This is a genomic window from Lactobacillus sp. ESL0246 (assembly GCF_003692965.1).
Lineage (GTDB): Bacteria > Bacillota > Bacilli > Lactobacillales > Lactobacillaceae > Lactobacillus.
This window is the reverse complement of the sequence record NZ_REHC01000008.1, coordinates 1-57,671: the sequence shown is the minus strand read 5'-3', so window position 1 is coordinate 57,671 and position 57,671 is coordinate 1. Positions and strand designations below refer to the sequence as shown.

Below are 57,671 nucleotides of genomic sequence, written 5' to 3'. Positions count from 1 at the left end.
ACAATCACTGGCTTTGCTGATAAGATGATCTCTGGTTTAACTGTCAACTCTGAAAAGATGGATGAATTACTTGAAAATTCACTGATGACAGTTACAGCCTTATCACCACATATTGGCTATCACGCAGCTGCTAAAATTGCGCAGACAGCTGATAAAGAAAATACTACCCTAAAAGAAGCCGCTCTTAAGAGTGGTGAAGTAACTGAGGAACAGTACGATGAATGGATGGATTACATGCAAATGACCAATATTGATCGGACTGAGCCTGAAGAATAAGAAACACAGAGGAGAATTATTTAAATGGCAAAATTTGTCTTTACCCCAAATAAAAGTTCTGAAATCGCAAGTTGTTACGATGCAATTATCGTAGGTGCCGGCGGAGCAGGTTTAACCGCTGCAATTCAGGCTCATGAACTAGGCTTGAATGTGGCTGTATTTGAAAAAAACGCATCCTTAGGTGGTAACACAACTCGCGCATCTTCTGGAATGAATGCCTCTGAAAGTTTAGTTCAATTAAATGAGGGAATCATTGATAATAAAGAAGATTTTTATCAAGAAACTCTCAAAGGTGGAGGACTGCTGAATGATCGTGAATTATTACGATACTTTGTCGATCATTCAGCTGCTGCAATTGACTGGTTGCTCAACCATGGAATCGAATTAACTAACTTAACCATTACTGGTGGGATGAGTAAAAAGCGTGCTCACCGTCCGGCATCAATGGCTCCTGTTGGTAACTATCTGATAACTGGGGCGTTAAAGCAAATACAGCAAGAAGGTATCCCTGTCTTTAATAACACTAAGGCAATCAAACTCTTGCAAGATGAGAATAAGAATGTTGTTGGTGTTCAACTTGAAAATGAAGGGGGAACAAAGACTGTTAATGCTAAAGCTGTTTTGCTCGCATCAGGTGGATTTGGTTCTTCCAAGGAATTGATCAAGAAATATCGTCCTGACTTAGTTGACTACAAGACAACTAATCAACCAGGTGCAACTGGGGATGGACTAAAATTAGCTGATCAAATTGATGCTCAATTAGAACAAATGGATTTTATTCAGGTTCACCCAACTGCTCAAACGGATACTGATCACGTTTATTTGATTGGCGAAGGTTTGCGTGGTGAGGGTGCTATCTTAGTTAATAAATCTGGTAAAAGATTTGTTAATGAAATGAACACTCGTAAAATTGTTTCCAATGCTATTACAAATTTGAATGAAGAAGGTGCTTACCTTATTTTTGATCAAAGTATTCGTGATAATTTTACAGCCGTTGAATTTTATGATCACATTGGCTTGGTTAAACATGGTGATAATTTAGCAGATCTTGCGCAAGCAATTGATGTTAATAGTTCTAATCTAAAAGAAACCATTAAAACTTGGAATGAAGCCGTAAATACCAAGAATGATGGTGAGTTTGGCAGAACTACTGGAATGGATCGTTCGATTGAAAAGGGACCATTCTTTGCAATTCATATTAATCCAGCAATTCACTACACAATGGGTGGTATTCACATTAATTCTAAGACCGAGGTTTTGGATACTAATGGTAATGTTATCAATGGGTTATATGCTGCTGGTGAGGTTTCTGGTGGACTTCATGGTAATAACAGAATTGGTGGTAATTCAGTTGCTGAAACGGTTGTCTTTGGTCGTCAAGCAGGGATGCAGATGACAAAGTTTATTCGCAACGAAAAATAATTATTAATAATTTGAAAGCTGAAAGGGTACTAGATCCATAAAGGGTTTTAGTACCCTTTTGTATGATAAGAGTGATTATTAAAGTGGCAATCGAGAATGACATACTGAATCTTAAATTATTAAATTAATAATTTAAGATTCAAGACTATTTCTAATAAAACAAATTACTAATCACTTGATATTAGGAATGTTTATAACGACTAATATCGATTAATTCTTGCTTTTATAAATTTCAAAAATAAGAATATTTATTTTAAATATTGCAAATTATAACAATCACTTCTATAATTAATTTTGTAAAGGATTACATTTTTTATAAATGAAAGGAAATAATTTATGACTAGAAAAGTATTACTTGTAGGTGATGGGGCAGTTGGTTCTACTTTTGCTAATGACCTGTTGCAACATACTAAAGTTGATGAATTAATCATTACAGATGTTGTAAAGAAACGTCCAGTTGGTGATTCAATGGATCTAGAAGACATTACACCATTTGCTGGTGATTGCGATATTCATCCAGGTGAATACTCCGATGCTAAGGATGCTGATGTGGTTGTAATTACAGCAGGTGTTCCACGCAAACCAGGCGAAACAAGATTAGATCTTGTTAATAAAAATGTTTCAATTTTAAAGAGTATTATTCAACCAGTAGTAAAATCTGGATTTGATGGTGTTTTTGTTGTTTCTGCTAATCCAGTCGATATTTTAACAACGTTAACCCAAAAATTATCTGGTTTTCCTAAACAAAAAGTTATTGGTACAGGGACGTCACTTGATTCGGCTCGTTTACAAGTTGAATTAGCTAAGAAAATGAACGTATCACTATCAGAAGTTAATTCGATGGTTCTTGGCGAACATGGCGATACTTCATTTGAAAACTTCGATGAGTCAACAATTTCAGGCAAATCACTAAAAGATTGTAATGGAATTGATGATGATGAATTAGCTAGAATTGAAAGCGATATTCGTCAAAAAGGTGGCCAAATCATTGAAAATAAAGGTGCAACTTTCTATGGAATTGCTATGATGTTGGCACAAATTGTTGGTACAATTTTGGATAATCGTTCAATTGTTTTACCACTTTCAGCACCAATTAATGGGGAATATGGTATTAAGCATGATTTATACTTAGGAACTCCAACTGCAATTAATGGTTCAGGAATTAGTCATGTTATTGAAGCTAATTTATCAGATGCAGAAATGAAGAAAATGGTTAATTCAGCTGATAAAATGCAGGAAGTTTTAGCAGATATTAATTTAGATTAATCAAAAGAAGGCCTAGTTAATGCAAGTCGGTAAAAGAATATTTTTAAAGAGAAATCTTCCAAATCCAGATTTGATTGAGGCATATCGAACACTACCTACTTCAAATGTGGCAGATTGTATGAATAGAAGAGGAGCAATGGCACCAAGAATTAACTTGATGTCCAAGCCGAAACAACAAATGTGTGGACCGGCTTTCACCGTACATAATCGTCCTGGTGATAATCTAACTATTTATGCTGCTCTTAAATATTGCCATGAAGGCGATGTCATTGTGATTGACAATGAGGGTGATAACACCCGTGCAGTTATCGGTGAAGTAATGATGACATGGTTACGTGACCAAAGGCATGTTGCTGGAGTTGTAGTTGATGGCCCTATCCGTGATATTGATAGTTTACAAAATTGGGAATTACCGATATACGCTGTAAGCACAACACCTAATGGACCATATAAGGAAGGCCCTGGAGAGATAAATGTTCCGGTATCTTGTGGTAATGTTAGTGTTAATCCAGGCGATTTAATCCTAGGTGATGCTGATGGTGTAGTCAAGGTTGCTAGACAAAGAGCAGCCGAGCTATTACCTGTTGTTCAACAGTTTCATAAAGAAGATGATGCCAAAGCAGCGAGCTTTCATGATGGAACAGGCAATTTGAATTGGCTTGATGAAGAATTAAAGAAAAAGAATTATAGGATTATTGACGATATTTATCGCCCATAATTAATGAGGGTAATTATGGAGAAATTAGAAAAAGTAAATTACAAAGGCTTTATTTTACCATTAATAATTGGTATTGCCTTATGGTGCTTTACTCCTATGCGACCAGCTGGATTGTCTGCACAAGCATGGGAAATGTTTGCTGTGTTTGTAGCAACTATTGTTGGTTGTATCACAAAGCCATTACCAATTGGGGGTACAACTTTAATTGGATTAATTGTTACAGTTTTAGTTGGTTTAGCACCAATAAAGGACGAAGTTAATCCTAAAACAGGTGTTGTTAATGCAGGAATTTTAAGTGCCTTTAGTAATTCGGCTGCATGGCTAATTGCGATGGCGTTTATCATGGCTTATGGTATTAGTAAAACTGGCTTAGGTAATCGAATTGCTTATTGGATGATTCGTAAATTTGGAAAACGTTCAATTGGAATTAGCTATGCAATTACTGCCTTGGAATTAATCTTGGGAGCATTAATCCCATCTAACAGTGCTAGAACGGGGGGCGTTGTTTGGCCAGTCACTGAATCGATTTCAAAAGATTATGATTCACTACCTAATGACCCATCACGAAAAAAAATTGGTGCATATTTGAGTTTTATTGCGTTTCATGCGAATATTTTATCAACGGCATTGTTTATTACTGGTGCTGCTCCTAATATGGTGGCATCTCAAATGGCTGCCCAAAAAGGTTATAACATGACTTGGATAGGTTGGTTTACAGCAGCAATTGTACCTGTTTTAGTTGCTACAATCGTTATCCCAATCGTCATTTACAAAATTTTTCCACCAGAAATTAAGGAAACTCCTAATGCAGAAAAATGGGCAGATGATCGGCTTAAAAAGATGGGTCCTGTTACTAAGCCCGAAAAAATCATGTCTGCAGTTTTCTTATTAGCAATTGTTTTATGGGTTTTATCCGGAATTTTTGATATTCCACAGTTAGATTCAACCTTTATTGCATTTTTGGCAGTTGGCCTTTTGTTATTAACTGGTGTGTTAACAATGAATGATACTTTAAAGCAGACAGGCGCATGGAATATTCTAATTTGGCTTTCAATTTTAGTTTATATGGCAAGTAAGTTAATTTCATTTGGCTTTATTGATTGGTTCTCAAAGACAATTCAAGGTGGATTGCACGGAGTTAGTTGGGGAATTGTGTTAGCAATTCTAGTTATTCTAATGTTCTATACTCACTACTTCTTTGCAAGTGGTACTGCTCACATGACTGCTTTGTACTTACCATTTTTATCTGTTGCGGTAGCGACAGGTGCTCCAATCGGATTGGCAGCTATGTTACTTGCTTTTACTGGTGCTTTCAATGCATCAACCACTCATTATGCTAATGGTCCAGCTTCAATTCTTGCAACAACTGGATATATTAAACAGGGTGAATGGTGGAAATATAACTTTATTCTTGGTCTCATCTATCTGTTAATCTTCGGAGTGATTGGGACACTTTGGATGAAAGTTATTGGTGTTTGGTAATGTTACATGAAGCTAATCTGATAACCAATGATGGAATCAGGTTACATTATTATGATAGTCAAGAAAATAAACAACCTATTTTAGCTATTCCTGGAATTGGTGGTTATGCTCAAATGTGGTTTAAAGCATTTGAACTTTTCCGAAAGCAATATCGATTCATTATTCTTGATCCACGTAATCAAGGATTATCAGCACGGACTTATCGAGGGCAACGAATTAGTCGCCATGCAGCAGATCTTGCTGAACTCATTAACAGGTTAAACTTAACCAATATTATTGGAATTGGGAATTCAATGGGAGCTGCTAATTTGTGGGCATACCTTTCACTGTACGGAGATAGTCATTTGGCGTGCTTAATCGATCTCGATCAGCCACCTAAAATGATCAATGATGACAGTTGGAATTATGGCTTTAAAGGCTTATCGTGGAATAATTTTCCTAATTATTTAAAGGCTGATTTTGGTAGCGGTATATATGCTCATATTGACGATGATATGTTTACACTAGCTAAGAAAGCTGCACACGAATTTCCATATCGAGCAGAAGATAATTTTCAATGTAGAATTGATCATGCTGAACAAGATTGGCGCGATGTGTTGCTTGATTTAAAGAAACCAATGCTGGTTTTAGCAGGTGAAAATTCACCGTTCTTTGACTATCATTTTGCAGGTGCACTGGAAAAAATGAACTCTCATATTAAAACTAATGTAGTTACAAATTGTGGTCACTTGATTCAAGCAGAGCAGCCTGAAATCATGTATAACGAAATATGTAATTTCCTATCTTGCTCTAATGTATAGAAAGAATAAGTAATGGATAAAATCATTGACTTATATTTAAATAACTTGCAGACACGTGAAAAGTGGCAAAGCTTTTTAAAGAAACACGGCTTAAGTAATTTTAGTCCACGAGAAATTGATGTTATCGATCATACATTCGGATTAGTTAATGACGATGGTAAGCTCGTAGGAACTGGTAGCGTTGCCGATAATGTTCTCAAATATGTTGCTGTTTCAAAGGATGAAGCAGTTTCAGGTGCAAGATTTAATCAGATTGTAACAGCTTTACAACAGTATTTATTTGCTCAAAAAATTTTTCATAGTTTTGTTTTTACAAAAACACAGTATTCTCAAAGTTTTTCTCATCTTGGATTTACGGAACTAGCTCATAATGATGTTGCCGCTTTTTTAGAAAGTGGCACGCCAGACATTAATGATTTTGTGAAGGCAATTCCGCGAATCGAAAAGCAGAATGAAAAGAAAATAGCGGCAATAGTAATGAATGCTAATCCCTTTACAATGGGTCACAGGCAACTTGTGCAATTGGCGAGTCAAGAAAATGATTTAGTTTATTTATTTGTAGTTTCAACTGATGCCTCATTATTTTCATCTAATGAACGAATGAACTTAGTTAAATCTGGAACTGCAGATTTAAAGAATGTAATCGTCTTAAGTGGAAGCGATTATCTGGTATCGAAATCAACTTTTCCTGCTTACTTTTTAAAGTCACCAGATGATTTGATTGCTACTCAAACAGAAATTGATGCACTTGTTTTTAAAAATAAAATTGCCCCTAATTTAGCAATTAGTCGGCGATATTTAGGAACAGAACCATTTTCTAATACTACTAATGTTTATAATCAAAGCTTGATTCGAATCCTTAGACCAAATATTGAGGTTAAAATTGTTGATCGCTTTACAGTTAATGAAAAAGTCATAACAGCTACACAAGTACGTCAACTGATTAAGCAAAATAAAATCAACGATATTGAAGCCTATGTTCCAACTACAACAATGCAATTTATTTATGAACATTATCGTGAATTACAAGATAGGATTAAGAAAGGAATGAAAATAGATGGAAATTAAGACGATTGGTGTTGCAGGCACCTTGGAATCGTCAGATATCCAAATTATGATTACTCAAGGAAATAATGGAATTGAAATAGATTTGGAATCTGAAGTTATTAAGGCTTACGGCGAACAAATAAAGAAAGTCATTATCGATACTCTAACTAAGTACGGTATTGAAAATGCAAAGGTTAAGGCTACTGATAAAGGTGCCCTTGACTGTGTAATTGCTGCTAGAACTTTAGCTGCTGCACAAAGAGCCACAGAAACCTCAAATCATCCAGAATTGGAGGTATTATAGTAAAAATGACTTATGTTAAAAATCGTTTGCGTCGAACAATGATGTTTGTTCCTGGTAATAACCCAGCTATGGTTAAAGATGCTGGAATATACGGTGCTGATTCAATCATGCTTGACCTAGAAGACGCGGTTTCTTTAACAGAAAAAGATGCTGCCAGAATGCTTGTTTATAATGCCATCAAAACCGTTGATTTTGGTGGTGCTGAAATTGTCGTTCGGATCAATGGGCAAGATACACCATTTTATGATGAAGATGTTAAAGCAATGGTTCGCGCTGGTGTTGATGTGATTCGTTTACCTAAAACTGAATCAGCTGCAATGATTCAAAAACTTGTAAAAGATATGGAAGCAGCTGAAGAAGAATATGGTGTTGAAAAAGGCTCAATTGGTGTTATGGCCGCGATTGAAAGTGCAAAGGGTGTTTTAAATTCCCCAGAAATTGCCACAGCAAGTCCATTGATGATGGGACTTGCCGTATCGGGTGAAGACTATACAGCTGATATGCATACTCATCGTTATCCTGATGGGCGTGAGCTAGAGTTTGCACGTAATATGGTTTTACAATCTGCTCGTGCTGCTGGTGTTTATGCTTTCGATACTGTTTTTTCAAATATGAATGATACAGAAGGTTTCTTCCGTGAAACTAACTATATTTATGAATTAGGCTATGATGGGAAATCGTTAGTTAATCCACGACAGGTAGCAATGGTTAATCAAGTCTTTAATCCAACTAAAGATGAAATTGAAAATGCTCAGGCAGTTCAAAATGCGATTCGTGAAGCCAAAGCTAAGGGTTCTGGTGTTATATCAATGAATGGTAAGATGGTTGACAAGCCAGTAGTTGAAAAAGCCAATCGCGTAATTGAAACAGCCAAAGCATCTAATTTGATCGATGAGGAGGGTAATTACATTGGAGAATAAAGTTAAGCGTGAATTACCAGAAAACTTAATGTCTGAAATGGGATTAAAACCATTTGAATCAGTTGAAATCGGTAATCCTGATGTAAATCGGGTTGCACCTAAGGTTCATGTAACCACTGGTGAAAATAAGGTTGTTAATTCACTTGAAGAAGTAATTAAAAAGACTCTTAAAAATGGTATGACTATTTCTTTCCACCACCACTTTAGAAATGGTGATTTTGCCTTCAATAAGGTCATGGATCTAATAATTAAATTAGGATATCAAGATTTGACACTGGCACCATCATCTCTAACCGGTGTAATGAATGACAAAGTTATTGAAGCAATCAAAAAGGGTGTAATTACAAATATTACTTCATCAGGAATGCGTGGTAGTTTAGGCGACTTCGTTTCTCATGGTGGCTTGAAAAATCCTGTAATCTTTCGCTCACATGGTAATCGGGCACGGTCTATTGAAGAGGGTGAAATCAAAATTGATGTTGCCTTTTTGGGTGTGCCAAACTCTGACCCTGCGGGAAATGCTAATGGCCAAGAAGGAGACGCAGTCTTCGGGTCACTTGGCTATGCTTTAATTGATGCGCAATATGCTGATAAAGTTGTCCTGCTTACTGATAATGTTGTTGATTATCCTAATACACCAGCTTCAATCAAGCAAACCCAAGTCGACTATGTTGTTAAGGTAGACCAAATTGGTGATCCTGATAAAATTGGATCCGGTGCTACTCGGTTCACGAAAGATCCTAAAGAATTAAAGATTGCCCAAATGGTTAATCAAGTTATTGTTAATTCACCATATTATAAAGAAGGATTCTCATTCCAAACTGGTTCTGGTGGAGCAGCATTAGCTGTAACTCGTTATTTGCGCCAATCAATGCTAGATGACGGAATTACCGCATCTTTTGCATTAGGTGGAATTACTAAACCAACTACCGATTTACTTGATGAGGGTCTAGTTAAGAAGATTATGGATGTTCAGGACTTTGACAAGGGTGCTGCATCGTCAATGGCTAAGAATAAGAATCAACAAGAAATTGATGCTTCATGGTATGCTGATCCTCATAATAAAGGGGCAGTGGTTAATAATTTAGATGTTGCAATTTTGTCAGCATTGCAAATTGATACTGATTTTAATGTTAACGTGATGACTGGCTCTGACGGCGTAATTCGCGGTGCAATTGGTGGTCACCAAGATGCTGCTTCTGCTAAAATGACAATTATCACAGCTCCATTAGTTCGTGGACGCAATGCAACGGTAGTTCCAGCAGTTGAAACTGTTGTTACTCCAGGAAAATCAATTGATGTTTTAGTAACTGAACGTGGCATAGCAATTAACCCGAATCGTCCTGACTTACTTGAAGCCTTTAGTAAAGTTCCTGATCTCAAGATTGTTGATATCAAAGACTTACAAAAGATGGCAGAACAACAAGTTGGTGTTCCTAAGGCTCTTGAATATACTGATCGGACAGTTGCTTTAATTCAATATCGTGATGGTACAATTATTGATACCATTAAAGAAGTTAAAGATTAATAATAATATTTATTACAAACCCCAAAATTTAACAATTTTTGGGTTTTTGTATAGCTGAATTAAGTTACAATAAAATAAGTTTTTAGGAAATATAATTGCTAATTCCAAAATAATTAGAATTGAGGTTAGTTAATGATTAAATCAATTTTTGGTGAAGGAGAAAAGCAGGGAATTACTGAGGTATTGGCACAAAAAGATAGGAGGGTTCAATTACAAAACAAAATTTTCGAGCAATATCCACAAGGTATATTGCTTGATGTGAAATTAAATGTTCCGGGACCGATTAAAAACAATCGCTATTTAAAGCAAATATTTAAGCATGGTTGTAATCAATTGGAACAAGAATTATTAAAAAATGGGCTAAAATATTCAGTAATGGTCACATGGGACGAACCTGCAGGAATGGAAAACTTTTATTTATTATTTGAGAATAGTCAACTTGTAAAAAAGGTTGCAGTTAAGTTTGAGGACAAGACTGAGTTAAATCGTTTATTTGATGCTGATGTTTTAGTCAAAAATAAAAAGCAGGCTTTATCGAGATCTGAACTTAATCAGATCAGTCGTCGCTGCTTTTTATGTAATCGACCTGCGAAAGATTGTGCTCGTTCGCGGCGTCATTCAATTGACGAACTCCAGAATTATCTTACTCATCTTTATAATAAATATTTTAATTAAAGAGTTTGATTTTTTAGCAAAACTCTTTTAGCGATGCCACTTGTGGTTATTAGATGAGTAATAATGCCACTGCGCAAAGCACCTAATAAAGCGTCTTCTTTGAAACGGTTTTTAACGATGACAAAGCGGTCAGGTACGTTCATAATATCAGCCAATTTGATACCACAGATATGGTTTTCAATAGGCTGGTAAAAGTTGCCTTTGATATCATATGGTCTTCCGAAAATTATCCCTGCAATTTGTGTTCTATCTAGATGAGCAAACAATTTGTCTGCATAGTGCTCCATAAAAAATTGTCCGGATTCAAGCGATTGAGCGGTCCCAATACTTGCAAAAATCAAATCAAGGCGTGGAAAGTATTGTTCAACAAATTTATAATATGGTTCTTCCTTAATATCTGTAATTAGTTGTGGGTTTAAGGAATATAAAGGTGCGGAGAAGTCAACACACTGCGCATTAAATTTATTAGCGGCAACTTGTGTTAGCTGGCGCTTACGTTTACTGGTGTTGACAGGTTGCCCAACCAATTGCAGAAAAGTTAAATTTTCACGATTTTCTTCAGCAAAATTATTAATAATATCACGAAGTAGTGTTCCCCATGTTAAACCAATAACACTAGCAGATTTAACATAATTTTGAATTTGTTTAGCAGCATAGTTAACAATCATTTCGTTATCTTGATTTTTAGTTTCTAAATCTTCTAAAATATCAACTTCCTTGAGATTAAACAGCCGTTGTAATTCTCGTTCTAAATTTTGTGATCTTTTTGGACTTTGGTAAATACTAATTTTAACTATTCCCTTATCTTGAGCATCTTCAATTGCTTTTGTGATGAGATAACGTGAAAGATTATATTTTTTAGAGATATCAGCAATGTTAAGATGACTCAAAAAATAATCATGTGCAATATTGGCAAGTTGCTCATTTGTTAATAATGTCATTTTTGTGTTCCTTAATTCTTTTGTTATTTAAATTCTATTCAACTTTTAAAATATTATAATATATAAAGCTAGAATAAGGTAATCTATTTACTCCAGCAGATCACAAAAAATACCATGTGTTATTTTCTGTAAATCGCTTGGCTTTAAAAAGACACTCCGCCCAACTTTACCACTGGAAACAGCAATTTCTTCTTCAGCTTTCATTTTTTCATCAAGATAAATTGGAAAGTGATGTTTAAAATAAATGCCAATTGGGGTATTTGCTCCATGAACATATCCGGTTGTTTTTTCTAAATTTTTTAGTGGAAGCAGCTCACATTTTTTGTTACCCGAGTTTTTGGCAAGCTTTTTCATATTTAAGTGTTCAGTTACGGGGAGGACACCAACAACTATCCCCGTTTTATTTCCATAACAGACCAGAGTTTTGTAGACCAAATGTTCATTCTCGTTTAAAATAGAGGTATCCATCTGTGCCACACCACCAGAATCTTCGTGCGTGGCAAATTCAGCTTGCTGGTAAGAAATTTTATTTTGGTCAAGTATTTTTTCTACAAGTGTTTTTTCAATTTGATGTTTTTTCTTTGCCATAATAATCACCTTCTATAATGATAGCATTGATAAATAAGAAATAAAAAGGGAGTTTTATAATAATGAAAGTGTTGATCATCAAGATAGAAACAAGTCATGAGGTCGAAGATGCCCTCAATATTTTTAGCCAAGATGTCTTACACTGCTTGGGTACACAAGTACGTAAGCGTTCTGATTTTGAACAAGCTGGTTGGCTTAAAGATTCAACAGTAGTTGAGCTTAATGAAATTGAAAACTTACCTCAAGACATGCAATTCTTTGCTTATTATGATGAACATGCTGACCGTAAACAATTACTTAATACTTATCAGCAAAAATTAATTGAGCTTCAAGGTTATGGCCTGGAAATTGGTCAAGCTCAAGTTGCCGCATCGTATATAGAAGATAAGGATTGGAATTTAGTTTGGCAAAAATTCTATCATGTTATCAATTTTTCACGACATTTAGCAATTGTCCCAGAATGGGAAAATTATGAACCTCAATTTGCCGATCAGCAATTGATTAAGCTTGATCCGGGTTTGGCTTTTGGTACAGGTGGACATATTACTACTAGACTATCACTAATGGGACTTGAACGAACATTAGTTGCTCCTAAATCAGTTGTTGATGTTGGAACTGGGTCAGGAATTTTAGCCATTGCTGCGTCTTTATTAGGTGCCAAATCTGTTTTAGCGACAGACATTTCTAGTCAAGCTATTACAGCAGCTAAAGAAAACGTTGCTTTAAATCAATTGCCAAATATTAAAATTAAACAAGCAAGCCTATTAAAAGATATCGTAGGCAAATTTGATATCATTGTCGCTAATATTCTGGCAGAGATTTTGCTAGAGTTAATTCCACAATTAGATAGTCATTTAAATCTGGGCGGTCAAATTGTTTTTTCAGGCATTGATTATCAGCAATTGGATAAGATTAAAGAGGCACTGGATAAATTTGGGTTTCAAATTACACTAACCATGAAACAGAAGCGTTGGGTTGGATTAGTTATTGAACGAAAAGACAACTAAAGAGTATAATATGAAACTAAATTGAATAAGGACTTAAAAAATTGATTAATAAACTAAAACAAATACCATTTATAAGAAAGTTGAATCAGTATCGCTCAATGCCTATTGTCTGGTGGACAATTTTCGTTAACATATTACCACTTGTTTTTGGCTTATTACGAATTTCAACTGTGTGGCGAATTGGAATTTTGTTTATTATTTTTAATAGTATTGTCAGCTATCATGTTGGTAATTTGATTAAAGTAATTAATTTAAAGCGCTATTGGCTACTATTTTTTCCAGTGTGCTTTTGTCTGATTGTTTTAATCAAATATGCAAATTACAATTTACTATTTGGAATAGTTTATTTAATTTTTGAAATTTTCGGATTGATGGATCAACAAATATATAACTAAGAGGAGCGTTTTAAATGTCAAAATATAAAGAAATGACGCATGATGAGGTAATCGAAGCTTGCAAAAAATATATGAACGATGAACAATTGGCTTTTGTCGAAAAAGCATATAAATTTGCGTTTAAAGCTCATCATGATCAAAAGCGTGCTTCTGGACAGCCCTATATCGTACATCCAACACAGGTAGCTGGAACTCTAGCTACCTTAAGTCTTGATCCTGATACGATTGCTGCTGGTTTTTTACATGATACAGTTGAAGATACACCAGTGACTAATGAGGATATCAAAAATAATTTTGGAAAAGATGTTGCTTTTATTGTTGATGGTGTTACTAAGCTAAATAAATACGAATATAAATCACACCAAGAATTTTTGGCCGAAAATCACCGAAAAATGCTAATTGCTATGGCTAAAGATCTGAGAGTAATTATGGTTAAGTTAGCTGATCGCTTGCATAACATGCATACATTAGAGCATTTGCGACCAGATAAGCAACGCCGAATTGCTTCTGAAACAATGGACATTTATGCTCCTTTAGCCGATCGCTTGGGTATTGGAACAATCAAGTGGGAACTTGAAGACATGAGTTTTCACTATCTAAACCCCAAGGCATACTATCAGATTGTTAATTTGATGGATGCTAAACGCAGTGAACGTGAAGGATATATCAATGACGCAATAAATACTTTAAAAGCAAGTTTAGAAAGTCTAGGAATTAAATATGAAATTCATGGGCGACCAAAACATATTTACTCTATTTATAAAAAAATGGTAGATAAACATAAGGATTTCAATGAAATTTATGACTTGCTCGCTGTGAGGGTAATTGTTCCAACTGTTAAAGATTGTTATGCTGTCTTAGGTGCAGTTCATACTAAGTGGAAACCGATGCCTGGTCGCTTTAAGGATTATATTGCTGTTCCAAAAGTAAATGGGTATCAATCTTTGCATACAACCATTATTGGTCCAGGAGGACGTCCATTAGAAATTCAAATCCGCACTAAGCAAATGCATGAGGTTGCTGAATACGGTGTTGCTGCTCATTGGGCATATAAACAAGGAAATTTCAGTGGAGTAACACCAACTAGTTCTAATGAAAAACTGGATATGGTACGTGAAATTCTTGAATTAAAAGATGAAACCCAAGATGCAGACGAATTTATGAAAAGCGTCAAAAGTGAAATTTTTTCTGACAGAGTATATGCTTTTACACCTAAAGGTGAAGTCTATGAGCTACCTAAGGGTTCGGTTACACTGGATTTTGCTTATGAAATTCATACACAGGTTGGCAGTCATGCAGTAGGAGCTAAAGTTAACGGAAAGTTAGTGCCACTGGATTATAAACTTAAAAATGGTGATGTTATCGAGATTATGACCCAATCTAATGCTTCGCCATCACGTGATTGGATCGATATGGTCAAAACTTCACGTGCGCGTAATAAAATCAGACGTTATTATCGAAATCTTGATCGTGATCATAGTATCGAGCAAGGTGAACAAATGATTATTAGTCAACTGCGTGAACAAGATTTGACGCCTAAAGAGTTTATGGATAAAGATCACCTTGATAAGATTATTGAGCAATTGAACTATCATACAACTGATGAAATGTATGCAGCAGTGGGCTTTGGTGATTTATCTGCCGTAAGTATTGTTAATCGTCTAACTGCTGATATGCGACACGAGGATGAGAAGAAAAAGCAGAAACAGCTTGAAGAAGAAATCTTAAATTCGGGACAAAAATCGACAGTTGATACTAAAAGCGTAAAAAATGACTCATCTACGATGAAAGTCAAACATAAAGATGGTGTCATGATTCAAGGAATTAGTGATCTTATGCAGCATTTAGCTAAGTGTTGCAATCCGGTTCCAGGTGATGAGATTGTTGGTTACGTGACTAAGGGTCGAGGGGTTACAATTCACCGTAAAGATTGTCGCAATATAGTTAATAGTGACTCTAATCAGGGAAGATTAATTGAAGTTGAATGGGAAAATGTTGATGAGAGTAGCACTCAAACATTCAATGCGGAAATTGAAATATTTGGCTATAACCGTAGTCAATTGTTAAGCGATGTGCTCAATAAGTTAAATTCGGTTACTTCAAATATTAATAATCTTTCTGGGAAAGTTAATGAAGAAAACATTGCCCATATTTATACCACGGTAGCTGTTAACAATTCAGGACAATTAGAGGGAATTTTAGCCAAACTAAGAGACATTCCAGACGTATATCAAACAAGGAGAGCAGATAATTAATGCGAATTGTAATTCAAAGAGTAAATCGAGCAAATGTAAAAATTGCTGGACAAACTGTGGGACAAATTGAGCGTGGGCTGTTATTATTAGTCGGACTTAAAAACGGTGATGATATAGAAGCTACAAAAAAGGCTGCAACTAAAATTGCAAAAATGCGAATTTTTGAAGATGAAAATGGCAAAATAAATTTAGCAATAAAAGATGTAGGCGGACAGATTTTAAGTGTTAGTCAATTTACTTTGCTTGCTGATACCAAAAAGGGAAACCGTCCAAGCTTTATTCAAGCAATGCGACCACCAGAATCTGATGAACTCTGGCAAGAATTTAATAAAGAACTTGAAAAACAAGGTTTACATGTTGAAACCGGAAAATTTGGTGCAGATATGAAAGTTGATTTAGAAAATGATGGTCCTTTTACCATTGTTTTGGATTTATAAAAGCAATTACTTAACTAAGATATTGACTTTTTGCCCTTAAAACTATAAGCTAAAACAAGAATTATCAATGACAAAGATTGAAGATCAGTATTTTTATTTTAGAGACCGTTTATGAAGCTGCAAGAACGGATAAAAAACTGACTGTGACCCCTTTACCAGATAATATTCGTTTCGCGAGCGTTATTCGCAGCAGGTAAAAGGTGGTACCGTGCCAATCTAGAGCGCCCTTGATTTTATTCAAGAGCGCTTTTTATTTTTAAAAAGGGATGATTAAATGAAAGTTCAAAGACCCAAAGGAACAGTTGATATTTTGCCAGAACAATCTGGCTCATGGGAAAAGGTTGAACAAATTTTACGTGATTTTTTCAAACAAGCCAATTATCGGGAAATTCGTACACCTAGCTTTGAAAACTATGAAGTTTTTTCACGTTCAAGTGGAGAAACTTCAGATGTAGTTGAAAAGGAAATGTATGACTTTAACGATAAGGGTGGACGCCACATTGCTTTGCGTCCTGAAGGAACCGCCGGTGTCGTCCGAGCATATGTTGAAGATAAGTTATATGCTCCGGAAATGGTTAAGCCGTTTAATGTTTATTATATTGAATCGACTTTTCGTTATGAACGTCCGCAGGCTGGGCGTCAAAGAGAATTTCATCAAATTGGAATTGAAAGCTTTGGCTCTAATAATGCATTAGCTGATGTTGAAACAATTGTTTTGGCACATGATTTATTAGCAAAATTAGGCGTTAAAAATTATGAGTTGCACATAAATACTTTAGGTAATGCACAAGTGCGTCAAGACTATCATGATGCCTTGGTTAATTACTTCCAGCCACTTAAGGACCAACTTTCTGATGATTCTAAACGTCGTCTTGAAAAAAATCCGTTACGAATTTTGGATTCAAAAGATGAGCAAGATAAAAAATTTCTTCCGGGTGCACCGAAGATAATTGATTATTTGGACACGGATGCCAAAAATAATTTTGATCAAATAACCGAAATACTCGATCAGCTTCAGATTAACTACGTAATTGATAATGATTTAGTTCGAGGGCTTGATTACTATTCTGGAATAATTTTTGAATTTATGGTTGAAGACAAGAGCTTATGGGAATCAGCAACAACCATTTTAGGCGGGGGACGATACGATAACCTAGTTGAAGAGTTTGATGGTCCGCATACACCAGCTGTCGGCTTTGGAATTGGTGAAGAACGGTTAATGCTTGTTTTACAAAAGCAAAATCCGACTCTCTTTGCTGATCAAGGAATTGATTTCTTCATTACCAATATTGGTGAAGGAACTGACATTAAAGCCGTCGAAATTGCGCGTACCTTACGCAAGCAAGGCTACAAGGTTCAATACGATGTGGATCAGAAAAAACTGAAGGCACAGTTTAAAAAAGCCGACCGCTCAAATGCAAAATATGTGATTACTCTGGGTGCAAAAGAACTTGCTAATGGTGTATTGAATATTAAACGTTTAGCTGATGGTAAGACACTCGATTTAGAATTATCCGCTGTTGATAACATGAATTCAGTTATTGAAAAATTGAAGGATTAAGAAAATGGAAAAAAGAACAAACTATTGTGGTAATATCACTGCTGACTATCTTGGACAAAGTGTTAATTTGTATGGATGGGTTCAACGCATCCGGAATTTAGGGAACCTTATTTTTATTGATTTGCGTGATCGCGCAGGGATAGTTCAAGTTGTTATTAACCACAGTTCAGGCGAAGAACTAATGGCTATTGCAGCGCAATTAGGTAATGAATATGTTATTCAAGTTAAAGGAAAAGTTGTCAAACGAGCAAGCGTCAATCCAGATATGAAAACTGGTGAAATTGAAGTTAATGCTAGCGCAATTAATATCTTAAATAAATCCCAAAATCCGCCATTTGAAATCAAGGATAGTGCCGAAATTGGTGAACAAACAAGATTAAAGTACCGTTACCTTGACTTGCGCCGTCCAAGTTTGCAAAAGGCAATTATTTTGCGTTCCAAAATTTTGCGCGCTACTCATGAATACTTCGATGAAAATGGCTTTATTGATATTGAAACGCCAATTTTAGGAAAATCTTCACCTGAAGGTGCTCGTGATTATCTTGTTCCTTCTAGAATTTATCCGGGAAGTTTCTACGCATTGCCACAATCGCCCCAACTTTTCAAACAATTATTAATGGGAGCTGGATTTGATAAATATTATCAGTTAGCAAGATGTTTCCGAGATGAAGATTTACGTGGAGATCGGCAACCCGAATTCACGCAAATTGATATGGAAACTTCATTTACAGATGAAGAACAAGTTCAAGAATATACCGAAGGCTTGTTAAAAAAAATCATGAAAGACGTCATGGGTATCAACCTAAAAACCCCAATTGATCGGATTTCTTGGACAGATTCAATGAATAAGTATGGCACCGATAAGCCAGATGTTCGATATGGGATGTGTATTCATGATTTGAATTCAATTTTTAAAGACAGTGACTTTCAAGTCTTTTCTAAAGCAATTGCAGCTGGCGGCTTTGTCAAAGGCATTGCGGTTAAAAATGGTGCTCAATCATATTCACGTAAGCAAATTGAGAAGAAGCAAGATTATATTAAACGTTATCACGCAAAAGGCCTTGCATGGGTAAAATTTGAAGATGGTGAATTTAGTGGTCCGGTGGCACGCTTTTTAACTGAAGAGAATCAAGCCGCTTTATCTAAAGAATTTAATCTTGAAGGTGGTGAATTATTAGTCTTTGTGGCTGATAAATGGAAAGTTTGCTGTGATTCCTTAGATCACTTGCGGCGTGAATTTGCAAAAGAAACGAATATTATTCCTAAACACGTGTTTAATTTCATTTGGGTCGTTGATTGGCCTTTATTTGAATATGATGAAGGTTTTGGCAGATGGATTGCTGCACATCACCCATTCACAATGCCTGATGATGAGGGAATTAAACTACTTGATACGGATCCTCACAAGGCTCATGCACGCAGTTACGATATTGTAATGAATGGTGATGAATTGGGCGGTGGTTCAATTCGAATTCATCAACGCTCAATTCAGGAAAAAATGCTTAAGGCTCTCGGTTTCACTAAGAAGCGCGCTTATGAACAATTTGGCTATCTTCTTGATGCTTTGGATATGGGATTTCCGCCACATGCTGGGCTAGCAATTGGACTTGATCGTTTTGCTATGCTATTAGCAGAAAAAGATAATATTCGTGATGTCTTGGCTTTTCCTAAGAATGCAAGTGCCTCAGAGCCAATGATGCACGCACCAGCCCCAGTTGCTGAGCAGCAATTAGCTGATTTGGGGATTGAAGTTGAAGCACAGTATCACGAAAGTGTAGCTAAAATTGAAACAACTCTTAAGCAGCAAGCAGAAGAAACTGCTGCTAAAAACACTTCTTGGGATGAAAGTTAATAGATAAATTTAAAGAAAAATAAGCCGCAAAATTGACTGCTTGATGTAATCTTCTAGTTTTGTGGCTTATTTTTATAATGTGTTTAATAAAAGATTGGAAACAAAACAATGCTTAAAAAATATCATTACGCCTTTGGCTGTTATGGAATAATTGGAAATCAGTCCGAACTTGTTGTCATTAAAAAGCATGGTGGCCCATACACTAATCGTTATGATTTACCGGGTGGTAGTTTAGAGGATGGTGAAAGCCTTAACCACGCAGTTTTACGTGAAGTAAAAGAGGAAACGGGCTTAATGGCCTTAACATATCACCAGATAGGGGTTACTTCCTTTAAATATCCTTGGAATTATCAACAGTGGCAATATAATCAGCATATCTGTGTTTTTTATGAAATAAAGAAGGTAACTGGTAAAATTGCTAGACAGGTAGAGCAGTTTGCTGGTCAAGATTCACTTGGAGCCATTTTAGTACCTCTAGCTTGTTTAGATATTAATAATTCGTCTCCATTGGTCCTGAAAGCTAAAGAATTTTTGCTTAATCCTTTAACTTTTAATCTAGATGACCAAATATTTAAAAGTTGGAAAGTATTAGATAAACCAGCTTTCTAAGTTGGTAATTCGAAGTTTCACTCATATGAAAACATCATGGTTTATCCTGAAACCGTGCGCTTAACTGATGGCGTTTTGGCTTATAAATTAACAGATAACCAATACGTGCTTGCAGCTAACATTGATGGCACCTTGCGCAAGTTAAAGCATAATGCTTATGTTTATCAAACTGGCAGCAAGCGTGCTAATCATCGCTTGCTACGTAAGGGCAGATATATTCGAACATATGGTGCACCTTATCAATTTAAAAACGGTAAGTTATATTACCGCATTGGTGGACCGAAGAAACAATACGTCAAAGTAAGAAATTTTAAGTAAAAAATTTAAATCAGATAACAAAAAGAACTTCGAAAGTTAGATACCGTCGAAGTTCTTTTTTGTTTATTTAATTTTTTTTATTTTAGACCATCTAAAAATTCTAAGGCTGCGTCATAATTTGGCTCATCGGTCATTTCATGAACTAATTCTTGATAAAGAATTTTCTTATTGACATCAACTATCCAAATACTTCTTGAATCAACGTCCATTTCTTCAATGTACAGACCCATCTTTTTACCAAAATCCCGCTGGTTATCTGACAAAAGTTCCATCTTTTCGACACCTTCAGCAGCACACCAATTTTTTTGGTCATCTAATGTGTTAGTAGAAATAGTATAAAAATTGATTCCCTCATATGTATCAACTTCGCTATTAAAGTGTTTAGTTGAAATACTACATACGCTTGTATTAATATTAGGCACTACACTGATTAAAGTTGGTTTAGTAATCAGATCAAAAGAAGTGGCGTTAGTTTTATCTGCTCGTTCAACCTGAAAATCTGGAAGAGTTGTCCCAACTAAAGGTGGTTGTCCGTTAGTTGCTAATGGGGTATTATTTCTTGTAATTTGCATTTTTATCCTTTCTCTGATAAATAACATGCTTTTTATCTAATTATTAGTCTAGACTAATAATTAGATATTCCCAAACAATAAGCACCTTAATTACATATAAGATGCTCATTAACATAATCGGTTATACGTTGAACGGCAGTTAAAAGATTTTGTTCCGAAGAAGCATAAGATAATCTTACAAACCCTTGTCCACCTTGTCCAAAATAGCTTCCCGGAATTACACCAACTTTTGCTTTAGTAGCTAAATCTTTTGCAAAGGCAACATCATCACAACCAAATTTAGCAGGAATTTTAGCAAAAATATAGAAAGCACCCTCAGGTGTAGCCATTGTAAAGCCATTTTTTTCCAAGCCTGTTTGAATAATATGCAAACGCTTTTCATAAATTTTCCTTGCTTCTATGTAATCTTCTTCACCATTAGCCATTGCTTCCGCGGCACCAATTTGAACATTATCGGTTACTGAAGTAATCATGAATGAGTTAATTTTGATAATTGTTTGCATAATTTCTTTTGGACCAGCAATATAACCAACGCGCCACCCCGTCATTGCAAAATTTTTAGATAATCCCGACAATAAAATTGTTCGTTCAGGAATAATCTGAGTAAGAGAATAATGTTTCTTTTGAGAATAAATTAGTTCTGCATAAATTTCATCACTTAAAGCATATAAGTTATAGTTAACAATTACTTGTGCTAATTTTTCAAGTTCATTTTTATTATAGACACGCCCAGTGGGATTTGAAGGATCAGTTAAAATAATTGCTTTAGCACCTTTACCTTCATTTTCCATTACCTTGGATAGGTGCTCAGCTGTCAAAATGAAGTTATCTTCAGAGGTATCTACTTGAACCGCAATACCACCTGCCATTTCAATAATTCCAAAGTAAACGCCCCAAACAGGAGTGGGGACAATAACTTTATCGCCCGGATTCAAGATTGCCATAAAAGAAACATTTAATGCTTCAGAAACACCAACAGTTGCACAAATTTCATTTTGTGGATCATAAAAAACTTTGAGACTTTTTTGCAAATATGAACTTACGGCGTTTAAATATTCAGTTTTGCCGGCTTCAGGGGCGTAATGCGAATCGTCTTTGTTAATATCGTTAATAGCTGCCTGTTTAATATGATCAGGCGTATTTAGATCGGGTTCCCCGACAGTTAACTTAACAATATCCGGAATTTGGGAGATTTGGTTGTTAAATGAGCGAATTTCGGATTTAGGTAATTTTTTAATTCTTGTGTTAATTGTTCCAGCTAGATTATTTGCTAAAATCGGCATAATAAAAAGAACCTTTCTAAGATTTTGATACAACGTTCATTATACCGCAGAGCAACCTTTTCGAGAATTTAAATTAATATTAATTTACTAAGCACTATTTTACTGTAGTTTAAATAAGTTTGTTATAGTTAGCTTAGGATGGTGATTATGATGGATGAAAATAAAAAACAAGAACGACTTAAGGATTTAACAAAAGAACAATTTGAAACTACTCAACATGCAGCTACTGATTTTCCTTTTAAAGGAAAGTATGATGACTTTTATCAAAAAGGCATTTATGTTGATGTAGTTTCTGGTGAACCCTTATTTTCCAGCGAAGATAAGTATGATGCTGGTTGCGGTTGGCCTAGTTTTAGTAAGCCTATTCAAAAATTAGTGTATCATCGTGACCAATCACATGGTATGGAACGAACTGAGGTCAAAAGCCCAGAGGCTGATTCGCACTTAGGTCACGTTTTTAATGATGGACCACAAGATCAAGGAGGGTTACGCTATTGTATTAATTCGTCGGCTTTAAAATTTATTCCTTTTGATCAATTAGAAAAAGAAGGATATGGCGAATATCGTAAACTTTTTTAAATAATAATAATTATGTAAAGTATAAAAAGCCAATCGATTTCTTTAATAAATTAGATAGCTTTTTTATTTTGATTTTATTAATAAGTAAAAATTATTATTACCTCCCTTAATTTAACATTTTTTAAAAGCCTGATAAGCTAATTAGTATGAGTCAATAGAAATAAGTCCATCTTCAAAAGCAAAAAGTATTATTGCGATAAATGTGTACGTGAGAAGGGAAGAATAATGACAAAATTACAGACAGTTAGTTCCTAGTTATGGAAGATGACCAATAACTTCCGAACTAATATGGATACAACTAAATATAAAAATTATATTTTGGCTTTCATATGTTATCGTTACTTATCCGAACAGCAAGAATAGTATCTTGTTAGTAATAGTGCTATAAATGTTAAGAAAAACCAAGCTATTAATGATGCTTACCTAGAACAAGCATGCATATTGAATTAAATGGTTATCTTAAGGATATCTTTTCAAGTCTTGGTAATACAATTGCATCACTTGACACTTGGAAGTGATTAGTAAATAAAATTGACAATGGCCAAGCAAATCTAAATGTCGATCAAACTATTTTTGCTAATTTTGATAAGAATGCTGCGCTATATAAAAGCAGCAGGTCAATACTTCAAGGGCATCTTTAATGGGCTTAACTTATGCGACTCATACCTGAAGTTATCAGCTAATGAGCGAGCGAAGTCTTTAGCGAAGATTGTCAAATTAGTTGATAGTATTGATTATCAAGATGAAGCAGGTAAGAGGGGGATGCGTTTTACACACCACATGAAATTTCAAAATTAATAGCTAAATAGTGACATCAGTTTTACCTAAAGCAACACAATCTTTCACAGTATATGATCCTTATCTGTAGGACAGGTTCAATTTGGTTAGCGGTACAAATGACGCACCAAACAGGAATTGTTAAGCTGTATGGACAAGAATCAGATTCAACCGCTTACAATTTAGCTAGAATGAATCTAATGTTGCATCATGTTTTATTTACTAATACGACATTGTTCAACACTGATGCGCTTGAAAGTGATTGGCCATCCGAACCAAATACTAAGGAAATTGATTATCCACGTACCTTTGATGCGGTTGTGACTAATCCACCAGAGCCTCAATCTTGGAATAATAACCAAAATAAGTTAACGGATCCCCGTTTTCACAATTATGTATGGCAAATTAGCTCTAAGGCTGGTTTTGCTTTCGTTTTACAGGGATTTTTTATTATTTAAACAAAAAATGAACTATGGCGATTCGTTTTTCCTTTCAAAAACGTGTAGACTTATCAAAATATGCTCATTTAACTCCCATCGAAGAAAACGCTATATTAGAAGTTAAAATTGCTAAAGACTTAGAAATTAAAAGAGACTAGTTAATTTCTATAAAGCAGTAAGCATATAAACGAGTGTAAGTATTAAATAATGATAAAAAATATTGAGTTTTTTTATAAATATGCTATTATACGAATGAGAGGGAGCGATTATATGGATTCATTAATGCGACATATTTTTGGCTTACAAAAGAAGAAGATCAAGCATCAAAAACATAATAAATACAATAACGAAAAACGAAAGTCGCTAATTTGCGGGCATACTTTCTTTGGTATATTTTAAGCAAACAAATTAATAAAAGGCATATCTCTAACACAAGATATGCCTTTTATTAATTAAAAAGAATGTGAGATTTATGGATAATAAAATAAAGTTATATTCAATTTCTTGGCAGTTCATTTTAGGAATAATTTTAGGAATTTTAGGTACCTTTATTGAGGTTTTGATACCTTTAATAGTACGGCGATTTATTGATGGTAAAACGCAAATAATCGCACATTTAAATTTTCATTTAGTTACCTTAATCGTACTAACCATTATTTTCAGTGCGATTATTAGTGCTTTTTGCCAATATCTAATTAGTGTGGCCGGAAATTTAAAAATTGCTGAAGTCAGAATGGAAATTGAGCAAAAGTTACTTACTTTGCCTATGAGCTTTTTTGCTAATAAAAAAAGCGGACAGCTTTCTAGTCATTTAATTAATGATGCTGAAGTAGTTCAAAGCTTCATGACTAGTAGTATTCCAGCCACCATTAATAGTTTAATTACAGTGCTAGGATCATTCATCGTTTTATTTCATTTAGATTGGCAATTGACGGTATTTATTGTCTTATCTTTTTCACTAATTATCTTAATTGCATATCCAATTGGAAAAATTAGTGAAAAATTGTCGCTCACTACCCAGAATAAATTAAGCGAACTTTCTGGTCAAAGTACAGAAAACATATATAATATCCGCAGTATTAAGCTGAATAATGCTTATCGCCCAGTCTTGTTAAATTTTAAGCAGATAGTAGTTGAATTATTTAAAGTTTCAAATAAAACTGATCTCATATTTTCAATTGTAGGTCCCATTCAAACAGTTTTTACTTTAGGAATTATTCTTTTAATTATTATATATGGTGGTATTCGTGTACAACAGGCTAGTTTGAGTATTGGCACCTTAGTATCCTTTTTAATTTATCTCTTTCAGGTAATTGAGCCAATTAATATGTTGGGTAATTTTTATACCAGTTACAAGCAAGCTAAAGGAGCTACTTTGGAATTAAATAAGATTTTGAATACACCAGGAGAAAAAAATGTTTATCAAGTTAATTCTCAAATATTGTTTGCTAAGAATAGTTGTTTAACGTTGAAAAATGCCTCTTTTTCATATCAAAAGGAACCGGTTTTACAAAATATTTCTTTAAGTTTTAATAGTGGCCAAAAAATAGCAATAGTTGGTCCCTCTGGTGCTGGTAAAACAACAATTATTAATTTATTAACTAGGTTGTATGAATTGAATGAAGGACAGCTCCTATTAAATTCAGTAAATGCTACTAATTATGATTTAAATACTTGGCGTAATTTATTTGCCGTAGTAACTCAAGAAAACACCATTATTTCAGGGTCAATTTATCTAAATCTAACTTTTGGGCTGACAGCTATTCCTGAAGAAAGTGAAATTTGGGTAGCCCTAGATAAAGCTAATTTATTAGAAGATGTACAAAAAATGCCTAATGGTTTACAAACTTTGGTTGGTGAACAAGGAATCGGTTTATCGGGTGGGCAAAGGCAGAGACTACAGATTGCTCGCGCATACTTGCGCCAAGCCCATTTTTTAATTCTAGATGAAGCAACTTCTAACTTGGATCCCAATTCGGAAAAAATTATTACTAATACTTTGAATAAGTTGGTAGCCAATCACCAGACAACTCTAATTGTTATTGCGCATCGCTTATCGACAATTGTTGATGCAGACAAAATTTATTTTTTAGATAATCATCAAATTACCGGCAGTGGTACGCATCAAGAGCTAATGCAATTGGTTCCTAAATATAAACAATTTGTTAATGAAGAAATATTGGCAGTTGAAAAATAATTAAAAGGAGAGAACATACAGATGGACTTAACTGGTAATGAATATCTGGAATTTATTAAAAACGAGCGTTCACTTTTTTATTATCCGAATAATAAAATCCAAAATAAATTTAAATTCATAAAGCCTAAAACTAGCTTTCAAGAATCAACTGATAACTATTGGCATTATATTTTATTTGATCATAAATTGCCCCAACAAGGCTGGAAAATTCATCTAACTGCTAATATTAATGATGCACAAAAACTATTATTGACAGTAAGCCAGTACTTAAACAATAAAAAAGTTAGTTATAAATTTATTAATACAGTAGATGCAATGCTTTTAAGTAATTCCAAATATGGTGACCGAACAGAGTCGGGAAAGTTTATTACAGTTTATCCCGTAAATACTACTGAGTTTGTACAACTTCTTACTGCATTAGCAGAAATTACGCAAGATTTTTTAGAGGGGCCATATATATTAAGTGATAAAGAGTGGCAAGATAGTCATGTCTTTTACCGTTATGGTGCCTTTAAGGCAATGAAAACGGTGATTGCAGGTAAAGAAGTTTATGCCATTATTGATAATAAACATAACTTAGTTGAAGATAAACGGTTACCATATTATTATCAGCCTGATTTTATTGTAGAACCTGAACAATTGAAAAATAATGTGCAACATTATGATCAAAATGAATTCAAAAAACTAATGAATTATAATGTTGATTTTTCTTTACACTATAGCAATGCTGGTGGAGTTTATCATGCAGTTTCCAAGGGGAAAGAATGGGTTCTAAAAGAAGGTCGTTCTTTTGCGGGCTTAGATGCTAATGGGAATGATGGTTTTAATCGTATTAAACACGAGTATAAGATATTAAAACAACTAGCTGATATACCAACAGTTGTCAATGTTTATGAAAGTTTTAAGGCATGGAAACATATGTATTTAGTTGAAGAATATCTTCAAGGAGATACTCTAGCTGATTTTATTGATAGCCAATATCCCTTTACCGCAAATGAACAAAAGAAAAATGAATATCTTACGAAGATGGTCAAAATTATTACGGCACTTTTAAATACAATTAACCAAATTCACCAAAAGGGAATCGCAGTTGGCGATTTACAACCGGATAATATAGTCATACTGGATACAGATAAGTTAAAGTTAATTGATTTTGAAAATGCTCAAAAAACTTCAGCTGCGTACAATCCAGGTCTGGCAACGCCAGGATATTCAGATTTTAATGCGAAGACTTATGAAGAAGCTGATCGAATTGCGTTATACAAAATTGCACGTTATATGATTTTGCCAACAGCAACTGGCTTTGATTGGGCTCCTGAATTAGAGGCGGTGCAAGATAAGAATATTAGTAATGAATTTGGCAATCAAATTGTAGAATTTTTGCATAATTTAAAAAAACAATTAAATTTGAATTTTAATTCTGACTTACGCCACCCGCAGTATTATCACAAAAATCTAGCAGTACCGTCTACATCGTTTTCACTGAGTCAGCTAAATCAAAATATTGTAGAAGTAGCTAAGGGAATCATTGATAACTTGAACTTTAACTTTAAAGGATTAATTTATGGTGATATTCCGCAATATAGTTCTGAAATTAGTTATTATTCCATAGCCAATGGCGCTTTTGGGGCTATAATGGCTTTAAACAGATCACAAACTTTAAATCAGAAAAATAAGCAAAAAATTAATATTTGGATTGAACAACAATTACCAAATTTAAAAAAGTTGTTAGCTGCGCCAACAACAGATATTGGATTATTTACTGGTCTAAGTGGTATTGCAACCGTTTTATGGGAACAAGGCTATGCTAAAATTAGTTGTAATATAATGGAAAAGATACAAACTACTGATATATTTAAGTTAGGTAATGATATTTCAATTTATTCTGGCTTAGCAGGAGTTGGACTAGCTTTTTTATGCTATTATGTCCAAACCAAAAAAACTATTTACTTACAAAATGCAATTGCGATTGGCAAACAAATCATAGAAATTATTAAGCATGAACACTATACTGAAAAAACTGATAGTGGATTAATTACAGGCTGGTTGGGTGCCGCATTATTTTTATGGAAATTAAGTATTGCTACAGATACAAAGCAATACAAGCAAGAAGCTTTAAAAATTTACCAGTTAGTAATTAAAAATTCATTACTGCTTACAAGCGATGGTGCATTTATTAAGGATAATTCATACTCATATGAACGTTTAATACCTTATGTCAATCATGGTAGTGCTGGTTTAGCTTTATTAATGATAGAATTTTTACAAGATGATCCGAAAGTTTTTACTAAAAAAGAATTAGAAATTTTGTTAAAAATATTAAAGAAAAATGATGTTTTTGTAACTTTTTTTACTGGATTATTCGATGGCTTTTTTAGTTTACTAATTTTAGATAATGCCTTTGCTATTTGTACCAATAATAAGGAAACTTTAAATAAAAAGTACAATTTACTTAATAATTACTTAGTTGCTCAAAACGGTGGGGTAATGGTCCCTGGAAGATTTGGCTTTAAGTGTTCCCTAGATTTGACTACTGGAAGCAGTGGGTTACTGCTACTTTTAACAGATATTAAACAACATACATGGAATGCTTGGCTACCGCTTCTAAGAAGTAAGTGATTTTTTAATTAATATAGCTAAAAGTATCAGGGAAAAAACTAGACACTTCAATGCTCTAAATGGTAGGTTTGATATTCCCATATCAATATTTTCACTATACTTTGTACCGCTATTCAGGTAAGGCTTATATAATTGTTCAAGTTGATCTACTTTAAAGAGTATAGCCAATCATCATATTTTGAATTTTATCATTCTTTCTTAAGTGGAGGTAGGATTAATAAACAGAATCCAAAATCTATTGCGAGTAAACCGGAATAAGGATCTTTTATTATAATTATTGTAATTAATCCAAAAAGACAGGAAATCATTCCTAAAATTTGATCTCCAATGTCTATAGCAGTCATTTCACCTTTTTTTGCATTCTTTTTAAAAGATATCTTAGGAGAAAAGGAAGCAAAGAAAAATAAAATTGCACATAAAATAAAAATTATAAAATATACGAAATGATACTTCTTGCTTTCAATAAATAGAAATATTATTCCTATAAATATTTGCATCAAACCACAAAGAAAAAAAGCCAACTTATTAGATAATTTATTTTCAAACATATTAATTTCTACTCCGTTTAATAATTTAATGAATAAAGAAGTATATATGCTTCGATTTGCTCTTACAGCATTCATTAACAATATACATTGAGCTAGACATCTAAAGAATAGCAATGTAATTATACGGTTTTAAATAAATCTATAAATATTATTGAAATAAAACTTAAACAAAAATTAATAAAAAAAGAGTGATAAATAATACACTCTTTACTGAAAGAAATGTCCATAATGCAAAGATTGAATATGTTAGGCAAAATAAACGAAAAGCTTTTACATTGTTTTTTTTAAATCTAGTTTCTAATCTTTTTAAATGTTTTGCAAAAGCTTTAGCTAAATAAATTGCTGCTAAACTTCCAAAAACAAATATATATAAATATTTTTAAGTTTTATCACTTAAAAGATAGCCAATGTAGCCTAAAGTTAATCAATAATGCTTATAAGAATATTTAAGTACTGCTTTATCAAGTTTATTTTCATAATTTATATCATTTATATCCTTAGAGACTTAATTTGAGGGAAAGATAGAAAGTGCTAAAAGTAAAGAGGAAGCACTAATTATTAAACATTTAATTACTTTTTCATGTTAAGGACCCTCCTAATTTTTATATAGTTATTGAAATTAAGGTATAAAATCATAAAACTCAAGCCAATATCAATTGTAAGTAGCAAGGAAAATAATTCTTTATTATTAATGAATTGCAGAATTCCAAATAAAAGAAAGAGCATACCTAAAAAATATTTAAATTAAAATGATTTTTTGTTTTAAAGAAATTAATTAGAGCAACTGATTTACGAAAAGAAGTTATCCAGATAGCGATTGAAAAAACATAAAACTTAATATAAATGTAAATTTTATATTTGAATCTAGTGTAATAAAACCAATAAAACTTATTATAACTTGAAGAAAACTAATAAGTCTCAATTTTTTTGTTGTTAATTTAGTTTTAAACATAGTTTTATCCCGTTTTGTATGAAGTTCTTTCAAATTTAATAAAAAGTAAGAAATACACAGGATATTCCTTGGTTTCGTCTATATTTTAATTAACGCTTATGCTTTTTATGTGATTCAAGCGTAAGGCATGCCACTCCAGCGGCAACCCCACCAGCTCCTAATGCATTGTTGAATGCATCTCCTCATTTATTTCTTCCAATGATTGAAGAAAGTTCAGTTTTATTAATCTCGCTGTAATTGATAAGTTGTTCGCCAAATTTTTAATTATTTTTTATGATGATTAGTATGACTGAATCAACCTGTTAAGCCGGTTATAGCAGTCCAACCAAATTGCACCAAGGCCAAGTCCAAGTGCGTTGTCTACCCAGTTATTTTTGCCACCAACGACAGTTACTAGATCTTTATCAGATAATGTTGTAATTGCCATAATTTCCCTCCGTTAAAATATATAAAATTTTGTGACTATATAGTTTTAAAAACCAAATTTATATTAAGCATTAAAGCGCTTTTAAAATTTACCAATAAGTAATTTTTTTGTTTTAGTTTTATTAGTATAATTATAAAAGTAATGATGTAATCGCTTATTTATGTAGGTATATATGAGAAACAAATAACAGATAAACTAATCGAACTATCCAAAACTAAGTGCGGGCGTCAAAGGTAGGTTCAATATAATCCCAGCTGACAATTTTTAAGACTAAAGTCAAAGCCACTCTTCAAAGTAAAATAGGAAAATATAGATCAAGCATCTCTAAAAAGAAATTCTTGATCTATATTTTTGGTCTAAAAAGTTTAGCTTTTCCCATATGATATCAATTAAGAAATCATTTTAAACTATTTCTTGTTCCTTAAAACTACCGTAGACGCGTTCAACTTCTGTTACACTCATAAATGCATACGGATCACTCTTTTTGACTATTTGTAAAACATCATACATATCGTAACGGTCAATCACCGTAATTAGAACCTTTTTTTCGCTATGACTAAATGCTCCCTCAACATCATGAAAGATGGTAATGCCTCGGTGCATTTTTTTCTGAATACCATCAATAATTGCATTGGGTTGATCAGTTACAATCGTCACTTGTAATTTTTGATGTTGGGTATAAACAGCGTCAATTACTCGACCATTAATAAAAATTGTCAAGGCTGAATACAGTGCACGATTCCAACCAAAGACAAAACCAGCAGCTGCAATAATTACAAGATTTATCAAAATACTAATCTTACCGTAACTAGTACCTGTCTTTTTCTGAATGACAATACCAATAATGTCAAGGCCTCCAGTTGAAATTCCGTTTTTTAAGGCAAACCCGGTTCCCAGACCATTAATCATTCCACCAAAGATCGCACAAATTAATGGGTCAACATGCATATTTACCGGTTGTAAAACATGCATCATAATTGACCCCAAAATAACAGTTATAATCGTGAATAATGTAAACTTATGGCCAATCTTAAACCAAGCAAGCAAAAGTAACGGCACATTTAGGGCGAAATACATCGTTGAAGTAGTTAATGTATAAGGCAAATATCGTTCGCTCAAAGTGTTGACTAGTTGCGCAAACCCAGTTATTCCAGATGAATACATGTGCCCCGGAGCCCAAAAGAAATTTAAAGCTACAGCAACAGCAATGGAATAGAAAAATGCCGCAGAAATTTTTGAAAGTAGACTATATCTTCTGTTAAAACTATCAAGTCGATCCATTTATTCCTTATCCTTTTTGCTAAAATATAATTAATAAACTTAATTCAGTGTAACAAAAGAGTAGCTTAAACCCAATAGAAAAATCCTATTAGTAAGGTATTTATTTAGATATAAATTTATTACTTAAAAAAGCTGGATTCATTGACGCGTTTGCTAGATAAAGAGTAATTTGCTATATTGTATTTTGACATTGTAAGCGATTTATAGTATTTGGGGAAAATATAAATGATTTCTAATGTAATAAAACATGAATATCAACTTAGTCAAAAATATTATAAAAATTATTTTTTAACCTGTTTAATTGCCGTCTTGGTAGGTCTTGTTACATATCAAAAGCTAAAATTTTCTAAATTCTCTGTTGACAGTTTAATGCTTGCAGTTTTGTCAACTGACCAGATGGCATTTTGTCTTGTTCCTTTTTTAATAATGATTATTTTAACAACTTTCAATTTTAAAAATGGAGATATTTTAAGATGCCAAACTAGAAACGTGATTTTTTTTCAAGCTCTTTACCGAATATTATTTCCTTATTTGTTAATGGAGACTAGCTGGATGATTGTTAACCTAATGGTTATCCTGCTAGGAAAATATCGTATACTTCTAAAAGAAATCTGGTTTTCGCTGCTTATCCGCAGCATTTTTATGTGGCTTAGTTGTTTGGCTTTTGCTATAATTGCTGCAATTTTTTATTTTTATTTACAAAATAAAATTATGGCGTTCTTTATTTGTTTAGGTATTAGTTGCTTATCGAAAGGACTACAGGACTCTCAACAAATATCATTGTTTTATGACTTTGTTGTACCTAATACAGGTAAAGATATTTTTCTAAGAATAATAATTGTAACTATTCTAATCGGTCTTTTTTATAAATTGTTGAAAATAGGTATTAAGCAGAAAGATTTTTAATAATCGCACGAAGTTTATTTATTACCCAAATTTAACTTTAAGGAGAAAATGAATGAGTTTTATTGAATTAAAGCAAGTAGGCAAAGTAATTAAAAAGCAGCCACTTTTACATGATATCAATGCCAATATTCATCAAAATAGCATTACGGTTCTTGAGGGCATTAATGGATCCGGTAAAACTTTAATTTTAAAAGCTCTTCTCGGTCTAATTAAAGTAACAGGCTCCGTCTTAGTAAATCAGCAACAGGTGCTACCTAATAAGCCATTTCCTGTTAAAGCAGGTATTTTAATAGAAAAGCCAAGTTTAATTGAAGATTTTACTGCTTATAAAAATTTAGAATTACTAATTAAATTGGATCCTAGCATTCCAATAGGACAAATAAATGACTTGCTTCAATATTTTGATCTCAACAGATTTCCTAAGCAAAAGGTCAAAAAATTTTCTCTAGGAATGAAACAAAAGTTAGGAATTGCACAAGCGTTTCTTGGTGAATACCCGTTAATCATACTAGATGAACCTACAAACGCATTAGATCAAAAAAGTATTCTTAAGTTAGTCGATTTGATAAAGTCTTGTAACCAACGGGGAACTACATTTATCATTGCTTCACATGACCTTCAATTTATTGACCAAGTTGCTACAAGTCGTTTGAATGTAGAAGAAGGCACAATAACTTATGAAAAATAAAAGAATACTTTATTCTCTAATTTTAGTCTTTTGCTTAATATCTGCATTTATTGGATATAAGCGTTACCAACAAGTCAATGCTCGTCCGCAATTAAGAGGAATAAAAGAAGAAAGATTTTTTAAACGACACGAATTAGTTCATGCACCGAATGTTAATTTTGTTGTTAATAGCACTAAGCTTGTTAAAAGTAAGGCGGAAGTAAAGGTCAAAATCCAACTATTGCTTCAACAAACGGGACCAGCTTATTATGGAATATATTATGGTAAATGGACTAAAGATACTGATTTTTCATGTAATATGTTTCTTAACGTTCCCTACGTTAACAATAATGTTCCGTCCCAAATTTTAGATAGTTCCAATCATTCAATAATTTTAAAAATAGTAAGAAATCCTCATTTCATTAATACCAATAGAAAATACATTGTCTATTTCACGGTTCCTAGATCTTTATATAAAAAGCGAGAGCAAAAACTTCGCTTTAGTTTTTTAGTTCCGGATAAAAGCTATTATCTTAAATATTCATTGTTGTTGGAATAAAAAAAGGAGTACAATATGAAATTCTTATGGTCACGAATGAATAAACGTTGGCTTTTTTGGGCCATAATTATTGGAATAATAATTAATTTATTACAGTTCTTACCTTTAAACCTTATATTATCCGTATATCCAGAAGATTCGCCATATACTCGATGGTTAGGGATAGATCCATTTACCATTTTTCCCAAAATTTTCTATCTATTATTGCCATTAATTGCCAGTTTACCAGCTTCCATCTTATTAAAAGAAGATTTAAACAGCGGTTTGCTATTTAAGATTAAATTACAAAGACCAATTAGAAAAGTTATATGTAGTTATGCTGGTTTAGCTTTTTGCATGGGAGCAATTGTCATCGCCATCCCTTTAATTATTAACTTTTTGGCATGGTTTATGATTGTTCCCAATATTAAACCGGATAATTTAATAAATTATAATATCAGGGTTGCTTCATTTAATACAATGTTTGTTGCCCTTTATTATTCTCATCCGTTTGTCCATGCACTTATTGCCATTTGTTTTGCATCTTTTTGGGGTGGATTATTTGCGATGCAAGTTACGTCAACATCTATTTGGATTAAAAATCAGTTTGTTGCGGTGTGTTCAGGCTTAATATTGCAAATATTAATTTTCTTATTGAATAGTGTTTTTTATTTACCAGACTTTGTTAGTTATTCACCGATTGACTTTTTACGTGAATCAGCACCAAGTAATGTTAGTTTAGGGGTTACAATTAGCGTAACTTTAATAATGATAATTTACTGCACTGTAATGTTCTTAATAGATGAAAAGAGGTTAACTAGCTAGAAAAAGGAAAGTTAGTAGCTAATTTTGGTACTAGCATTGTTTATCAATTATAAATCGTAGCTAATTATTAACAACGCTATTTTTACGAAGAGTAAAAATAAAAAAACATTACTACAAAGTAATGTTTTTTTAGCAACAAAGAAAGAAAAAGTTAAGGACAAGATAAACAAGATTTTTAAGAAATAGTTTAAGGTTCCGCTTGCTCATATATATTTTTAAGTGTTCAATGTATAGAAACGGAGGTTCAACATATGGAAGCTGTTTCTTATACTGAGTTTAGGAGAAATCTTAAACACTATATCCTTGAAGTTAACGAAGATTCTACTGCATTGTTAGTTACTAATCGTGATGATACTGAAAATGATGCCGTTTTATTATCAAAACGAGATTATGATAATATCATGGATTCATTCCGTTTTTTTATCAGCATTGGAAATTAAGCAATTAGAAAAAATATTAGAATTGAACATGTTTGGTTGTCAGCAGCAATTAAAGGAAATATGATTAGTGAAGCAGAAACAGCTGCAATCATTGATGAAAGATTTGGTGACTAATAAATAACCACTCAAGACCTAGCTTAATAGCTAGTTATATATTTATAAAAGCAAAAAGAACGCAAAAAATCAAAAATGTAGATTGCGTTCTTTCTATTTGGCTAAAGGATTACTTTTTCCAGTTTTTTTCAATGAAAGCTTCACGGCCACCAGACTCTTCTAAAGCATAACGACCAGGATTTTTTTTGTAAAAATTCTGATGATATTCTTCAGCAGGATAAAAAGCGGTTGCCGGCTCGATCTTTGTTACGATTGGTTCAGCAAATTTACCACTTGCTTGAAGATCATGCTTTGATTTTTCTGCAGCTACTTTTTGTTGGGGAGAATTATAATAAATTACCGGGCGATAATTATCACCTCGATCTTGGAATTGTCCCGATGCATCGGTTGGATCGGTTACTTGCCAATAATAGTCCAGTAGCTTTTCATATGACATTAACTTTGGATCATAAGTGATTTCAACAGCTTCTGTATGACCGGTAGTACCACTTGCAACTTGTTCGTATGTGGGGTTAACTACATGTCCACCAGTGTAACCTGAAATAACCCGTTTAACACCCGGCAGGGTGTCAAATGGCTTTACCATGCACCAAAAACATCCACCAGCAAAAATAGCTGTTTGATAATTTGAGTTTGTTTCTTTATCAACCATTGTTAGAACCTCTTTCTTCCTAGTTCTTATTTAACCACAAACAGATACTAATAAGACAATTCCTGTTTGTTATTCTTCAATCCCTAGATGATTCATAATTAGAGCTGCCGTTTCTTCGATTGAGCGATTTGCCACATTAATGACGAAGCAACCAAGTTGATCATATAATTTCTGAGCAGAATCCAGTTCTTTTTTTATTGCATCAGTGTTTGAATAAGCAGTATCAGGATTAAGCCCATAGGAAATCATTCTTTGCCGTCTTATTTCATTTAAAACTGATAAATCATTAGTTAAACCAATAATTTTTTTGGAGTCAATTTGATAAATTTCCTTTGGAATATGAGTATCAGGAACTAGAGGAAGATTAGCTACTTTTAAGTTCTTATTAGCCAAGAAAAGAGATAACGGTGTTTTAGAAGTTCTAGAAACCCCAAGTAAAACAACATCAGCTTCCAAAAATCCTTTAGGATCTTTTCCGTCATCATACATTACTGCAAATTCCATAGCTGAAATTCTATCAAAGTATTTTTGATTCATTTTATGTTGCGCACCAATTTTTTCGGTTGGTCTAACACCCGTAACTTTCTGAATTACCTCCATGGCAGGTGATAAAATATCATGACTTGCAATCTGATGCTCTCTAACAAAGCGAATTACTGCTAACTGCATCTCAGCTTTGACTAAACTATAAATTAACACAAGATTAGGAAAGCTTTCTATTTCATTAAAAGTCTCCTTCAACTTATCCATTGTATAAATGAATGGGTAACGTCTGTAATTAAACTTAATATCTGGAAATTGAGCAGTTGCAGCTACAGCATTATTAAAAGCTGTATCACCAGCAGAATCAGAAATAATTACGATATTAACTTCTTTTTTGGATGCTTCTTCAACCATATTGAACTCCTTTTTACTTAAATTATACAATTTAACTGAAATCTTTAACATATTTAGTATAAATTAATTAAAGTTAAACTGCGATGATGAAAAATAATTTTAAAAAATATTGCATGTTTGTATTGACCGATTACAATGGTTTGATATAATTTAAATAAATGCATGACGGTAACGTCAAGAAATGGAAGGAGGGATCACATATGGCAAAGACAGTCGTTCACGAAAACGAGTCTATTGATGATGCTCTTCGTCGTTTCAAACGTTCCGTTTCTAGAAGTGGTACTTTACAAGAATACCGTAAACGCGAATTTTATGAAAAGCCAAGTGTACGTAGAAAGCTTAAATCTGAAGCAGCTCGTAAACGTAAGCATTATTAATTAATAATAAAAAACAACTTTGATCCCTTGATTAAAGTTGTTTTTTTATGTTAAATAATCTTTTATTTGTTTTATACTGAACTAAAGATTTGCTATAATCTAAGTAGACATTGTTTAGAAAGAGGTAATTAAGTTGAGTTTAGCAGAACAAATTATGACTGATATGAAAACTGCAATGAAGTCGCGTGACAAAGTTAAGTTAAATACTGTTCGGATGATCAAAGCTGCTTTAATGAATGAAAAAATAGAAGTTGGTCATGAGCTAACACCAGACGAAGAATTAACTATTCTAAATCGTGAAAAAAAACAACGTGAGGAATCAATTGCAGAATTTGAGAAGGCAAAGCGTGATGATTTAGTTGATGAAACTCGTTCGGAGTTAAGAATTATTGAAAGTTATTTACCCGAGCAGCTTTCTGAGCAAGAGCTACAAAAAATCGTTAAAGAATCAATTGATGAAGTGCATGCTAGTAACAAAGCTGATTTTGGCAAGGTAATGAAAGTCATAATGCCGAAAATTAAAGGTAGAGCTGATGGTAAAATGGCTGCTAATGCGGTCAAAGCTCAATTGAGCTAGACGAGAAAAGGAGTATAGTTAATTTGGCTCAAACCAATTTTATTCCAAAAAAACCAGAAAACATCCAAAAACTAGTAGGTGTTAATGATCATAACCTTGATTTATTGGCTAATGGTTATGACGTTAGTATAACTGATACTGGAAACCAAGTTATGATTGACGGTAGCGAAAGCCAAATTAGCAAAGTTATTGCCGTCTTAGAAGCTTTAGACAATTTGGTTAGTGCTGATATTAATATTAGCGCACCCGATATTGTTAGTGCGATGAAGATGGCTGATAAAGGAACGATTGAATATTTTCCGGATTTATATAAAAAAATTTTAATTCGGGATGCTAAAGGCAAACCGATTAGAGTTAAAAATATAGGTCAGAAAAACTATGTTGAAGCAATTGAACAGCATGATGTCGTATTTGGTATTGGACCTGCCGGTACAGGTAAGACTTTTATTGCTGTTGTTTGTGCTGTTGCAGCATTTAAAAAAGGTGAAGTTTCACGAATAGTTTTAACTCGACCAGCTATTGAAGCAGGAGAATCATTAGGATTTTTACCCGGCGATTTAAAGGAAAAGGTTGATCCATATTTACGTCCAATATATGATTCGCTCTACTCAATTTTAGGAACCAATACAACCGATCACTTGATGGAAAGGGGTGTAATTGAAGTTGCCCCGCTTGCTTACATGCGCGGAAGAACACTTGATGATGCCTTTATTATTCTTGATGAAGCACAAAACACAACGGATGCACAAATGAAAATGTTTCTTACACGATTAGGCTTTAATTCCAAGATGATTGTTAATGGAGACATGACTCAAGTAGATTTGCCCGGACGTCAACGAAGTGGACTAATTGATGCAAAACATATTTTAAAGAATATTGATCAAATTAAATTTGTTGATTTTTCTGCCAATGACGTTGTTCGTCATCCTGTTGTTGCTAAAATTATTAATGCTTATGAAAAAGGAGAAGACCGAACTTAATGAGTTCAATCAATATCACATATAATGATGAAGTGCAATTTTTGCAAAATACAGAGTTTGATTGGACAAAGTGGATTTCCAAGTTGCTTTTACTTGCAAAAAAAGAAATTGCTAAAAAAAACAACTTGGAAATGAGTATTAGTTTTGTTGACGAAAATCGTAGCCAAGAAATTAATCGTAAATACCGCAGCAAAAATCGACCAACCGATGTCATTTCTTTTGCAATTGAGGATGGCGATGATCAAGTAGATTTAGAAGCATTTGCCTCAGATCCCAATTTTTGTGAAGATATTGGTGATTTAATCATGTGTCCTAGTGTTATTAAGCGTCACAGCGAGGAATACGAAACTGGATGGCGGCGAGAATTTGGTTACACTTTAGTTCATGGCTTTTTACATCTTAATGGCTATGACCATATTAAACCTGCGGAAGCAAAAGTAATGTTTGGTATTCAAGGTAAAGTTTTAGAGGATTATGGATTACCACTATATCCAGATCAATTAGATGAAGGCAGGGGTAAGTAATGACCAGCAACACACAAAACAAATCAGGGTTTGTGGCCCTTTTAGGTCGACCAAATGTTGGTAAATCAACGTTAATGAATTATTTAGTTGGTCAAAAAGTTGCAATAACTTCGAATAAACCACAAACAACCCGAAATAAAATTTCTGGCATTTATACAACTGATGATATGCAAGTGGTTTTTGTTGATACTCCAGGTATTTTTAAGCCACATGGTGATCTTGACGATTACATGGATAAGGCTAGTATATCTAGTTTAAACGATGTGGATTTAATATTATTTATGGTCGAACCAGAAAAGATGGGCAAGGGTGATGCTTATATTGTAAATCTGCTAAAACAAGTAAAAATACCAGTATTTCTGTTAATTAATAAAGTAGACCGTGTAAACCCAAATGATCTATTAGAAATAATTGATGAATATCGCCAGTTAAACATTTTCAAAGAATATCTTCCCATTTCTGCAACTCAAGGAATTGGTATTTCGGATTTAACACAAGTTTTGCATGAGTATCTTCCCAAAGGACCTGCATACTATGACGCAGAACAAATCACAGACAGACCGGAATACTTTATGGTTGCTGAATTAATTCGTGAGCAATTGCTAAATTTAACAGACGAAGAAGTTCCTCATGCTGCAGCAGTTTGGGTTGAACAAATGAATCAGCACGAAAATAACAAACTCCAGATTGAAGCTACAATTTACGTTGAAAAGAGTGGTCAAAAGGGCATCATCATTGGCAAAGGTGGGAAAATGCTTAAGCAAATTGGCATTAATTCTCGTAAACAAATTGAAGAGTTACTCGGAGAAAAGGTAAACCTTCATTTATGGGTAAAAGTTCAACGAAATTGGCGGTCTGATCCGCGATTTTTAAAACAGATTGGATACAACAAAAAGGATTTATCTTAAACCATGTCACACGAACTGATCGAAGTTCAGGGAATTATTTTTAAACGGCAAAAATACAATGAAGCTGATTTATTGGCTAAGATCATAACCCAAAAAAACGGGATCTTAACAATGATTGCTCATGGGGCACTTAAACCTAAGTCAAAATTAGGAGCAGCTCTACTTAACTTTTCCCACGGTACTTATGTCATCTCGACCACTGGGCAGGGAATTAGTAACTTGCGAACCTACAAAAACATACAACAATTTGATGGGATATTTAACAATTTGACAATGAATGCTTATGCCTCATTTATTTTGGATTTAATTGACCATGCATTTGTCGAATATCAAAATGTGGGTAAATACTATGATCTTGCTGAATTTGCTTTACAAAAAATCGTCGAACAATCTGATCCAGAAATGATTTCACAAATTGTACAAATGCAATTGTTAGCAGCTTATGGAGTTGAACCAGAGCTTCATAAATGTGTTGTTTGTGGGGAAAAAAATGGCGAGTTTGACTACTCAATTAAGTACGGTGGTATTCTTTGTAAGCAACATTTTTACACGGATGCTCACAGACTCCATCTTCAACCTAAGCAAACCGCCGTTTTAAGAACAATTGGATTAGTACCATTTCAACGATTAGGCACCATTACAATTAATAAAGATACCAAAAAAGCAACTCGTCGGGCAATTGATCAAATTTATCAAGAAACAATTGATTTAAATTTAAAGACTAAAAAATTTCTTGATGAGTTAAATTTATTGCCCTAAGCCTTTAGCTCACATAGTTATTATGATAAAATATTATTGTACTTTGATGAGGATGAGGATTTAAAAAAGTACCAGTTAAGCGAGTGTCAGATAGTGTGAGGACATCTGGGAAAAGGCACCTCTAGTCAATTTAATTAAGAGCAGGGAATAATAAACAAAACATCCCTGAATTAGGGTGGAACCGCGATTAAATCGTCCCTATGCAAGTTTTGCATAGGCTTTTTTTATGGCCTTATGCAGGAAGGATATAAAATGGCAAAGAAAAAATTAACTATTCAAGATATGATTTTTAAATTGGAAGAATTTTGGTCATCTAAAGGCTGCATGGTAATGCCTTCTTACGATGTTGAAAAAGGGGCAGGAACAATGAGTCCATATACTTTTTTACGCGCCGTTGGACCGGAACCATGGGCTGCTTGCTATGTAGAGCCTTCAAGACGACCTGCAGATGGTCGCTATGGTGACAATCCTAATCGTTTATTCCAGCACCATCAATTTCAGGTCGTAATCAAGCCTTCTCCAGAAGAAATTCAACAATATTATTTAGATAGTTTAAAGGTTCTTGGGATTAATCCTTTAGAACATGACATTCGGTTTGTTGAAGATAACTGGGAAAATCCATCAATGGGCTGTGCCGGTGTTGGTTGGGAAGTCTGGCTTGATGGTATGGAAGTTAGTCAGTTTACTTACTTCCAAGTTGTGGGGGAACTTAACGTCAAGCCAACAATGAGTGAAATTACGTATGGTGTCGAAAGGCTGGCATCATATATTCAAGATGTTAATTCTGTTTTTGACTTAGAATGGGGCAATGGAGTTTTGTACCGTGATATTTTCAAAGAAGCAGAATATGAAAACTCTAAGTATGCATTTGAAGAATCAAACCAGCAGGATTTATTAAAGTTTTTTGATGTATATGAGAGAACTGCTAAAGAATTGATTGGTTTAAACTTAGTGCAACCAGCTTATGATTATATTTTAAAATGTTCTCATACATTTAACTTGCTTGATGCTCGCGGAGCAGTTTCGGTAACGGAGCGGGCTGGCTATCTATCAAGAATTAGAAATTTAGCTCATGAAGTAGCAGTTTGCTTTGTCGAAGAACGTGAAAAAAGAGGCTTCCCGCTATTAAAGAGCGCGGAAGATAAGAAGGCGGGGCTTAAAAATGACTAAAGATTATTTATTTGAAATCGGTACAGAGGAAATGCCAGCTCATGTTGTTTCTAGAAGTGTAAAACAATTGGCTGATCGAACCCAAAAATTTTTACTTGATAATGGTTTAAAGTTTAAAAATATTAAAACTTTTTCAACTCCACGACGATTGACAATTTTAGTTGAGAACTTAGCAGAAAAGCAAGAAGACATCGACGAAATTAAGAAAGGACCAGCGAAAAAAATAGCTTTAGATCAAGATGAAAATTGGACTAAAGCTGCACAAGGATTTGCACGTGGTCAAGGGATGACCACTGACGATATTTATTTCGAAGAATTAAAAGGCACTGAATATGCTTATCTTCATATCCAAAAAGAAGGTAAGCTTGCCAGCGAAATTCTTTTGCAAATGAGTGACGTCATTAAAGCTATGACATTTCCAACCAAAATGAGGTGGCATACAAATGATTTTGAATTTATACGTCCAATTCACTGGATTGTTTCTCTTTTTGGTAATGACGTAATTCCCGTAAAATTGCTTGATATTACCGCTGGTCGAAAAACCTATGGTCATCGTTTTCTCGGTGAATCAATCGTTTTAGCAAAAACAAGTGATTATGAAGATGCCCTAAAAGATCAGTTTGTTATCGTTGATGCTAATAAACGTAAAGAAATGATTGTTGACCAAATAAATAGTCTCGTCAAGAAGCATGATTGGCAAATTAAGTTAGATAAAAGCCTGTTGGAAGAAGTTACTAATTTGGTCGAATACCCAACTGTGTTTGCCGGCTCATTTGACAAGAAATATCTGCAGATGCCACAAGAAGTACTGATTACTTCAATGAAAGATAATCAACGCTATTTTGAAGTTTATGATCAAAATGGTAAATTGGTTAACCATTTTATTGCAGTTCGTAATGGAAACAAAGAATTCTTAGAAAATGTGATTTTAGGAAATGAAAAAGTGCTCGTTGCTCGACTAGATGATGCCCAATTTTTCTATGATGAAGACCGGAAATATCCATTAAGCCATTTTGTTCAAAAATTAGATAACGTCTCATTCCATGATAAAATCGGATCCATGTCCGAGAAAGTTAAACGAGTAAAAATAATTGGCGAATTTTTGGTCAAAAAATGGCATCTTGATGAACAAACAAAAGTAGACTTTGACCGGGCCAGTGAATTATATAAATTTGATTTGGTTACTCAAATGGTTGGTGAATTTGCTGAATTACAGGGCGTTATGGGCATGCACTATGCCGAATTGGCAGGAGAAAAAAATAGTGTTTCTATTGCAATCAAGGAGCACTACATGCCAACGACTTCAGAAGGTGAATTACCTCAAACAACGGTAGGGGCACTTTTATCAATTGCTGATAAACTAGATACTATTATTACTTTCTTTGCAGCAGGTATGATCCCAAGTTCTTCCAACGATCCATACGCACTAAGACGTTATGCTTACGGAATTGTTCGCATTTTACTTAAACAAAATTGGTCGTTACCGTTTAATGAGGTTTTACCAGCGATTGTTATTGCACTCGATGGTAAAACAAGTGCTAAATTACCTAACACTGATTCCCAAGATGAAGAAATTGCTTCATTCATTCGAGATCGGATAAATCAATATTTACAGAAAAACAACTTTAAATATGACATCATTGATGCCGTACTAGCTTCAAGACAGCAAGATCCAATTCAAATTTTGGCGGCAGCAAATGTTTTACAAATCCATCATGACGATGAAAAATTCAAACCAGTTGTTGAAAGCCTTATTCGGATTAATAATATTTTAAAGAAGGCAAAATATCAGGGTCAGGATTCAGTTAATTCAGAATTATTTGAAAATGATAGTGAGAATGAGTTAAATGCTGGTGTTCAGTCATTAAGTCAAGTTACTGATTTAACAGACCTTTATGATGGTTTTGTTAGATTACAGCCACTAATTAATCGTTATTTTGAAGCTAACATGATTATGGACAAAGATGTGAAAGTTAAAAATAATCGATTGGCTCAACTCAGTGCTGTTGCACATCTTGCTGGTTATTTAGGAGACTTAAGTAAACTGGTTATTAAATAATAAATGAAGTAGTGGGCGATCAAAAGATGGCAGGATTAATTTCTGAAGAAACAATTGCTAAGGTTCGTAAAAATCTGAATATTGTAGATGTAATCGGTCAATATGTAACGCTTGAGAAAAAAGGCAAAGATTATGTTGGCTTGTGCCCTTTTCATCAAGAAAAGACACCCTCATTTACAGTCAATGAACCAAAACAGTTTTTCAAATGTTTTGGTTGTGGTAAAGGTGGCAATGTTTTTACTTTTCTAATGGAAAAAGAAAATCTGACTTTTCCAGAGAGTGTTCAAAAGGGCGCTGATATAGCCAATATTGAAATTTCTGAATTTAAGCATCATTCGATTAGGTACTCTAATGTTTTAATTGAAATTACCGAAGAAGCAGCTAAATTCTATCATCGCGTATTAATTTCAACTAATGCGGGTAAAAGAGGATTAGAATATGCCACTTCGCGAGGACTTGATTCTACGATTATTGATCATTTTCGTATTGGTTATGCGCCTAAACAAAACAATTTACTTTTAACATATTTACGTGAACGTAAATATAAAGATGATGATTTAATAAAAAGTGGTTTATTTGTTCAATCTAATAAGGGGGAAATGTTCGATCGTTTCCGTGATCGATTAATGTTTCCCTTAAGTAATGAAGGCGATTATGTCATTGCCTTTTCTGGGCGTCGGATATCAAATGATAAATCTGAGGCCAAGTATATTAACAGTCCTGAAACAAAAATTTTTAATAAATCAAAGTTGCTTTTTCACTTTGCAGAAGCTAAAAAAGCGGCAAAATCAGAAGGTCATTTAATTTTATACGAAGGATATATGGATGTGATTGCTGCTTATAAAGCTGGAATTAATTCTGGGATTGCTTCTATGGGCACAAGTCTAACTGACCAGCAAGTTTACATGCTTAGACGTATCACTAACACTATCATTATTAATTACGATGGTGACGATCCAGGGATTCATGCAGAGGAAAGAGCGGCAAAAATGTTTGCTAAAACCGGTAATTTCAGTTTGGGAATTGTTGTTTTACCTGAAAAACTTGATCCAGACGAGTATGTAAAAAAATACGGTACTGCTAAATACCGTGATGAGATTAAAGCAGCACTTACACCAACTGATTTTTTCTTAAAACGTTTAGCCCAAAAATACAACCTAGATAATGATAGAGAAAAACTTGTTTATTTAGACGAAGCTGTCAAAGAAATTGTTCAATTACCTAATCCCGTTGAACAGGATTTATATTTAGACAAAATTTCTAAGCAACAAAATGTGTCAAAAGATTCACTTAAAATAAATTTAGTGAAATATCGCAGACAATTTAATACAGCAAGACAGCATAAAGCTAGTTATTTTATAGCAGATTCAATAAATGATGATAATATTATTTCTCCAATTGAAGGAAATGGTACTAGTAAAATCGATCCTGTTCAAACCAGATTGCTATATTTATTCATTCACTCTGAACATGCACGTAATTATTTGTTGGAAAACAAGTTTTTGTTTCCCGATCAGGATTATCAAAAATTAGCGGAGCTTTGGTTAAATTTTTGTGAAATACATAAAAATCCGTCTGCTAATAGTTTCTTAAATTTTATTCCTGGCGAACTTCAAGGTATAATAGTTAATACTGAAATGACAGACATGCCTCAGGATTTTTCAAACAAGGAGATTGATGAGCAAATTCATTCCTTACAAATGCGACAAATTAATATTCAATTGCATGATCTTATGAATGATCTTCAGGAAGCCAAAAGAAAAATGGATAACCAAGAGATTATTAAAATTACTCAGAAAATCTTACAGTTAAAGCGAATCCAAGGTTAGAGGGGGGCTTATAATGGCAGAAAAGAAAGACACTAACAATACTGAAAAATTACCACTTGATAAGGTAGTCAAAGAAGTTGTTAAAGATGTTAAAAAGAATAAAGCAATTACAGAAACTGAATTTGTTGACCGTCTTGTTAAGCCCTATGATTTACAGGGCAAAGCTGTTGATCAATTAGTTCAGGAATTTGAAGATAATGGGATAAGTATCGTTGATGAAAATGGTGATCCTTCTAAATTAGCCTTAAAGAAACAAAAAGACATTGAAAAAGCCGAGCTAAAAGATATGTCGGCTCCATCAAGCGTGAGGATGAATGATCCTGTGCGGATGTATTTAAAAGAAATTGGTCGTGTACCGCTTTTAAACGCCGATCAAGAGATTTCTTTAGCTAAAAGAATTGAAAAAGGTGATGAAGAAGCCAAGCAGGAATTAGCTGAAGCTAACTTACGTCTTGTTGTCTCAATTGCTAAACGGTATGTTGGACGTGGAATGTCTTTTCTTGATTTAATTCAGGAAGGTAACATGGGATTAATGAAAGCTGTAGATAAATTTGATTATAGCCTAGGGTTCAAGTTTTCAACTTATGCGACCTGGTGGATAAGGCAAGCCATTACCCGTGCAATCGCAGATCAGGCACGGACAATTAGAATTCCGGTTCACATGGTAGAAACAATCAACAAATTGATCAGAATTCAAAGACAGTTATTGCAAGATTTAGGTCGTGAACCAACACCTGAAGAAATTGGTGCCGAAATGGATATGCCAACTTCCAAGGTACGTGATATCCTTAAGATTGCTCAAGAACCAGTTTCACTCGAAACACCAATTGGTGAAGAAGACGATTCTCATCTTGGTGACTTTATTAAAGATAAAGATGCAACTAGTCCAGAACAACATGCTTCATATGAAATGTTGAAAGAGCAGTTAGAAGAAGTTTTAGATACACTTACTGATCGAGAAGAGAATGTTTTACGATTACGTTTTGGTCTTGATGACGGCCGAACTAGAACTTTAGAAGAAGTCGGGAAAGTCTTTGGTGTTACTCGTGAACGTATTCGCCAAATTGAAGCCAAGGCTTTACGGAAATTGCGTCATCCTAGTCGTTCCAATCAGTTACGTGATTTTTTGGATTAACTTTATACTATACAAAAAGCTTCACTTCGTTTATTGTACGAAGTGAAGCTTTTTTGCTTTATCTTAATTTTAACTTTTTCTCTTATAAATTTAAAATGCCTTTTTATTTAATCCTTGAAGATTCAAATTATATTCGACAACTTTTTTACGTTTACCTGTAACAAGAAACAAAGCTAGTCCGAGATAAATTAAAACTATAAAAATTAATAATTGCCAGTCAAATATTGTAGGACTTAACATCGAAGTACTCCCAGACGCAATCATCCCCGCTAAATCATATAAGAAGTGGTATGCGATATTGCTAATAATTGTACCAGTGTATAAATAGAGTGTTGAAAATAATATACCTCCTACCATTGCATTAATCACTTGCAAAATAGTAGCTGATAATGGTTGAACAGGAGTATTTAAAAAATGAATTAGACCAAAAATTAAGCCATCAAGAAATATTGCCCAAAAGATTTGCCTACTAGAATTTTGGAGTAACTTCAATAAAAAACTTAAAATACAAAAGCGCATCATCCATTCTTCACCAATTCCAGCAGCAAAAGCATTTAAAGTTAAATATAAAAGATTACTATTTGAAGCTACCCTAAAATTCCAGTTAGTAAGAATACCGTTCAATGAATTGGCATCATTAAAACCATTAAACAGACAATCTATGACAATAAAAATAATTAGAATACTCAAAATTACCTTTGAAACTCTTGAACTAAACTTAAAATTAGGAGTAAGAAATCCCCATTTTTTCATCACAAACCATGTAGTAACAACAAAACTTAAACTACCAATAATTGCACTATTGGTACAAGCCTTTAAAAAAGGGTTAGTGGGAATAGGATAAGTAGATTCTATTTCGATAATCAAATATATAAACCATAGTAAACAAAAACGTCCCCATTTATTCTGAACATTTCCCATAGCCAATTCGCCCATAGGAATAAACATAAAAATTTTATAAATTGTAATAAGACACAAAACAAATGTTGTTATAGTATCATTTGTATACTTAATTGAAAGATCATTTACAAAAGTAAAGAAAAAAATTGGGGTACTAGTGATACTAATTGCCTGAAAATAATAATTGCATTGAATTAACTTACTATTTACATTTTTATTTAATACTGAAAACTGTAAACTAATCAAAATTATCAAAACAAATGCTTTAAAAGTAGTAATCCCACCAGCATGAATAAATAAACTATAAATTAAACTAAATATTACAAGTAGCAATTGTAATAAGGTCTGCAGTAGGTGCCAACTTCTTATTTTTTTCTCTGTAACCATTAAAAACCTTTCTAGACTTAAAACAGTTCATCACACTTGCCATCAAGTAAATGTTCATCAATATCATTATTAAAATAAACTTTTAAATCGCGGTCAAAGTTATATGCAAGCTTTTCTTGTTGCAATTCTTTTTTTGTCATCCAGATAAGCTCTCCTTCTTTTGATGCTTTTAGCTGACCACTAAACTTTGTAGCAATATAAAAAAAGACGATATAGCGATTATTATTATCGTCATAAAACTGTTTAATTCCCACTAAATGTGGCTTCTTAATTGTTAAATTAGTTTCTTCTTTAATCTCTCGGATAACCGAGTCGTGAAATGATTCATGCGCTTCAACATGTCCGCCTGGAAAAGTGAGTCCAGGCCACGTTGGATCGTTACGATTAATCACTAATATTTTTTGATTATTTTTAATCATACACATATTTGTTAATGTTACTCTTTCAGTTCTATTCATTTTGTGTAACTTCCTTTTATCTTTTTATTGAATTTATTATATAAAAAAGATGAAAGATTAACCAGGTAAATTTATAATACATTAATTTACATACACTCAATAACTCTATTAACAATTTGTACTTTGTACTATAATAGAATAGTAATACAATATATAAAACCGTATTAAATTTGTACATTTGGAGGAATTGACTATGGAGTTAAATATCAAAAATGTATCGTTAAGGTTTGATCAAAAGCTAATACTTGATAATATTAACCTGAATTTACATTCAGGTGGGCTCATAGGACTAATTGGTCCAAATGGTTCTGGAAAATCAACCTTGCTGCGTATAATTTCAACTATTTTGAAACCTGAAAAAGGAAATATATTTCTAGATGGAGCAGACATTGTTAAATACCCCAAAAAGATGCGAATTTCATTAGGATATTTACCACAGCAAGTTCCGTATTATCCACATTTAACAGCAATTGAATATTTGCAAAATACATTGCTGCTCTTAAAGGAATTTCTAAAAAACAAGCACGAAGTAATATTGAAAATTTACTAACTAAATTTCATTTGATTAATGCAGGAAATACAAAATTGGCCGACTTTTCTGGCGGTATGAGACAAAGAGTAGGTATAGCCGCCACATTACTAGGTGATCCAAAAGTAATTATTGTTGATGAACCTACAGGCGGGTTAGATCCATTAGAAAGAGTAACTATTAGGAATGTTTTGGCAGGTATGGCTGTTAATCATATTGTTATTTTATCAACTCACATTATTTCTGATATAGAAGCAGTTGCTTCTAAAATTATTGTTTTGAAAGAGGGTCAAATTTTATATACAGGTTCACCGGAGGGACTTTTACAAAGGGTAACAAATTCAGTTTCGGAATATACTGCTCCAGTTAATCAGGTTCTTAATCAACTAGAAAAAGTTAGTTCTATTACGCAAGAAATTGATGGTGTTCATATTAGAGTAATCTCTCAATCTAAACCTAATGCAGAAGCCGTTAATGTAACACCACGCTTAGAAGATGCCAGTCTGGCTATTTTAGAAAGCGGTGATCAGTTTGACTAGAATTGTTAAAGCTACATTTTTAGAACGAAGTCGATGCTTATCATATTGGGCTCTAATAATCTTGGCCTTAATCGCAGCAGTTATTGGATATCCAAGAATTAAAGGTCCAATTAAGGTATTTGTACTTGAGCCGAATGTATTTATTCAAGCAAGCAATCCCAGTTGGGTTCCGGTTAGTGTAGTGTTAGTATTAGGTTTGTTTTTACCAATTATTAGTTACCTGTTTTTAAAAAATACAATTGGAATTGATTATCAAAATCATACTAATGTTATATTAGCGTCAGTTTTATTTTCTAAAATTAAGTACATTGGTGGAAAATTTTTGGCGAATTGTTTACTTTTATTTATTCTCTGGATTATTATCATATTAGGAAAAATTATAATGGTGATTTTACAATTCCCAGGAAAATTTATTGACTTTTATCAATTCTTAACGCCATTTTTAACTTTACTACCTTGTATTTTTATAATTTCGATGCTTGCTATATTTACAGAAATTGTTCCTTTTCTAAGAGGTAATCTAGGAATAATTCTTGTTAGCTTTTTTTCATTAATTTGTTATGGAGTTAGTATCGAAAATTATAATTCCCTTTTTTTAAAGATAATTAATCCATCTGGTAGCTCCTATTTATTCAAAATGATTCAAGATACTTGCGCTAAGACGGTAGGGCAACCATTAAAGCAAACAATGCTATTTAGTTCAGGAAATTTTAAAGGAACAGGAAAGCAGACTTTATTTTTTCAACCGATTAAATTTACTCATCAAGATCTACTAATTTTTATTATTCAGCTCATAATTTGTATTGTAATGCTAATTTTAGCAGGTTTTATTTTTTCTCCTCATAGATACTCAAATAAAATTCGTAACAATTTAATCCCTATTAACTTAATTCACGATCATCGTAAATTGAAAACAATTAATTCTAAAATCCATTCAAAATCGGCTAGTAGTAGTTTATTAAAGACTTCGTTTGCTTTATTATGGAGACCGTTATCTATTTATAATAAACTTGCATTAATTATTTTGTGGTTAACAGCATGGTTTAGTTCATTAACCATAAAGCAATTAATAATTTTACCTTTAATTTTATTAACAGAATTACCATTACTAAGTAATTTAGGTTCACAAATTACTCAATCTGGTTCCTATCAATGGCTGATAACGATTCCTAAAGCACAAAATAAGCAACAAATTTTTGAATATGTAGCTAGTTTAACATTTACACTAATCTTGCTTTTACCTTTCATGATAAAGTCAAGTTATATTGCTTTATTACTAACATGTTTTAGCATTATGATTTGTATGCTAGCACAAGTTTTAGGATTAATAACTAGAAGTAACCGGATGTTTATCTTTTTAATGGTCATTTTTTGCTTTATATATCTAAATGGGATTACTAACTTGTTACCCATAAATAGGCTAAATTCATCAGTTTGGTTAATATATCTTGGTGTAACACTAGTTTTATTTTTAATAAAATATAGCTTAAAGCAGTTAAGCAAATAATTCGTATAAGTATTCATATTAAATTATTCTTTATTAGCTTCATTTTGAATTAAACTCAAAATGAAGCTTTTTGGTAAAGATTGATTTTTAATTAAATTCATTAATTTTAAAAAACATTTAATTATTAAAACAACTTAAGTAATGTGCTAAAATTTCAGTATACAGAAAGTAGGGTGGAAAGTGAATTTACGTTTGAATACGTTAGCTAACATGGTAGATGTAGGTAGTAGGGTTGCCGATATTGGTACCGATCATGCCTATTTACCAATTGAATTAGTTAAATCTGGCAAAATTAATTTTGCCATTGCTAGTGATATTGCTGCTGGACCATTAGCCAATGCAAAGCAAGATATTGTAGAGGCAGGACTTGAAAAAAAGATTGAACCACGCTTAGGTGCAGGGCTTGACACGATTACTAAAGAAGATCAGATTGATACTGTGGTAATTGCTGGGATGGGCGGAAAACTCATGACCCAAATTTTAAATAATTCTTGGGAAAATGATTTAAGTTTTGATACTCTAATTTTAGAGCCAAATATTGGTGAATGTGGTGTTCGTGAGTGGCTAATTGAGCATTATTATCTTATTCAAGATGAACAAATTATTGCTGAAGCAGGGCACATTTACGAATTAATTAAAGCAATAAAAATTAAGAAAAAAGAATTATTAACAAGAGAGCAATTATATTTCGGACCAATAATTTTAAAAAACAAAAATGCCATTTTTTATCAAAAATGGCGAGGACAGTTACTGTATCAAAAAAAACTACTAACTAATTTAAATAAGGCTAAGAAAAAGGATTTAACGCACATTCAACGAATTAAAAATGAAATAAGGATGATTGAAGGCGAACTAAATGACTAAAGTTATTGATATTGTGACAGTTTTAAGACAATATTTTCCAGAAGAAATTGCAAGTAGCGGAGATCCAGTTGGCATACAGATTGGTTCACTTAATCAGACAGTTACCGGATTAATGACTACTCTTGATGTAAGACCTCAAGTAGTTGATGAAGCTATCGACAAGGGAATTAATTTTATTATTAGTCATCATCCAGTAATGTTCCATCCCGCAGTTAACCTCAATTTTGCCAATCCGCAAAATGAAATGTACGCCAAAATTATCAAACATGGGATTACAATTTATTCAATTCATACTAATTCCGATAAAGCACAGGATGGTTCAAGTGATTGGCAAGCAGAAGAACTGGGATTAAAAGAAATCGAACCATTTTGTTTGGATGATGATGGAATTGCCATTGGACGCAAAGGAAAGTTAGCTCACTCTTTTTCAGCGCATGATTTTGCTTATTATGTTAAGTATAAAATGAAAATCAACATGGTAAGATTAATTACCGCTGAACCGACTAAAATGATTTCAACTGTTGGTTTTATCTGTGGTGATGGTAGCAAATACTGGCACCAAGCTGTAAAAGAAAAGCTTGATGCCTTCATTACTGGAGATGTTTACTATCATACGGGACATGATATGATTTCTTCTGGATTAACAGTTGTTGATCCGGGGCATTATACTGAAAAGCTGTTTAAAGATAAAATGTATGAAAAACTAAACCAATGGAATGATGAAAACAACTGGAATATTCAAATTGATAAATCTGTAGTTTCCACAAATCCATTTCAAGATTTATTTTAATAAAGGAGAACCATGGAATATCCAAACTTATTACCAAGATTTTTAAAGTACGTTCAAGTTAATTCACGTTCTGATGAACATTCTTCTCGTTTCCCGTCTACTAAACGTGAGGAAGATTTTCAAAAACAAGTAATCATGACAGATCTTAAAACCTTAGGTTTAAATGATGTCCATTATAACCAAAAGTCAGGTTGCGTAATCGCAGAGTTACCCGCAACCATTGATTATGATGTTCCCGTAATGGGATTTCTCGCACATAGTGACACCGCTGACTTTAATTCCGAAAATGTTAACCCACAAATTCATAGAAACTATGATGGAAAATCTAAAATTAAATTAGGTGATTCTGAATTTTATCTTAATCCAGAAGTTTTTCCAAACCTTAAAAATTATCAGGGTCAAACAATTATTACGGCTTCAGGTGATACTTTACTAGGTGGGGATGATAAATGTGGTGTCGCAGAACTTGTAACCTTTGCAGAATATCTTTTGAATCATCCAGAAATTAAACACGGCAAAATTCGATTGGCTTTTACCCCAGATGAAGAAATCGGTACTGGAGCAAGTCATTTCGATGTTGATGAATTTGGCGCTGATTTTGCCTTTACTGTAGATGGTGAGGCACCGGGAAAACTTGATTGGGGAACTTTTTCAGCAGCACAATTCGAACTTGATATTCAAGGCGTCAATGTTCATCCTGCAGTAGCAAAGGGGCAAATGATTAATGCAATTCAAATTGGAATCGACTTCCATAATCAATTACCTCATGAGGAAGTTCCTGAAAAAACTGAAGGTAGACAAGGATTCTTTCATTTAATGAATTTTAAGGGAACGGTCGATAATGCTCACTTAGATTACATTATTCGTGATTTTGAACGCGATGGTTTAGAAAAACGAAAAGCTCTAATCAAAGAGATTGTTACTAAAATGAATGAAAAATTTGGTACAGAGCGGATAAAACTAAAAATGTGGGATCAATACTACAATATGGCTGATGAATTGGCAAAACGAATGGATATTGTCAATTTAGCACGTGAGGCCTACAAAAGTGAGGGATTACCAATTAATGAAGATCCCGTTCGAGGTGGAACTGATGGGTCTCAGTTAACTTATATGGGTCTGCCATGTCCAAATTTATTTGCTGGTGAAGAAAACATGCATGGTCGCTATGAATACACTGTCTTAGAATCAATGTATAAGGCAGTAGACGTTATGGTGAAAATGGCTACATTAAATGCTATCAATAATAAGTAGTGAAACAAATTTTGTATAGAATACGCTTACTTGGCAAAATAATTAAATTTAAAAAATGCTTTTATATCAAGCAAAGCTTGATTTACGAAAAACACAGATAATTATACACATCTACTATAGAAAGCAAAAATTGCTCATACAATCATTGATTTAAATGGTTTTACGGGCATTTTTTTCTTTAAAGTGCTAATTCTACATAGTTGTGAAACAACGAAAAAGTTATTAAAAAATCCTAGTGTTCCATTCTAGTCAAATGATTCATACGATTAATGAGACTAACTTATGCAATAGTAAGCAACTTTACCAAGAGCTTAAGCACATAAATATCAACTTCATAAGTTCATCTCAAAAAAATAGAGATGTTGCTAAATATAATAGTTCTAGATTTTTAATACAAGCCCTGATTTCTGTTTTGTTCTTTATTTTCATTGGTTGTTTACGACAATTATGGAGAACATTGAGGTAATTAAGGAATTTAAGTTTCTCGTTAACATTGGTTATAGTAAAAAGAAATTGCGCAGAATAGCCGCAACTGCTAATTTAATACTCTTTCTATCAACGATGATTATTAGCCTGCTTAATGGGTTAGTTGCCTTTATTGGATTTAGATATATTTTTTAGCTGATGAAGTGATTGCTTTTTAGGCACTTACACCATGGCTGGTGTACAGATTGTTAGTACTGACCTAATATTCTTGCTTATTTATCTCTTTTCCTATTGCAAAGCTAAAGTCTTATTAGACCTTTAATATGTTAATTATGACAAAAAACTATAAAAAGCCAACTTAAATATTGCATAAACTAATAATGTGCGTTATCATCGTGTGTTAGAAGTGTGATACAGTATAAAAAAGGATGGTGGAGTTGTGGAATTTAAAGATAATATCCCTATTTATCTTCAAATCAAACAGTATCTTTATCGGCAGATTATTACCGGTAAATTGCAACCAGGTAGTAAAATCCCTTCTGTACGTGAATTAGCTGTTTTACTAACAGTTAATGTCAATACAGTGCAACGTGCTCTGCAGCAAATGAACACTGAAGGAATTTTATTTACTAAAAGAGGCGAAGGTAATTTTGTGACCGAAGATACTAAACTGCTAAAAAAGACTAAACAGGAATTAATTGAAGAAGAGTTAGATAAATTTGTTGACAATATGGCAGCTTTAGGACTTACTAACAAAGAAATCACAATATCTTTAACACGATATTTAAATAGGGAGTAAAATCATGGAAAATCTTTTAGAAATTAAAGATTTAACTTACAAGAAGAATCATAAAACAATATTAGAAAACATTAACTTACAATTACAGCCTGGCAAGATTGTGGCACTTCTAGGTGAAAATGGTGCTGGTAAAACAACACTCATGCGAATTATTGCCAGCATGGCTAAAAATTATCAAGGAGAAGTTACCGTTGCCGGTAGAAGTAGTGAAGCCGAACGAAAAGAGCACTTGTCATTTACTGATGGTTTAACTGGTTTTAGTGGGTCAACCAAAATAAATGAGATAGTACATTTTTATGAAGTAATCTATCAAGATTTTGACAGCGAACAATTTGAACAATTGCGTTCATTTATGAAACTCGATTTAGGTATGCGGTTATCGCAAATGTCGAAAGGAATGCGAGAAAAATTAATTATTGCTCTTACTTTTTCACGTAAAACTGATCTATATTTGCTAGATGAACCTTTTTCGGGAATCGATGCAATGGCTCGTAAAAAAATTATTAATTCAATTCTCCTTTGGAAAGAAGATCAGGCAACCATTTTAATTTCAGATCATTTTGTTAATGAAATTGAAACAACACTTGATGAAATTGTGATTATTAAAAATAAGACGATCTATACACATAAATCTGCGGATGATATAAGAGCAAAGAACATTAGTGTAGAGACATATTACGAGAGTCTTTATCAAGGGGAGGAAGAATAATGTCAATTTTTAACCGACTGTTTACCGAATTTTTTAAACAAAAAACTAAGGATTGCTTTTTATGGCTTCTCTTACAATTTATATGTTCGTTAGGCATTGCATTTTTTTCTGTAGGCCATGTTTTTGTTAATTCTACTCAAGCTGAAGATTTTTTTGCAGGTTTGTGCGCTATTTTTTTAATGCTGTCTTTTTTTGTTATACTTATTTTTTATGTTGTAACTTGTGTTAAAAATGAGCACATTAATAATAACCAAACTTGGCGGTTAGCACCGATTAAGGATAGTTTACTATACGCTGATAACACCTTAAGTTCTTTTATTGCGGTTGTTTATTTTTCTATTTTAGAATTTCTGGCAAACTTTCTATTATTTGGTGCAACATTTTTACTTAACAAACAATTTCATACTGATACGCTAAGAAACATAGCTGAATTTAAACGTTCGCTTCATAATGTAGATATTAATACTATCGCAGTTTTGTTAGAAGCAATATTATTAGCCATCTTAATTGCATTTCTTGGTTACTTTTTGATTAGCTTCTTTAATTTTTCCAGTAGCGCCTTGCTTGATTTTCTTCCTGGATCATCAAGTAAAAAGATAATGGAAGTAATTCGTTTCATAATTATAATGGTTCTTGCGTGGTTATTAAGCAAGGCTAACCAATTTCTCAGACAGTTATTTATTAACTCAGGATTTTATGGTATCCAGAATGCTTTTCATAGTTTAATAATTGTGATTTTAACATTAGTTGTGATTGACCTGATATTTTTGGGCATCAATATCTTTTTAATGACTAGATACTTTGAAGCTAAAGAAAAGAAGTAAATATTTTAAAACAAAAGCCATCAAGAACAGTGATCTGAACCCTAAAATTAGGACAGATTATTAAACTTTAACTTAGGACTAGTTCCCGATATTTTATCGGGGCTAGTCCTTTTAATTTTATTTTGATTCTTTCATTATTGTAATAATCGATATATTCTCTGATCGCCTGTTCTAATTCAGTTAGATTCTTAAAATTTTTTTCAAACCCATAAAACATTTCTCTCTTTAAAATGCCAAAGAAGCCTTCCATTA

At 33.3% G+C, this 57,671-nt stretch carries 64 protein-coding genes (1 of these 64 running past the window's edge); 52 read left to right on the top strand and 12 right to left on the bottom strand.

From position 1 onward, the window contains the following. From F5ESL0246_RS04240 to citX, 11 genes are all read left to right on the top strand, one after another. Positions 1–276, top strand: the 3' portion of a protein-coding gene (locus F5ESL0246_RS04240; protein ID WP_122018281.1) for a class II fumarate hydratase. 1,128 nt of this gene lie to the left of the window's left edge; the window shows 276 of its 1,404 coding nt (coding positions 1,129–1,404); the start codon falls outside the window, past its left edge; it ends in the stop codon at positions 274–276. Positions 277–300: 24 nt separating this feature from the next. Further along, entirely contained in the window at positions 301–1,698 is a 1,398-nt protein-coding gene (locus tag F5ESL0246_RS04235; protein WP_122018280.1) for a flavocytochrome c, read from the top strand. Between the two features lie 336 nt (positions 1,699–2,034). Next, the gene (locus F5ESL0246_RS04230; RefSeq protein ID WP_122018279.1) at positions 2,035–2,964 is read left to right on the top strand and encodes an L-lactate dehydrogenase; all 930 of its coding nucleotides are present in this window, start codon (positions 2,035–2,037) and stop codon (positions 2,962–2,964) included. 19 nt (positions 2,965–2,983) lie between these two features. Continuing rightward, positions 2,984–3,682, top strand: a complete 699-nt coding sequence (locus tag F5ESL0246_RS04225) for an RraA family protein (RefSeq protein WP_122018278.1) — start codon at positions 2,984–2,986, stop codon at positions 3,680–3,682. Positions 3,683–3,697: 15 nt separating this feature from the next. Continuing rightward, entirely contained in the window at positions 3,698–5,164 is a 1,467-nt protein-coding gene (locus tag F5ESL0246_RS04220; RefSeq protein WP_122018277.1) for a DASS family sodium-coupled anion symporter, read from the top strand. Continuing rightward, positions 5,164–5,964 carry an alpha/beta fold hydrolase gene (locus F5ESL0246_RS04215; RefSeq protein WP_122018276.1) on the top strand — a complete coding sequence of 267 codons (801 nt, stop codon included), beginning with the start codon at positions 5,164–5,166 and terminating at the stop codon, positions 5,962–5,964. Before F5ESL0246_RS04220 ends, F5ESL0246_RS04215 begins: the two co-directional genes overlap by 1 nt. A 12-nt stretch (positions 5,965–5,976) precedes the next feature. Next, complete coding sequence (citC, locus tag F5ESL0246_RS04210; protein WP_122018275.1) at positions 5,977–7,032, top strand: [citrate (pro-3S)-lyase] ligase; 1,056 nt, start codon at positions 5,977–5,979, stop codon at positions 7,030–7,032. Then, on the top strand, positions 7,022–7,315 hold the full coding sequence (citD, locus tag F5ESL0246_RS04205) for a citrate lyase acyl carrier protein (protein WP_122018274.1): 294 nt from the start codon (positions 7,022–7,024) through the stop codon (positions 7,313–7,315). The genes citC and citD overlap by 11 nt, the downstream gene beginning before the upstream one ends. 5 nt (positions 7,316–7,320) lie before the next feature. Continuing rightward, on the top strand, positions 7,321–8,235 hold the full coding sequence (locus F5ESL0246_RS04200) for an aldolase/citrate lyase family protein (protein WP_122018273.1): 915 nt from the start codon (positions 7,321–7,323) through the stop codon (positions 8,233–8,235). After that, positions 8,225–9,763 (top strand): citrate lyase subunit alpha, encoded by a 1,539-nt coding sequence (gene citF / locus F5ESL0246_RS04195; RefSeq protein ID WP_122018272.1) that lies wholly within the window; start codon positions 8,225–8,227, stop codon positions 9,761–9,763. The genes F5ESL0246_RS04200 and citF overlap by 11 nt, the downstream gene beginning before the upstream one ends. Positions 9,764–9,895: 132 nt before the next feature. Then, entirely contained in the window at positions 9,896–10,438 is a 543-nt protein-coding gene (gene citX, locus F5ESL0246_RS04190; RefSeq protein WP_122018271.1) for a citrate lyase holo-[acyl-carrier protein] synthase, read from the top strand. Here citX and F5ESL0246_RS04185 read toward each other — a convergent pair. Together F5ESL0246_RS04185 and ybaK are read right to left on the bottom strand one after the other, a co-directional pair. Further along, positions 10,435–11,379, bottom strand: coding sequence for a sugar-binding transcriptional regulator (locus F5ESL0246_RS04185; RefSeq protein WP_122018270.1), 945 nt, complete (start codon positions 11,377–11,379; stop codon positions 10,435–10,437). The two genes, citX and F5ESL0246_RS04185, sit on opposite strands and share 4 nt — an antisense overlap. Positions 11,380–11,466: 87 nt before the next feature. Beyond that, positions 11,467–11,967, bottom strand: a complete 501-nt coding sequence (gene ybaK, locus F5ESL0246_RS04180; RefSeq protein WP_122018269.1) for a Cys-tRNA(Pro) deacylase — start codon at positions 11,965–11,967, stop codon at positions 11,467–11,469. Positions 11,968–12,029: 62 nt separating this feature from the next. On the opposite strand from ybaK, the gene prmA reads away from it, so the two are divergent. The 8 genes from prmA to F5ESL0246_RS04140 all read left to right on the top strand — a co-directional run bounded on the left by prmA (position 12,030) and on the right by F5ESL0246_RS04140 (position 20,401). Then, on the top strand, positions 12,030–12,974 hold the full coding sequence (gene prmA / locus F5ESL0246_RS04175; protein ID WP_122018268.1) for a 50S ribosomal protein L11 methyltransferase: 945 nt from the start codon (positions 12,030–12,032) through the stop codon (positions 12,972–12,974). Positions 12,975–13,015: 41 nt separating this feature from the next. Beyond that, positions 13,016–13,369, top strand: a complete 354-nt coding sequence (locus tag F5ESL0246_RS04170; RefSeq protein WP_122018267.1) for a hypothetical protein — start codon at positions 13,016–13,018, stop codon at positions 13,367–13,369. A 14-nt stretch (positions 13,370–13,383) separates the two neighbouring features. Beyond that, positions 13,384–15,624, top strand: coding sequence for a bifunctional (p)ppGpp synthetase/guanosine-3',5'-bis(diphosphate) 3'-pyrophosphohydrolase (locus tag F5ESL0246_RS04165; protein WP_122018266.1), 2,241 nt, complete (start codon positions 13,384–13,386; stop codon positions 15,622–15,624). Then, on the top strand, positions 15,624–16,061 hold the full coding sequence (gene dtd / locus F5ESL0246_RS04160) for a D-aminoacyl-tRNA deacylase (RefSeq protein WP_122018265.1): 438 nt from the start codon (positions 15,624–15,626) through the stop codon (positions 16,059–16,061). The genes F5ESL0246_RS04165 and dtd overlap by 1 nt, the downstream gene beginning before the upstream one ends. Before the next feature lie 274 nt (positions 16,062–16,335). Next, entirely contained in the window at positions 16,336–17,622 is a 1,287-nt protein-coding gene (hisS, locus tag F5ESL0246_RS04155; protein WP_122018264.1) for a histidine--tRNA ligase, read from the top strand. Positions 17,623–17,626: 4 nt separating this feature from the next. Beyond that, complete coding sequence (gene aspS / locus F5ESL0246_RS04150; protein WP_122018263.1) at positions 17,627–19,474, top strand: aspartate--tRNA ligase; 1,848 nt, start codon at positions 17,627–17,629, stop codon at positions 19,472–19,474. Between the two features lie 108 nt (positions 19,475–19,582). After that, entirely contained in the window at positions 19,583–20,083 is a 501-nt protein-coding gene (locus F5ESL0246_RS04145) for an NUDIX hydrolase (protein WP_122018262.1), read from the top strand. A gap of 36 nt (positions 20,084–20,119) precedes the next feature. Further along, entirely contained in the window at positions 20,120–20,401 is a 282-nt protein-coding gene (locus F5ESL0246_RS04140; protein WP_122018261.1) for an SLAP domain-containing protein, read from the top strand. A gap of 77 nt (positions 20,402–20,478) precedes the next feature. Here F5ESL0246_RS04140 and tpx read toward each other — a convergent pair whose 3' ends face one another. Together tpx and F5ESL0246_RS04130 are read right to left on the bottom strand one after the other, a co-directional pair. Beyond that, positions 20,479–20,973, bottom strand: a complete 495-nt coding sequence (gene tpx / locus F5ESL0246_RS04135; RefSeq protein ID WP_122018260.1) for a thiol peroxidase — start codon at positions 20,971–20,973, stop codon at positions 20,479–20,481. A gap of 86 nt (positions 20,974–21,059) precedes the next feature. Continuing rightward, positions 21,060–22,256, bottom strand: a complete 1,197-nt coding sequence (locus F5ESL0246_RS04130; protein WP_122018259.1) for an aminotransferase class I/II-fold pyridoxal phosphate-dependent enzyme — start codon at positions 22,254–22,256, stop codon at positions 21,060–21,062. Positions 22,257–22,403: 147 nt separating this feature from the next. Between F5ESL0246_RS04130 and msrB the strand changes: the two genes are divergently transcribed. From msrB to lanKC, 8 genes are all read left to right on the top strand, one after another. Then, positions 22,404–22,835: a peptide-methionine (R)-S-oxide reductase MsrB gene (msrB, locus tag F5ESL0246_RS04125; protein WP_233551591.1), complete on the top strand. Its 432-nt coding sequence runs from the start codon at positions 22,404–22,406 to the stop codon at positions 22,833–22,835. 264 nt (positions 22,836–23,099) lie between these two features. After that, positions 23,100–23,198, top strand: a complete 99-nt coding sequence (locus F5ESL0246_RS08515) for a type I restriction-modification system subunit M N-terminal domain-containing protein (RefSeq protein ID WP_122018258.1) — start codon at positions 23,100–23,102, stop codon at positions 23,196–23,198. A 228-nt stretch (positions 23,199–23,426) separates the two neighbouring features. Then, complete coding sequence (locus F5ESL0246_RS08135) at positions 23,427–23,633, top strand: hypothetical protein (RefSeq protein WP_158593154.1); 207 nt, start codon at positions 23,427–23,429, stop codon at positions 23,631–23,633. A gap of 53 nt (positions 23,634–23,686) precedes the next feature. Beyond that, positions 23,687–24,070 (top strand): N-6 DNA methylase, encoded by a 384-nt coding sequence (locus tag F5ESL0246_RS04115; RefSeq protein ID WP_122018257.1) that lies wholly within the window; start codon positions 23,687–23,689, stop codon positions 24,068–24,070. 14 nt (positions 24,071–24,084) lie between these two features. Beyond that, positions 24,085–24,210, top strand: a complete 126-nt coding sequence (locus F5ESL0246_RS08455; RefSeq protein ID WP_255409620.1) for a hypothetical protein — start codon at positions 24,085–24,087, stop codon at positions 24,208–24,210. 112 nt (positions 24,211–24,322) lie between these two features. Then, positions 24,323–24,451 carry a hypothetical protein gene (locus F5ESL0246_RS08450; RefSeq protein ID WP_255409433.1) on the top strand — a complete coding sequence of 43 codons (129 nt, stop codon included), beginning with the start codon at positions 24,323–24,325 and terminating at the stop codon, positions 24,449–24,451. A 73-nt stretch (positions 24,452–24,524) separates the two neighbouring features. Next, the gene (locus tag F5ESL0246_RS04110; protein WP_122018256.1) at positions 24,525–26,249 is read left to right on the top strand and encodes an ABC transporter ATP-binding protein; all 1,725 of its coding nucleotides are present in this window, start codon (positions 24,525–24,527) and stop codon (positions 26,247–26,249) included. A 21-nt stretch (positions 26,250–26,270) separates the two neighbouring features. Further along, complete coding sequence (lanKC, locus tag F5ESL0246_RS04105) at positions 26,271–28,868, top strand: class III lanthionine synthetase LanKC (RefSeq protein ID WP_122018255.1); 2,598 nt, start codon at positions 26,271–26,273, stop codon at positions 28,866–28,868. Between the two features lie 188 nt (positions 28,869–29,056). Here lanKC and F5ESL0246_RS04100 read toward each other — a convergent pair whose 3' ends face one another. The 3 genes from F5ESL0246_RS04100 to F5ESL0246_RS04090 form a co-directional block, all read right to left on the bottom strand. Continuing rightward, a complete protein-coding gene (locus F5ESL0246_RS04100) occupies positions 29,057–29,416 on the bottom strand; it encodes a hypothetical protein (protein WP_122018254.1) in 360 nt (119 codons plus the stop codon). A 1,232-nt stretch (positions 29,417–30,648) separates the two neighbouring features. Then, positions 30,649–30,795, bottom strand: a complete 147-nt coding sequence (locus tag F5ESL0246_RS08210) for a hypothetical protein (RefSeq protein WP_158592483.1) — start codon at positions 30,793–30,795, stop codon at positions 30,649–30,651. Between the two features lie 402 nt (positions 30,796–31,197). Next, positions 31,198–32,076, bottom strand: a complete 879-nt coding sequence (locus F5ESL0246_RS04090) for a YitT family protein (RefSeq protein WP_122018253.1) — start codon at positions 32,074–32,076, stop codon at positions 31,198–31,200. A 225-nt stretch (positions 32,077–32,301) separates the two neighbouring features. On the opposite strand from F5ESL0246_RS04090, the gene F5ESL0246_RS04085 reads away from it, so the two are divergent. The 5 genes from F5ESL0246_RS04085 to F5ESL0246_RS04065 all read left to right on the top strand — a co-directional run bounded on the left by F5ESL0246_RS04085 (position 32,302) and on the right by F5ESL0246_RS04065 (position 35,452). Continuing rightward, positions 32,302–32,982 (top strand): hypothetical protein, encoded by a 681-nt coding sequence (locus F5ESL0246_RS04085; protein WP_122018252.1) that lies wholly within the window; start codon positions 32,302–32,304, stop codon positions 32,980–32,982. A 52-nt stretch (positions 32,983–33,034) separates the two neighbouring features. Then, positions 33,035–33,670, top strand: coding sequence for an ATP-binding cassette domain-containing protein (locus tag F5ESL0246_RS04080; protein ID WP_122018251.1), 636 nt, complete (start codon positions 33,035–33,037; stop codon positions 33,668–33,670). Then, the gene (locus F5ESL0246_RS04075; RefSeq protein ID WP_122018250.1) at positions 33,660–34,208 is read left to right on the top strand and encodes a hypothetical protein; all 549 of its coding nucleotides are present in this window, start codon (positions 33,660–33,662) and stop codon (positions 34,206–34,208) included. Before F5ESL0246_RS04080 ends, F5ESL0246_RS04075 begins: the two co-directional genes overlap by 11 nt. 15 nt (positions 34,209–34,223) lie before the next feature. Then, complete coding sequence (locus tag F5ESL0246_RS04070) at positions 34,224–35,012, top strand: hypothetical protein (RefSeq protein ID WP_122018249.1); 789 nt, start codon at positions 34,224–34,226, stop codon at positions 35,010–35,012. A 251-nt stretch (positions 35,013–35,263) separates the two neighbouring features. Then, positions 35,264–35,452, top strand: a complete 189-nt coding sequence (locus F5ESL0246_RS04065) for a type II toxin-antitoxin system Phd/YefM family antitoxin (protein WP_122018248.1) — start codon at positions 35,264–35,266, stop codon at positions 35,450–35,452. 223 nt (positions 35,453–35,675) lie between these two features. Here the strand turns inward: F5ESL0246_RS04065 and msrA are convergent, their stop codons facing one another. After that, positions 35,676–36,218 (bottom strand): peptide-methionine (S)-S-oxide reductase MsrA, encoded by a 543-nt coding sequence (gene msrA, locus F5ESL0246_RS04060; RefSeq protein WP_122018247.1) that lies wholly within the window; start codon positions 36,216–36,218, stop codon positions 35,676–35,678. A 69-nt stretch (positions 36,219–36,287) separates the two neighbouring features. After that, the gene (locus F5ESL0246_RS04055; RefSeq protein ID WP_122018246.1) at positions 36,288–37,115 is read right to left on the bottom strand and encodes a pyruvate, water dikinase regulatory protein; all 828 of its coding nucleotides are present in this window, start codon (positions 37,113–37,115) and stop codon (positions 36,288–36,290) included. 200 nt (positions 37,116–37,315) lie between these two features. On the opposite strand from F5ESL0246_RS04055, the gene rpsU reads away from it, so the two are divergent. From rpsU to rpoD, 10 genes are all read left to right on the top strand, one after another. Beyond that, positions 37,316–37,492 (top strand): 30S ribosomal protein S21, encoded by a 177-nt coding sequence (gene rpsU, locus F5ESL0246_RS04050; RefSeq protein ID WP_046306945.1) that lies wholly within the window; start codon positions 37,316–37,318, stop codon positions 37,490–37,492. Between the two features lie 133 nt (positions 37,493–37,625). Next, positions 37,626–38,069, top strand: a complete 444-nt coding sequence (locus F5ESL0246_RS04045) for a GatB/YqeY domain-containing protein (RefSeq protein ID WP_122018245.1) — start codon at positions 37,626–37,628, stop codon at positions 38,067–38,069. A 23-nt stretch (positions 38,070–38,092) separates the two neighbouring features. Further along, positions 38,093–39,049: a PhoH family protein gene (locus tag F5ESL0246_RS04040; RefSeq protein WP_122018244.1), complete on the top strand. Its 957-nt coding sequence runs from the start codon at positions 38,093–38,095 to the stop codon at positions 39,047–39,049. After that, on the top strand, positions 39,049–39,573 hold the full coding sequence (gene ybeY / locus F5ESL0246_RS04035) for an rRNA maturation RNase YbeY (RefSeq protein WP_122018243.1): 525 nt from the start codon (positions 39,049–39,051) through the stop codon (positions 39,571–39,573). Before F5ESL0246_RS04040 ends, ybeY begins: the two co-directional genes overlap by 1 nt. Beyond that, positions 39,573–40,481 (top strand): GTPase Era, encoded by a 909-nt coding sequence (gene era / locus F5ESL0246_RS04030; RefSeq protein ID WP_122018242.1) that lies wholly within the window; start codon positions 39,573–39,575, stop codon positions 40,479–40,481. The genes ybeY and era overlap by 1 nt, the downstream gene beginning before the upstream one ends. A gap of 3 nt (positions 40,482–40,484) precedes the next feature. Beyond that, a complete protein-coding gene (recO, locus tag F5ESL0246_RS04025) occupies positions 40,485–41,240 on the top strand; it encodes a DNA repair protein RecO (protein WP_122018241.1) in 756 nt (251 codons plus the stop codon). A gap of 252 nt (positions 41,241–41,492) precedes the next feature. Continuing rightward, positions 41,493–42,410, top strand: coding sequence for a glycine--tRNA ligase subunit alpha (gene glyQ, locus F5ESL0246_RS04020; protein WP_122018240.1), 918 nt, complete (start codon positions 41,493–41,495; stop codon positions 42,408–42,410). After that, positions 42,403–44,469, top strand: coding sequence for a glycine--tRNA ligase subunit beta (glyS, locus tag F5ESL0246_RS04015; protein ID WP_122018239.1), 2,067 nt, complete (start codon positions 42,403–42,405; stop codon positions 44,467–44,469). The genes glyQ and glyS overlap by 8 nt, the downstream gene beginning before the upstream one ends. Positions 44,470–44,495: 26 nt before the next feature. Further along, entirely contained in the window at positions 44,496–46,298 is a 1,803-nt protein-coding gene (gene dnaG, locus F5ESL0246_RS04010; RefSeq protein WP_122018238.1) for a DNA primase, read from the top strand. 13 nt (positions 46,299–46,311) lie between these two features. Further along, complete coding sequence (rpoD, locus tag F5ESL0246_RS04005) at positions 46,312–47,433, top strand: RNA polymerase sigma factor RpoD (protein ID WP_122018237.1); 1,122 nt, start codon at positions 46,312–46,314, stop codon at positions 47,431–47,433. 90 nt (positions 47,434–47,523) lie between these two features. Here the strand turns inward: rpoD and F5ESL0246_RS04000 are convergent, their stop codons facing one another. Beyond that, positions 47,524–48,720, bottom strand: coding sequence for a CPBP family intramembrane glutamic endopeptidase (locus tag F5ESL0246_RS04000; protein WP_122018236.1), 1,197 nt, complete (start codon positions 48,718–48,720; stop codon positions 47,524–47,526). A 17-nt stretch (positions 48,721–48,737) separates the two neighbouring features. Next, positions 48,738–49,178: an 8-oxo-dGTP diphosphatase gene (locus F5ESL0246_RS03995; RefSeq protein WP_122018235.1), complete on the bottom strand. Its 441-nt coding sequence runs from the start codon at positions 49,176–49,178 to the stop codon at positions 48,738–48,740. Between the two features lie 193 nt (positions 49,179–49,371). On the opposite strand from F5ESL0246_RS03995, the gene F5ESL0246_RS08445 reads away from it, so the two are divergent. The 10 genes from F5ESL0246_RS08445 to F5ESL0246_RS03955 all read left to right on the top strand — a co-directional run bounded on the left by F5ESL0246_RS08445 (position 49,372) and on the right by F5ESL0246_RS03955 (position 57,419). Further along, positions 49,372–49,728, top strand: coding sequence for an ATP-binding cassette domain-containing protein (locus F5ESL0246_RS08445; RefSeq protein WP_255409432.1), 357 nt, complete (start codon positions 49,372–49,374; stop codon positions 49,726–49,728). 11 nt (positions 49,729–49,739) lie between these two features. Continuing rightward, the gene (locus F5ESL0246_RS08440) at positions 49,740–50,246 is read left to right on the top strand and encodes an ATP-binding cassette domain-containing protein (RefSeq protein WP_255409431.1); all 507 of its coding nucleotides are present in this window, start codon (positions 49,740–49,742) and stop codon (positions 50,244–50,246) included. Next, positions 50,239–51,753, top strand: a complete 1,515-nt coding sequence (locus tag F5ESL0246_RS03985) for a hypothetical protein (RefSeq protein WP_122018234.1) — start codon at positions 50,239–50,241, stop codon at positions 51,751–51,753. Before F5ESL0246_RS08440 ends, F5ESL0246_RS03985 begins: the two co-directional genes overlap by 8 nt. A 180-nt stretch (positions 51,754–51,933) precedes the next feature. Continuing rightward, entirely contained in the window at positions 51,934–52,617 is a 684-nt protein-coding gene (locus F5ESL0246_RS03980; RefSeq protein WP_122018233.1) for a class I SAM-dependent methyltransferase, read from the top strand. Then, entirely contained in the window at positions 52,610–53,407 is a 798-nt protein-coding gene (locus F5ESL0246_RS03975) for a Nif3-like dinuclear metal center hexameric protein (protein WP_122018232.1), read from the top strand. Before F5ESL0246_RS03980 ends, F5ESL0246_RS03975 begins: the two co-directional genes overlap by 8 nt. Before the next feature lie 12 nt (positions 53,408–53,419). Continuing rightward, complete coding sequence (gene pepT / locus F5ESL0246_RS03970; RefSeq protein WP_122018231.1) at positions 53,420–54,661, top strand: peptidase T; 1,242 nt, start codon at positions 53,420–53,422, stop codon at positions 54,659–54,661. Between the two features lie 447 nt (positions 54,662–55,108). Further along, positions 55,109–55,282, top strand: coding sequence for a hypothetical protein (locus tag F5ESL0246_RS08205; protein WP_158592790.1), 174 nt, complete (start codon positions 55,109–55,111; stop codon positions 55,280–55,282). Between the two features lie 244 nt (positions 55,283–55,526). After that, on the top strand, positions 55,527–55,886 hold the full coding sequence (locus tag F5ESL0246_RS03965; protein WP_122018230.1) for a GntR family transcriptional regulator: 360 nt from the start codon (positions 55,527–55,529) through the stop codon (positions 55,884–55,886). A 4-nt stretch (positions 55,887–55,890) separates the two neighbouring features. After that, positions 55,891–56,595, top strand: coding sequence for an ABC transporter ATP-binding protein (locus tag F5ESL0246_RS03960; protein ID WP_122018229.1), 705 nt, complete (start codon positions 55,891–55,893; stop codon positions 56,593–56,595). After that, complete coding sequence (locus F5ESL0246_RS03955) at positions 56,595–57,419, top strand: hypothetical protein (protein WP_122018228.1); 825 nt, start codon at positions 56,595–56,597, stop codon at positions 57,417–57,419. The genes F5ESL0246_RS03960 and F5ESL0246_RS03955 overlap by 1 nt, the downstream gene beginning before the upstream one ends. A 67-nt stretch (positions 57,420–57,486) precedes the next feature. Here the strand turns inward: F5ESL0246_RS03955 and F5ESL0246_RS03950 are convergent. Then, a partial coding sequence (locus tag F5ESL0246_RS03950; RefSeq protein WP_147441037.1) for an IS3 family transposase occupies positions 57,487–57,671 on the bottom strand: 185 nt, incomplete at its 5' end.

Coding starts and splice junctions, on each gene's coding strand:
- citX (WP_122018271.1), top strand. CDS start 9,896: ATGATTAAATCAATTTTTGGTGAAGGAGAAAAGCAGGGAATTACTGAG.
- F5ESL0246_RS03955 (WP_122018228.1), top strand. CDS start 56,595: ATGTCAATTTTTAACCGACTGTTTACCGAATTTTTTAAACAAAAAACT.
- F5ESL0246_RS04130 (WP_122018259.1), bottom strand. CDS start 22,256: ATGCCGATTTTAGCAAATAATCTAGCTGGAACAATTAACACAAGAATT.
- F5ESL0246_RS08135 (WP_158593154.1), top strand. CDS start 23,427: ATGCTGCGCTATATAAAAGCAGCAGGTCAATACTTCAAGGGCATCTTT.
- era (WP_122018242.1), top strand. CDS start 39,573: ATGACCAGCAACACACAAAACAAATCAGGGTTTGTGGCCCTTTTAGGT.
- F5ESL0246_RS04080 (WP_122018251.1), top strand. CDS start 33,035: ATGAGTTTTATTGAATTAAAGCAAGTAGGCAAAGTAATTAAAAAGCAG.
- F5ESL0246_RS04225 (WP_122018278.1), top strand. CDS start 2,984: ATGCAAGTCGGTAAAAGAATATTTTTAAAGAGAAATCTTCCAAATCCA.
- F5ESL0246_RS04220 (WP_122018277.1), top strand. CDS start 3,698: ATGGAGAAATTAGAAAAAGTAAATTACAAAGGCTTTATTTTACCATTA.
- F5ESL0246_RS03995 (WP_122018235.1), bottom strand. CDS start 49,178: ATGAATAGAACTGAAAGAGTAACATTAACAAATATGTGTATGATTAAA.
- F5ESL0246_RS08210 (WP_158592483.1), bottom strand. CDS start 30,795: ATGGCAATTACAACATTATCTGATAAAGATCTAGTAACTGTCGTTGGT.
- F5ESL0246_RS04090 (WP_122018253.1), bottom strand. CDS start 32,076: ATGGATCGACTTGATAGTTTTAACAGAAGATATAGTCTACTTTCAAAA.
- F5ESL0246_RS08455 (WP_255409620.1), top strand. CDS start 24,085: ATGGCGATTCGTTTTTCCTTTCAAAAACGTGTAGACTTATCAAAATAT.
- citD (WP_122018274.1), top strand. CDS start 7,022: ATGGAAATTAAGACGATTGGTGTTGCAGGCACCTTGGAATCGTCAGAT.
- F5ESL0246_RS03960 (WP_122018229.1), top strand. CDS start 55,891: ATGGAAAATCTTTTAGAAATTAAAGATTTAACTTACAAGAAGAATCAT.
- F5ESL0246_RS04145 (WP_122018262.1), top strand. CDS start 19,583: ATGCTTAAAAAATATCATTACGCCTTTGGCTGTTATGGAATAATTGGA.
- F5ESL0246_RS04185 (WP_122018270.1), bottom strand. CDS start 11,379: ATGACATTATTAACAAATGAGCAACTTGCCAATATTGCACATGATTAT.
- pepT (WP_122018231.1), top strand. CDS start 53,420: ATGGAATATCCAAACTTATTACCAAGATTTTTAAAGTACGTTCAAGTT.
- F5ESL0246_RS04140 (WP_122018261.1), top strand. CDS start 20,120: ATGGTTTATCCTGAAACCGTGCGCTTAACTGATGGCGTTTTGGCTTAT.
- aspS (WP_122018263.1), top strand. CDS start 17,627: ATGGAAAAAAGAACAAACTATTGTGGTAATATCACTGCTGACTATCTT.
- F5ESL0246_RS04085 (WP_122018252.1), top strand. CDS start 32,302: ATGATTTCTAATGTAATAAAACATGAATATCAACTTAGTCAAAAATAT.
- lanKC (WP_122018255.1), top strand. CDS start 26,271: ATGGACTTAACTGGTAATGAATATCTGGAATTTATTAAAAACGAGCGT.
- recO (WP_122018241.1), top strand. CDS start 40,485: ATGTCACACGAACTGATCGAAGTTCAGGGAATTATTTTTAAACGGCAA.
- F5ESL0246_RS03975 (WP_122018232.1), top strand. CDS start 52,610: ATGACTAAAGTTATTGATATTGTGACAGTTTTAAGACAATATTTTCCA.
- F5ESL0246_RS08450 (WP_255409433.1), top strand. CDS start 24,323: ATGGATTCATTAATGCGACATATTTTTGGCTTACAAAAGAAGAAGATC.
- F5ESL0246_RS08205 (WP_158592790.1), top strand. CDS start 55,109: ATGGAGAACATTGAGGTAATTAAGGAATTTAAGTTTCTCGTTAACATT.
- F5ESL0246_RS04000 (WP_122018236.1), bottom strand. CDS start 48,720: ATGGTTACAGAGAAAAAAATAAGAAGTTGGCACCTACTGCAGACCTTA.
- F5ESL0246_RS04200 (WP_122018273.1), top strand. CDS start 7,321: ATGACTTATGTTAAAAATCGTTTGCGTCGAACAATGATGTTTGTTCCT.
- F5ESL0246_RS04075 (WP_122018250.1), top strand. CDS start 33,660: ATGAAAAATAAAAGAATACTTTATTCTCTAATTTTAGTCTTTTGCTTA.
- F5ESL0246_RS04110 (WP_122018256.1), top strand. CDS start 24,525: ATGGATAATAAAATAAAGTTATATTCAATTTCTTGGCAGTTCATTTTA.
- rpsU (WP_046306945.1), top strand. CDS start 37,316: ATGGCAAAGACAGTCGTTCACGAAAACGAGTCTATTGATGATGCTCTT.
- F5ESL0246_RS04115 (WP_122018257.1), top strand. CDS start 23,687: ATGATCCTTATCTGTAGGACAGGTTCAATTTGGTTAGCGGTACAAATG.
- F5ESL0246_RS04065 (WP_122018248.1), top strand. CDS start 35,264: ATGGAAGCTGTTTCTTATACTGAGTTTAGGAGAAATCTTAAACACTAT.
- F5ESL0246_RS04235 (WP_122018280.1), top strand. CDS start 301: ATGGCAAAATTTGTCTTTACCCCAAATAAAAGTTCTGAAATCGCAAGT.
- F5ESL0246_RS04100 (WP_122018254.1), bottom strand. CDS start 29,416: ATGTTTGAAAATAAATTATCTAATAAGTTGGCTTTTTTTCTTTGTGGT.
- prmA (WP_122018268.1), top strand. CDS start 12,030: ATGAAAGTGTTGATCATCAAGATAGAAACAAGTCATGAGGTCGAAGAT.
- ybeY (WP_122018243.1), top strand. CDS start 39,049: ATGAGTTCAATCAATATCACATATAATGATGAAGTGCAATTTTTGCAA.
- rpoD (WP_122018237.1), top strand. CDS start 46,312: ATGGCAGAAAAGAAAGACACTAACAATACTGAAAAATTACCACTTGAT.
- F5ESL0246_RS04070 (WP_122018249.1), top strand. CDS start 34,224: ATGAAATTCTTATGGTCACGAATGAATAAACGTTGGCTTTTTTGGGCC.
- hisS (WP_122018264.1), top strand. CDS start 16,336: ATGAAAGTTCAAAGACCCAAAGGAACAGTTGATATTTTGCCAGAACAA.
- F5ESL0246_RS04230 (WP_122018279.1), top strand. CDS start 2,035: ATGACTAGAAAAGTATTACTTGTAGGTGATGGGGCAGTTGGTTCTACT.
- glyS (WP_122018239.1), top strand. CDS start 42,403: ATGACTAAAGATTATTTATTTGAAATCGGTACAGAGGAAATGCCAGCT.
- F5ESL0246_RS08445 (WP_255409432.1), top strand. CDS start 49,372: ATGGAGTTAAATATCAAAAATGTATCGTTAAGGTTTGATCAAAAGCTA.
- tpx (WP_122018260.1), bottom strand. CDS start 20,973: ATGCAAATTACAAGAAATAATACCCCATTAGCAACTAACGGACAACCA.
- msrA (WP_122018247.1), bottom strand. CDS start 36,218: ATGGTTGATAAAGAAACAAACTCAAATTATCAAACAGCTATTTTTGCT.
- glyQ (WP_122018240.1), top strand. CDS start 41,493: ATGGCAAAGAAAAAATTAACTATTCAAGATATGATTTTTAAATTGGAA.
- F5ESL0246_RS08515 (WP_122018258.1), top strand. CDS start 23,100: ATGACCAATAACTTCCGAACTAATATGGATACAACTAAATATAAAAAT.
- ybaK (WP_122018269.1), bottom strand. CDS start 11,967: ATGGCAAAGAAAAAACATCAAATTGAAAAAACACTTGTAGAAAAAATA.
- F5ESL0246_RS04215 (WP_122018276.1), top strand. CDS start 5,164: ATGTTACATGAAGCTAATCTGATAACCAATGATGGAATCAGGTTACAT.
- dnaG (WP_122018238.1), top strand. CDS start 44,496: ATGGCAGGATTAATTTCTGAAGAAACAATTGCTAAGGTTCGTAAAAAT.
- dtd (WP_122018265.1), top strand. CDS start 15,624: ATGCGAATTGTAATTCAAAGAGTAAATCGAGCAAATGTAAAAATTGCT.
- msrB (WP_233551591.1), top strand. CDS start 22,404: ATGATGGATGAAAATAAAAAACAAGAACGACTTAAGGATTTAACAAAA.
- F5ESL0246_RS04165 (WP_122018266.1), top strand. CDS start 13,384: ATGTCAAAATATAAAGAAATGACGCATGATGAGGTAATCGAAGCTTGC.
- citC (WP_122018275.1), top strand. CDS start 5,977: ATGGATAAAATCATTGACTTATATTTAAATAACTTGCAGACACGTGAA.
- F5ESL0246_RS04055 (WP_122018246.1), bottom strand. CDS start 37,115: ATGGTTGAAGAAGCATCCAAAAAAGAAGTTAATATCGTAATTATTTCT.